This is a genomic window from Flavipsychrobacter stenotrophus, assembly GCF_002954265.1.
Taxonomy (GTDB): domain Bacteria; phylum Bacteroidota; class Bacteroidia; order Chitinophagales; family Chitinophagaceae; genus Flavipsychrobacter; species Flavipsychrobacter stenotrophus.
Genome location: NZ_PPSL01000002.1, coordinates 692,057 through 746,703, shown reverse-complemented (window position 1 = coordinate 746,703; position 54,647 = coordinate 692,057). Strand labels below are relative to the sequence as shown.

General features: G+C 41.5%; 68 protein-coding genes and 1 tRNA gene (1 of these 69 cut by a window edge). 32 read left to right on the top strand and 37 right to left on the bottom strand.

All coding sequences use genetic code 11. From position 1 onward, the window contains the following. A protein-coding gene (locus tag CJD36_RS08430; RefSeq protein ID WP_105038690.1) for a sensor histidine kinase crosses the window boundary here: on the top strand, positions 1–866 show its 3' portion. Its footprint begins 850 nt before the window's first position; only the last 866 of its 1,716 coding nucleotides appear in the window; its start codon lies beyond the left edge, outside the window; the stop codon is at positions 864–866. Between the two features lie 4 nt (positions 867–870). After that, a complete protein-coding gene (locus CJD36_RS08425) occupies positions 871–1,929 on the top strand; it encodes a response regulator (protein ID WP_105038689.1) in 1,059 nt (352 codons plus the stop codon). An 87-nt stretch (positions 1,930–2,016) separates the two neighbouring features. Here the strand turns inward: CJD36_RS08425 and folE (CJD36_RS08420) are convergent, their stop codons facing one another. Next, complete coding sequence (gene folE / locus CJD36_RS08420) at positions 2,017–2,718, bottom strand: GTP cyclohydrolase I FolE (RefSeq protein WP_105038688.1); 702 nt, start codon at positions 2,716–2,718, stop codon at positions 2,017–2,019. Then, positions 2,681–3,094, bottom strand: a complete 414-nt coding sequence (locus tag CJD36_RS08415) for a 6-pyruvoyl trahydropterin synthase family protein (RefSeq protein WP_105038687.1) — start codon at positions 3,092–3,094, stop codon at positions 2,681–2,683. Before CJD36_RS08415 ends, folE (CJD36_RS08420) begins: the two co-directional genes overlap by 38 nt. A 247-nt stretch (positions 3,095–3,341) precedes the next feature. Here CJD36_RS08415 and CJD36_RS08410 point away from each other — a divergent pair, with 247 nt between their 5' ends. From CJD36_RS08410 to CJD36_RS22970, 3 genes are all read left to right on the top strand, one after another. Further along, positions 3,342–3,767 (top strand): hypothetical protein, encoded by a 426-nt coding sequence (locus tag CJD36_RS08410; RefSeq protein ID WP_105038686.1) that lies wholly within the window; start codon positions 3,342–3,344, stop codon positions 3,765–3,767. A 211-nt stretch (positions 3,768–3,978) separates the two neighbouring features. After that, on the top strand, positions 3,979–4,305 hold the full coding sequence (locus CJD36_RS08405; RefSeq protein WP_105038685.1) for a hypothetical protein: 327 nt from the start codon (positions 3,979–3,981) through the stop codon (positions 4,303–4,305). Positions 4,306–4,377: 72 nt separating this feature from the next. Next, on the top strand, positions 4,378–4,710 hold the full coding sequence (locus tag CJD36_RS22970; RefSeq protein ID WP_133162556.1) for a hypothetical protein: 333 nt from the start codon (positions 4,378–4,380) through the stop codon (positions 4,708–4,710). A gap of 852 nt (positions 4,711–5,562) precedes the next feature. Here the strand turns inward: CJD36_RS22970 and CJD36_RS08395 are convergent. Next, positions 5,563–6,087, bottom strand: coding sequence for a hypothetical protein (locus CJD36_RS08395; RefSeq protein WP_105038683.1), 525 nt, complete (start codon positions 6,085–6,087; stop codon positions 5,563–5,565). A 182-nt stretch (positions 6,088–6,269) separates the two neighbouring features. Here CJD36_RS08395 and CJD36_RS08390 point away from each other — a divergent pair, with 182 nt between their 5' ends. Together CJD36_RS08390 and CJD36_RS08385 are read left to right on the top strand one after the other, a co-directional pair. After that, positions 6,270–6,872 carry a Crp/Fnr family transcriptional regulator gene (locus CJD36_RS08390; RefSeq protein WP_105038682.1) on the top strand — a complete coding sequence of 201 codons (603 nt, stop codon included), beginning with the start codon at positions 6,270–6,272 and terminating at the stop codon, positions 6,870–6,872. Between the two features lie 75 nt (positions 6,873–6,947). Further along, the gene (locus CJD36_RS08385; RefSeq protein ID WP_105038681.1) at positions 6,948–7,337 is read left to right on the top strand and encodes a hypothetical protein; all 390 of its coding nucleotides are present in this window, start codon (positions 6,948–6,950) and stop codon (positions 7,335–7,337) included. A 64-nt stretch (positions 7,338–7,401) separates the two neighbouring features. Here CJD36_RS08385 and CJD36_RS08380 read toward each other — a convergent pair whose 3' ends face one another. Both CJD36_RS08380 and CJD36_RS08375 read right to left on the bottom strand, forming a co-directional pair. Next, positions 7,402–7,704: a hypothetical protein gene (locus CJD36_RS08380; protein ID WP_105038680.1), complete on the bottom strand. Its 303-nt coding sequence runs from the start codon at positions 7,702–7,704 to the stop codon at positions 7,402–7,404. A 204-nt stretch (positions 7,705–7,908) separates the two neighbouring features. After that, on the bottom strand, positions 7,909–8,337 hold the full coding sequence (locus CJD36_RS08375) for a winged helix-turn-helix transcriptional regulator (RefSeq protein ID WP_105038679.1): 429 nt from the start codon (positions 8,335–8,337) through the stop codon (positions 7,909–7,911). A 103-nt stretch (positions 8,338–8,440) separates the two neighbouring features. On the opposite strand from CJD36_RS08375, the gene CJD36_RS08370 reads away from it, so the two are divergent. Continuing rightward, a complete protein-coding gene (locus tag CJD36_RS08370) occupies positions 8,441–8,857 on the top strand; it encodes an Ohr family peroxiredoxin (RefSeq protein WP_105038678.1) in 417 nt (138 codons plus the stop codon). Positions 8,858–8,907: 50 nt separating this feature from the next. Further along, complete coding sequence (locus CJD36_RS08365; RefSeq protein WP_105038677.1) at positions 8,908–9,282, top strand: VOC family protein; 375 nt, start codon at positions 8,908–8,910, stop codon at positions 9,280–9,282. A gap of 310 nt (positions 9,283–9,592) precedes the next feature. On the opposite strand, the gene CJD36_RS08360 is transcribed toward CJD36_RS08365, so the two are convergent. Beyond that, positions 9,593–10,951: an SIR2 family protein gene (locus CJD36_RS08360; protein WP_133162555.1), complete on the bottom strand. Its 1,359-nt coding sequence runs from the start codon at positions 10,949–10,951 to the stop codon at positions 9,593–9,595. A 245-nt stretch (positions 10,952–11,196) separates the two neighbouring features. On the opposite strand from CJD36_RS08360, the gene CJD36_RS08355 reads away from it, so the two are divergent. After that, a complete protein-coding gene (locus tag CJD36_RS08355) occupies positions 11,197–11,679 on the top strand; it encodes a hypothetical protein (RefSeq protein WP_133162554.1) in 483 nt (160 codons plus the stop codon). A gap of 86 nt (positions 11,680–11,765) precedes the next feature. Here the strand turns inward: CJD36_RS08355 and CJD36_RS08350 are convergent. The 3 genes from CJD36_RS08350 to CJD36_RS08340 form a co-directional block, all read right to left on the bottom strand. Next, positions 11,766–11,839, bottom strand: a tRNA-Pro gene (locus CJD36_RS08350). A 90-nt stretch (positions 11,840–11,929) separates the two neighbouring features. Next, positions 11,930–12,526: a GTP cyclohydrolase I FolE gene (gene folE / locus CJD36_RS08345; RefSeq protein WP_105038674.1), complete on the bottom strand. Its 597-nt coding sequence runs from the start codon at positions 12,524–12,526 to the stop codon at positions 11,930–11,932. A gap of 113 nt (positions 12,527–12,639) precedes the next feature. After that, entirely contained in the window at positions 12,640–13,050 is a 411-nt protein-coding gene (locus CJD36_RS08340) for a 6-pyruvoyl trahydropterin synthase family protein (protein ID WP_105038673.1), read from the bottom strand. 65 nt (positions 13,051–13,115) lie between these two features. On the opposite strand from CJD36_RS08340, the gene mqnB reads away from it, so the two are divergent. The 5 genes from mqnB to CJD36_RS08315 all read left to right on the top strand — a co-directional run bounded on the left by mqnB (position 13,116) and on the right by CJD36_RS08315 (position 17,394). After that, positions 13,116–13,766, top strand: a complete 651-nt coding sequence (gene mqnB, locus CJD36_RS08335; RefSeq protein ID WP_105038672.1) for a futalosine hydrolase — start codon at positions 13,116–13,118, stop codon at positions 13,764–13,766. A 40-nt stretch (positions 13,767–13,806) separates the two neighbouring features. Then, positions 13,807–14,637 (top strand): 1,4-dihydroxy-6-naphthoate synthase, encoded by an 831-nt coding sequence (locus CJD36_RS08330; protein ID WP_105038671.1) that lies wholly within the window; start codon positions 13,807–13,809, stop codon positions 14,635–14,637. A 140-nt stretch (positions 14,638–14,777) separates the two neighbouring features. Then, positions 14,778–16,379 carry a hypothetical protein gene (locus CJD36_RS08325; RefSeq protein ID WP_105038670.1) on the top strand — a complete coding sequence of 534 codons (1,602 nt, stop codon included), beginning with the start codon at positions 14,778–14,780 and terminating at the stop codon, positions 16,377–16,379. Between the two features lie 30 nt (positions 16,380–16,409). After that, a complete protein-coding gene (locus CJD36_RS08320; protein WP_105038669.1) occupies positions 16,410–16,799 on the top strand; it encodes a hypothetical protein in 390 nt (129 codons plus the stop codon). Next, positions 16,777–17,394: a hypothetical protein gene (locus CJD36_RS08315; protein WP_105038668.1), complete on the top strand. Its 618-nt coding sequence runs from the start codon at positions 16,777–16,779 to the stop codon at positions 17,392–17,394. Before CJD36_RS08320 ends, CJD36_RS08315 begins: the two co-directional genes overlap by 23 nt. A 40-nt stretch (positions 17,395–17,434) precedes the next feature. Here CJD36_RS08315 and CJD36_RS08310 read toward each other — a convergent pair whose 3' ends face one another. From CJD36_RS08310 to CJD36_RS08300, 3 genes are all read right to left on the bottom strand, one after another. Beyond that, the gene (locus tag CJD36_RS08310; RefSeq protein ID WP_105038667.1) at positions 17,435–19,183 is read right to left on the bottom strand and encodes a T9SS type A sorting domain-containing protein; all 1,749 of its coding nucleotides are present in this window, start codon (positions 19,181–19,183) and stop codon (positions 17,435–17,437) included. A 64-nt stretch (positions 19,184–19,247) separates the two neighbouring features. Continuing rightward, positions 19,248–19,784 (bottom strand): hypoxanthine phosphoribosyltransferase, encoded by a 537-nt coding sequence (gene hpt / locus CJD36_RS08305; RefSeq protein ID WP_105038666.1) that lies wholly within the window; start codon positions 19,782–19,784, stop codon positions 19,248–19,250. 4 nt (positions 19,785–19,788) lie between these two features. Beyond that, positions 19,789–21,825, bottom strand: a complete 2,037-nt coding sequence (locus tag CJD36_RS08300; RefSeq protein WP_105038665.1) for a glucosaminidase domain-containing protein — start codon at positions 21,823–21,825, stop codon at positions 19,789–19,791. Positions 21,826–22,053: 228 nt separating this feature from the next. Here CJD36_RS08300 and CJD36_RS08295 point away from each other — a divergent pair, with 228 nt between their 5' ends. Continuing rightward, positions 22,054–23,715 (top strand): glutamine--tRNA ligase/YqeY domain fusion protein, encoded by a 1,662-nt coding sequence (locus CJD36_RS08295; protein WP_105038664.1) that lies wholly within the window; start codon positions 22,054–22,056, stop codon positions 23,713–23,715. Between the two features lie 22 nt (positions 23,716–23,737). Here CJD36_RS08295 and CJD36_RS08290 read toward each other — a convergent pair whose 3' ends face one another. From CJD36_RS08290 to CJD36_RS08275, 4 genes are all read right to left on the bottom strand, one after another. Further along, complete coding sequence (locus CJD36_RS08290; protein ID WP_105038663.1) at positions 23,738–24,208, bottom strand: RES family NAD+ phosphorylase; 471 nt, start codon at positions 24,206–24,208, stop codon at positions 23,738–23,740. Next, on the bottom strand, positions 24,205–24,738 hold the full coding sequence (gene parS / locus CJD36_RS08285) for a type II RES/Xre toxin-antitoxin system antitoxin (RefSeq protein ID WP_105038662.1): 534 nt from the start codon (positions 24,736–24,738) through the stop codon (positions 24,205–24,207). The genes CJD36_RS08290 and parS overlap by 4 nt, the downstream gene beginning before the upstream one ends. Before the next feature lie 137 nt (positions 24,739–24,875). Next, positions 24,876–25,460 (bottom strand): T9SS type A sorting domain-containing protein, encoded by a 585-nt coding sequence (locus tag CJD36_RS08280; RefSeq protein ID WP_105038661.1) that lies wholly within the window; start codon positions 25,458–25,460, stop codon positions 24,876–24,878. A gap of 146 nt (positions 25,461–25,606) precedes the next feature. After that, entirely contained in the window at positions 25,607–25,987 is a 381-nt protein-coding gene (locus CJD36_RS08275; RefSeq protein ID WP_105038660.1) for a RidA family protein, read from the bottom strand. A gap of 124 nt (positions 25,988–26,111) precedes the next feature. On the opposite strand from CJD36_RS08275, the gene tsaB reads away from it, so the two are divergent. Both tsaB and CJD36_RS08265 read left to right on the top strand, forming a co-directional pair. Next, positions 26,112–26,780 (top strand): tRNA (adenosine(37)-N6)-threonylcarbamoyltransferase complex dimerization subunit type 1 TsaB, encoded by a 669-nt coding sequence (tsaB, locus tag CJD36_RS08270; RefSeq protein WP_105038659.1) that lies wholly within the window; start codon positions 26,112–26,114, stop codon positions 26,778–26,780. 196 nt (positions 26,781–26,976) lie between these two features. Continuing rightward, entirely contained in the window at positions 26,977–27,345 is a 369-nt protein-coding gene (locus CJD36_RS08265; protein ID WP_105038658.1) for an ArsR/SmtB family transcription factor, read from the top strand. A 96-nt stretch (positions 27,346–27,441) separates the two neighbouring features. On the opposite strand, the gene CJD36_RS08260 is transcribed toward CJD36_RS08265, so the two are convergent. The 14 genes from CJD36_RS08260 to CJD36_RS08195 form a co-directional block, all read right to left on the bottom strand. Then, positions 27,442–28,038, bottom strand: a complete 597-nt coding sequence (locus CJD36_RS08260; RefSeq protein ID WP_105038657.1) for an acyltransferase — start codon at positions 28,036–28,038, stop codon at positions 27,442–27,444. Between the two features lie 168 nt (positions 28,039–28,206). Continuing rightward, positions 28,207–28,428 carry a membrane protein insertion efficiency factor YidD gene (yidD, locus tag CJD36_RS08255; protein ID WP_105038656.1) on the bottom strand — a complete coding sequence of 74 codons (222 nt, stop codon included), beginning with the start codon at positions 28,426–28,428 and terminating at the stop codon, positions 28,207–28,209. A 35-nt stretch (positions 28,429–28,463) separates the two neighbouring features. Continuing rightward, positions 28,464–28,871 (bottom strand): ribonuclease P protein component, encoded by a 408-nt coding sequence (locus CJD36_RS08250; RefSeq protein WP_105038655.1) that lies wholly within the window; start codon positions 28,869–28,871, stop codon positions 28,464–28,466. A 19-nt stretch (positions 28,872–28,890) separates the two neighbouring features. Further along, positions 28,891–29,046, bottom strand: a complete 156-nt coding sequence (gene rpmH, locus CJD36_RS08245) for a 50S ribosomal protein L34 (protein WP_105038654.1) — start codon at positions 29,044–29,046, stop codon at positions 28,891–28,893. Positions 29,047–29,488: 442 nt separating this feature from the next. Further along, complete coding sequence (locus tag CJD36_RS08240; protein ID WP_105038653.1) at positions 29,489–31,447, bottom strand: tape measure protein; 1,959 nt, start codon at positions 31,445–31,447, stop codon at positions 29,489–29,491. A 12-nt stretch (positions 31,448–31,459) separates the two neighbouring features. Then, positions 31,460–31,708 (bottom strand): hypothetical protein, encoded by a 249-nt coding sequence (locus tag CJD36_RS08235; protein ID WP_105038652.1) that lies wholly within the window; start codon positions 31,706–31,708, stop codon positions 31,460–31,462. Positions 31,709–31,774: 66 nt separating this feature from the next. After that, positions 31,775–32,476, bottom strand: coding sequence for a hypothetical protein (locus tag CJD36_RS08230; protein WP_105038651.1), 702 nt, complete (start codon positions 32,474–32,476; stop codon positions 31,775–31,777). Positions 32,477–32,512: 36 nt separating this feature from the next. Further along, the gene (locus tag CJD36_RS08225) at positions 32,513–32,911 is read right to left on the bottom strand and encodes a hypothetical protein (RefSeq protein WP_105038650.1); all 399 of its coding nucleotides are present in this window, start codon (positions 32,909–32,911) and stop codon (positions 32,513–32,515) included. A gap of 13 nt (positions 32,912–32,924) precedes the next feature. Then, positions 32,925–33,869, bottom strand: coding sequence for a hypothetical protein (locus CJD36_RS08220; RefSeq protein WP_105038649.1), 945 nt, complete (start codon positions 33,867–33,869; stop codon positions 32,925–32,927). Between the two features lie 433 nt (positions 33,870–34,302). Next, positions 34,303–34,632, bottom strand: coding sequence for a hypothetical protein (locus CJD36_RS08215; protein ID WP_105038648.1), 330 nt, complete (start codon positions 34,630–34,632; stop codon positions 34,303–34,305). Positions 34,633–34,663: 31 nt separating this feature from the next. Then, positions 34,664–34,993, bottom strand: a complete 330-nt coding sequence (locus tag CJD36_RS08210) for a P-loop NTPase family protein (protein ID WP_105038647.1) — start codon at positions 34,991–34,993, stop codon at positions 34,664–34,666. Positions 34,994–34,996: 3 nt separating this feature from the next. Next, a complete protein-coding gene (locus CJD36_RS08205; RefSeq protein ID WP_161499253.1) occupies positions 34,997–35,806 on the bottom strand; it encodes an ATP-binding protein in 810 nt (269 codons plus the stop codon). Positions 35,807–35,926: 120 nt separating this feature from the next. Further along, positions 35,927–38,014 carry a DDE-type integrase/transposase/recombinase gene (locus tag CJD36_RS08200; protein WP_105038645.1) on the bottom strand — a complete coding sequence of 696 codons (2,088 nt, stop codon included), beginning with the start codon at positions 38,012–38,014 and terminating at the stop codon, positions 35,927–35,929. A 54-nt stretch (positions 38,015–38,068) separates the two neighbouring features. Beyond that, complete coding sequence (locus CJD36_RS08195; protein ID WP_105038644.1) at positions 38,069–38,293, bottom strand: LacI family DNA-binding transcriptional regulator; 225 nt, start codon at positions 38,291–38,293, stop codon at positions 38,069–38,071. Positions 38,294–38,325: 32 nt separating this feature from the next. Here CJD36_RS08195 and CJD36_RS08190 point away from each other — a divergent pair, with 32 nt between their 5' ends. The 5 genes from CJD36_RS08190 (at position 38,326) to CJD36_RS08170 (ending at position 43,376) form a co-directional block, all read left to right on the top strand. Then, positions 38,326–39,063, top strand: a complete 738-nt coding sequence (locus tag CJD36_RS08190; protein WP_105038643.1) for a helix-turn-helix domain-containing protein — start codon at positions 38,326–38,328, stop codon at positions 39,061–39,063. 9 nt (positions 39,064–39,072) lie between these two features. Then, positions 39,073–39,297 (top strand): hypothetical protein, encoded by a 225-nt coding sequence (locus tag CJD36_RS08185; protein WP_105038642.1) that lies wholly within the window; start codon positions 39,073–39,075, stop codon positions 39,295–39,297. Positions 39,298–40,136: 839 nt separating this feature from the next. Next, a complete protein-coding gene (locus CJD36_RS08180) occupies positions 40,137–41,795 on the top strand; it encodes a T9SS type A sorting domain-containing protein (protein ID WP_161499252.1) in 1,659 nt (552 codons plus the stop codon). 115 nt (positions 41,796–41,910) lie between these two features. Further along, entirely contained in the window at positions 41,911–42,384 is a 474-nt protein-coding gene (locus tag CJD36_RS08175) for a redoxin domain-containing protein (RefSeq protein WP_105039048.1), read from the top strand. Between the two features lie 35 nt (positions 42,385–42,419). Then, positions 42,420–43,376, top strand: a complete 957-nt coding sequence (locus tag CJD36_RS08170; protein WP_105038640.1) for a T9SS type A sorting domain-containing protein — start codon at positions 42,420–42,422, stop codon at positions 43,374–43,376. Between the two features lie 128 nt (positions 43,377–43,504). Here the strand turns inward: CJD36_RS08170 and CJD36_RS08165 are convergent, their stop codons facing one another. Together CJD36_RS08165 and CJD36_RS08160 are read right to left on the bottom strand one after the other, a co-directional pair. After that, complete coding sequence (locus tag CJD36_RS08165) at positions 43,505–44,266, bottom strand: phosphosulfolactate synthase (protein ID WP_105038639.1); 762 nt, start codon at positions 44,264–44,266, stop codon at positions 43,505–43,507. A gap of 50 nt (positions 44,267–44,316) precedes the next feature. Then, positions 44,317–45,471, bottom strand: coding sequence for a cystathionine gamma-synthase (locus CJD36_RS08160; RefSeq protein ID WP_105038638.1), 1,155 nt, complete (start codon positions 45,469–45,471; stop codon positions 44,317–44,319). 203 nt (positions 45,472–45,674) lie between these two features. Here CJD36_RS08160 and CJD36_RS08155 point away from each other — a divergent pair, with 203 nt between their 5' ends. Then, positions 45,675–46,379 carry a hypothetical protein gene (locus CJD36_RS08155; RefSeq protein WP_105038637.1) on the top strand — a complete coding sequence of 235 codons (705 nt, stop codon included), beginning with the start codon at positions 45,675–45,677 and terminating at the stop codon, positions 46,377–46,379. Between the two features lie 34 nt (positions 46,380–46,413). On the opposite strand, the gene CJD36_RS08150 is transcribed toward CJD36_RS08155, so the two are convergent. Continuing rightward, positions 46,414–46,968, bottom strand: coding sequence for a DUF922 domain-containing protein (locus tag CJD36_RS08150; RefSeq protein WP_105038636.1), 555 nt, complete (start codon positions 46,966–46,968; stop codon positions 46,414–46,416). 81 nt (positions 46,969–47,049) lie between these two features. On the opposite strand from CJD36_RS08150, the gene CJD36_RS08145 reads away from it, so the two are divergent. Then, positions 47,050–47,274: a hypothetical protein gene (locus CJD36_RS08145; RefSeq protein ID WP_105038635.1), complete on the top strand. Its 225-nt coding sequence runs from the start codon at positions 47,050–47,052 to the stop codon at positions 47,272–47,274. 32 nt (positions 47,275–47,306) lie between these two features. Beyond that, entirely contained in the window at positions 47,307–47,702 is a 396-nt protein-coding gene (locus CJD36_RS08140) for a hypothetical protein (protein WP_105038634.1), read from the top strand. 4 nt (positions 47,703–47,706) lie between these two features. Here CJD36_RS08140 and CJD36_RS08135 read toward each other — a convergent pair whose 3' ends face one another. Next, positions 47,707–48,081 carry a hypothetical protein gene (locus CJD36_RS08135; RefSeq protein WP_133162553.1) on the bottom strand — a complete coding sequence of 125 codons (375 nt, stop codon included), beginning with the start codon at positions 48,079–48,081 and terminating at the stop codon, positions 47,707–47,709. A 245-nt stretch (positions 48,082–48,326) separates the two neighbouring features. On the opposite strand from CJD36_RS08135, the gene CJD36_RS08130 reads away from it, so the two are divergent. Genes CJD36_RS08130 through CJD36_RS08120 form a run of 3 tightly spaced genes read left to right on the top strand, consistent with a single transcriptional unit; the run spans position 48,327 to position 51,112 of the window. Next, the gene (locus CJD36_RS08130; RefSeq protein WP_105038632.1) at positions 48,327–48,551 is read left to right on the top strand and encodes a hypothetical protein; all 225 of its coding nucleotides are present in this window, start codon (positions 48,327–48,329) and stop codon (positions 48,549–48,551) included. A 34-nt stretch (positions 48,552–48,585) separates the two neighbouring features. Next, positions 48,586–50,652: a hypothetical protein gene (locus tag CJD36_RS08125; RefSeq protein ID WP_133162552.1), complete on the top strand. Its 2,067-nt coding sequence runs from the start codon at positions 48,586–48,588 to the stop codon at positions 50,650–50,652. Positions 50,653–50,692: 40 nt separating this feature from the next. Then, entirely contained in the window at positions 50,693–51,112 is a 420-nt protein-coding gene (locus tag CJD36_RS08120; RefSeq protein WP_105038630.1) for a DoxX family protein, read from the top strand. Positions 51,113–51,130: 18 nt separating this feature from the next. On the opposite strand, the gene CJD36_RS08115 is transcribed toward CJD36_RS08120, so the two are convergent. The 3 genes from CJD36_RS08115 to mce form a co-directional block, all read right to left on the bottom strand. Then, the gene (locus tag CJD36_RS08115; protein ID WP_105038629.1) at positions 51,131–51,460 is read right to left on the bottom strand and encodes a type II toxin-antitoxin system RelE/ParE family toxin; all 330 of its coding nucleotides are present in this window, start codon (positions 51,458–51,460) and stop codon (positions 51,131–51,133) included. After that, positions 51,450–51,656 (bottom strand): hypothetical protein, encoded by a 207-nt coding sequence (locus CJD36_RS08110; protein WP_105038628.1) that lies wholly within the window; start codon positions 51,654–51,656, stop codon positions 51,450–51,452. The genes CJD36_RS08115 and CJD36_RS08110 overlap by 11 nt, the downstream gene beginning before the upstream one ends. 128 nt (positions 51,657–51,784) lie before the next feature. Next, the gene (gene mce / locus CJD36_RS08105) at positions 51,785–52,189 is read right to left on the bottom strand and encodes a methylmalonyl-CoA epimerase (protein WP_105038627.1); all 405 of its coding nucleotides are present in this window, start codon (positions 52,187–52,189) and stop codon (positions 51,785–51,787) included. 80 nt (positions 52,190–52,269) lie between these two features. On the opposite strand from mce, the gene CJD36_RS08100 reads away from it, so the two are divergent. The 3 genes from CJD36_RS08100 to CJD36_RS08090 all read left to right on the top strand — a co-directional run bounded on the left by CJD36_RS08100 (position 52,270) and on the right by CJD36_RS08090 (position 54,541). Next, positions 52,270–53,520, top strand: a complete 1,251-nt coding sequence (locus tag CJD36_RS08100; protein WP_317047162.1) for an IscS subfamily cysteine desulfurase — start codon at positions 52,270–52,272, stop codon at positions 53,518–53,520. Between the two features lie 127 nt (positions 53,521–53,647). Continuing rightward, on the top strand, positions 53,648–54,064 hold the full coding sequence (gene iscU / locus CJD36_RS08095; protein ID WP_105038626.1) for a Fe-S cluster assembly scaffold IscU: 417 nt from the start codon (positions 53,648–53,650) through the stop codon (positions 54,062–54,064). A 123-nt stretch (positions 54,065–54,187) separates the two neighbouring features. Further along, positions 54,188–54,541 carry a HesB/IscA family protein gene (locus CJD36_RS08090; RefSeq protein ID WP_240609326.1) on the top strand — a complete coding sequence of 118 codons (354 nt, stop codon included), beginning with the start codon at positions 54,188–54,190 and terminating at the stop codon, positions 54,539–54,541. Positions 54,542–54,647 lie beyond the last annotated feature (106 nt).

Below are 54,647 nucleotides of genomic sequence, written 5' to 3'. Positions count from 1 at the left end.
ACAACAATCAGGAGTGGCACTACATAAGAAAAGATGGCAGTGTCTTTTTTGTTTCGTTGAATATTACACAGCTCAAAGACGCTCAGAATAATGTGTCTGGCTTCCTGGGTATAGCCATTGACATTTCAGAGAAGAAGAAAGCAGAAACAGAATTGCGTGCGGCTTTCGAAAAAGAAAAGGAACTGAATGAATTGAAGTCGCGCTTTGTTTCTATGGCATCGCATGAGTTCAGAACGCCGCTGAGCGCCGTTTTATCTTCCGCCTATCTGCTTTCCCGCTACATGAAAAGCGAAGAGCAGCCACAACGCGAAAAACATATACAACGAATAGTATCTTCAGTGACCTCACTTACCGAGATTCTGAACGACTTCCTGTCTGTTGGTAAAATAGAAGAAGGGAATATACACCCCAACTATCAGCAGTACGATATAAAAGAGCAGATAGATGAAGTAATACAAGAGGTACATCATTTGTTGAAGAAAGAGCAAACGATAAACTACACTCATATTGGCGCAGAGGCAGCAGTGATGCTCGATCCGTCAATGATAAAACATATCGTCATCAACCTGCTTTCTAACGCCATAAAATTCTCTGGAGAAGGATCGGTGATCGACCTGGTCACAGAAACAAATACCGGCCGAATGGTACTGTCAGTTGCCGATCATGGTATTGGCATTCCCGACGAAGATAAAGACAGCTTGTCTAAGCGCTTCTTCAGGTCGTCTAATGTTACCAATATACAGGGTACCGGTCTGGGGTTGCATATAGTAAGTAAATATGCCGAGTTGATGAATGGCAAGGTGGTATGCGAAAGTAAACTCGGAGAGGGTACCAAATTCACCATTACTTTTCCTAATAATAAATAGAAAAATGAAAACAATTCTCATAATAGAAGATAACGAAGACATCAGGGAAAATGTAGAAGAGATCCTTACGCTTTCAGACTACAAAGTACTTACAGCTGCTAATGGCAAGGAAGGGGTAGATGTGGCACAAAAGAACATGCCCGATCTCATCATCTGCGATATCATGATGCCGGGAATAGACGGCTATGGTGTATTGCATGTGCTCCACAAAGACCCTGCTACTCAAAATATCCCTTTTATCTTTCTTACCTCAAAAAGTGAACGCAGCGACTTCAGGGCTGCTATGGAGATGGGTGCTGATGACTACATCACCAAGCCATTTTCTGGTAATGAATTGCTGAATGCTATAGAAAGCAGGTTAAAGAAAAATGACATCATCAGGAAGACACTGTCGGCAGATATGCAGGGTTTGAATGAATTGCGTGCAAGCCTGGATAATAACAAAACACTTGAAAGCCTTACCGAAGAAAGCAACAGCAATAACTACCGGAAACGCCAGGTTATCTACAAGCAGGGCAATAATCCCCATTACCTTTTCTACATCATGAAGGGTAAGGTTAAGACCTACAAGACTCACGAAGACGGTAAAGACCTGGTAATAGACCTGTACAACGAGGGCGACTTTTTTGGGTACACGTCGCTTATAGAAAACACCGTTTATAACGAAACCGCAGAGGCAATAGAAGAAACAGAACTTACGCTCATACCACGTAAAGATTTTGAGGACCTGTTGAACACCAATCCTGCTATTTCGCGCAAGCTTATATCATTGCTCTCTAAAAACGTCATAGCCAAAGAAGATCACCTTTTGGGCATCGCCTACAATACACTTCGCAAAAAGGTAGCTGGTGCATTGATAGCCATGCAGAAGAAATACCATACAGATAAAAAAGAACCCTTTACGATCGACATCAGCCGCGAAGAGCTGGCCACCATTGCCGGCACCGCTACAGAGTCGCTCATAAGAACACTTAGCGACTTCAAAAGCGAGAACCTCATCGACATCAAAACCGGTAAGATCATTATTGTTGACGAAAAGAAACTGGTTAATCTGATAAGGTAGGGTAGTTTTATTGCCCCTCAAGCTTACCAACAACAAAGCCCGGCATTGCTGCCGGGCTTTTCCATCCTCTCTACCGTCCACCATTATTTATTTCAAGTGATGTAAAAATTCGTTTCTTACTTTTTCCTCATTGAATTGACCGCCATAAAACGAGGTGATGGTGGCAGATGCCGCATCTTTGATACCGCGAGATGATACACACATATGCTTTGCGTCTATGATCACCGCTACATCTTCCGTGCCCAGCATTTCCTGTAGTTCCATACCTATCTGCATGGTTAGGCGCTCCTGCACCTGCGGCCTTTTGGCAAAATACTGTACTATGCGGTTCAGCTTAGACAGTCCTACTACCTTGCCCGACGAGAAGTACGCCACATGCGCCTGTCCGTAGATAGGCACAAAATGATGCTCGCAGTTACTAAAGAAAGTGATGTCTTTCTCTATTAGCATCTGGTTGTAGCCATACTTGTTGTCAAACAGGGCTATGGCAGGTTTGTTAGCAGGGTCCAGTCCCGAGAATATCTCTTTGATATACATCTTGGCTACCCGGTGTGGTGTGCCTTTCAGGCTGTCATCCGTAAGATCCAGACCCAGCGTATGCATTATTTCGCGGAAGTGATATGCTATAGTACTTATCTTTTCCTGCTCGCTCATTTCAAAAGCATCAGCCCTCATGGGGGTTGCTACGGTTGTGTAGATATGGTCGTCGCCCATCTGGTCGTAGTTGGCTTCATCATCTTCATCCAACTCCTTACGCGGGATACTCAACAAAGTTTCGTTCTGTTTCATAAAGAAATATTTTCACCTCAGCTCGGGCGTCTATTTTTTGTCTTAATACATTATAAATGGCTATGGCCACATTCTCGGTAGTTGGGTTAATGCCCTGCATCATCTCCACATCCAGATTCATATTTCTATGATCAAATTCCTCTATGACAAAGGTCTTTATGATGTCTGATAGCTGCTTGGTATCTATTACAAATCCAGTCACCTTATCTACTTCCCCTGTTACCTTTACCACCAGGTCATAATTATGGCCGTGGTAGTTTTCGTTGTTGCACTTGCCATACAGGCGCTTGTTCTCTTCGTCAGGCAGATCAGGGTTATGCAATCTGTGAGCAGAATTGAAGTGCTCTTTTCGGTAAATAGCTATTCTCTCTGCCATGCGCTCATTTATTACACAACAAAAGTAGGTTCTATTTTGTTTAATATTTTATAACAAATATCAAACAAAACAATTGCCTTATAGGGAAAAAGTATAATTAGATGCTTAGGGAGTGCAAGTTTTCTACGCTGTGGGGCAATTTTCTATAAGTTATTGGAGCGCTGAAGCGGAACAGTCTGAGTATATGTGCTTTTCATTACAAGAGTTCTTAGTATCTTGGTGAAGGGTTAAAACAATACGGAGCTCAATGGCTAAAAAGATAATTATACTTATTATAATAGGGACAATTGCCTATTTGGCTTTCGGTTGGTTCATCTTCGATTATCTCTTAGGTGCCTACACAGATATGAATACTACTCAGATCCCCGGGTTTAAGAAAACTGCAGATCAGTTCAGTATGCCGTATCTGGTAATTTCTTGTGCGGCCTATTCTGCATTGATAGTGTTCGTTCTGGTATATTTGACCAAGACTACAAACGTTATCAAGGGCATAATTACGGGTGCTGTAATAGGCGTTTTAGTAGCAATAATGGCCAACTCATATTGGCTGGCATCAAGCAATTTTTATAATAATATATATGTTGCTGCTGCCGATGTTACGGCGGCAGCTATTTCAGTTGGGTTCCTGGGTTTTATTATAACGGTAGTAGGTAATAGAATTTCGGTTCAATAACCCATTATTTCCAGTTTTAAGAACGCCGCATGAAAAACCAATGCAAAGAAAATAAAATGAGTGCAGCTGCGGATAGGCAAAAACAACCCGAAGCCATACAACCCTATAAAAATGAATGGGTACATCATTATTCATAGCTATGCTCAATATGCCGGTGTTGAAACCAGCGTTTGTTTTGAGAAGGTATTGAGGTAGGATTAAAAAAAAAATTATGCATATTGAACCTATTGAAAATGAACAAGCAGATCTGGGTAATTCCCGGTTGGCATATATTCTGGGTACCACGTCTCTTGTGGTTGCTCTGTGTACTTTGGCATTGCTCTTTATAGGCATATTCATTAGCCTTGCTACCGGTTTATGTGCCTTAGTGTTGTGTAGTCGCGATGTCTATTTTTATAAAACATATCCGGGACGCTTTACACTATCATCCTACAAGCAATCCAGAAGTGCCCGTCGGCGAGCAATAGTTGGGCTACTCATCACAGTTATCTGGTTAACTATTTGGGCTGTAAATTATGGCAAGGATGGGTTGAATTAGGCCGGAAGTACCTCATTTTTCTACCAGGTCCGAAGCGTCCGCTGCGTCTGGGTAAATGCAGACCCTCAAGTGTTGAAACGTGATAAAACAGGTCTGAAAGACCGAAATATAATAGCCCGGGGTGTAGCCCCGGGTATTAAAAAAGGAAGTGGACCTAGCCCTGAAGGGGCGAAAGAAGTTACATTATATGGGGAGTTTGTTACAGATAATGAAGTTTCGAACACTTGTGATGCAGACACCCGCTTGGAAAAAACATATCCACAGAAAATCACCCATCTCAAACCCTTTCCCACAGGGCATTTCAGCCATTTTTTATTCAAATTTTGTGAATATCTTTATTTTAAAGATTCAATTCCTCACATTAAATTGCATTCAATTCAGGAAAATTTCCTGTATGCTCTTTGACATATGGACCCTAATCAACACCTTACGCAGGGGCAGAACAGCTTCTGCCCGTCTACAGAAATATGCTTTGAGATCTTTTGATCCTATGGATCTTGGTTCAGCCAACCGATTGGCGGAAACACTGCGGAAAAGTGCAGAAAAACTGCGGAAAACTGCGGAAACTGGCGGTTTTAAAAAACCGCCAAAACCCTTAACCAGATAACTATCCAGAGGAAACGAGCCCAAAAAAACTGCCGGAAACACAGAAAAACCACCACTGGCGGAAACACAAAAATATCTTTGAGAAAACACCGCTCTCCGCCCTTCCGCTCTCGCTCTCACCTTATCGGGCACGATCGGGCATAACCCAAAATCACAACCACATGAAAGCCAAACAATTAACCCCAACTCCATGCCCGATTAGTTTTTATTTTTCATCGGGCATACTCCAGAAAACGCCTGTTGTCGGTCTCTGACCGACTACCATCGGGCCGGCTCTCTTTAGTTTCGCTAAGACGTCATTGGCAGGGGTTATTCGGGTTGCCCCGCAATCATTATCCAATGACAGTCACCACGCGATAGCGTGGACTTTTAGCGCTCCCTTCTCCTTTGGAGAAGGGCTGGGGTTGAGGCCCTGTTATTGGCAGTCTCGCATCGGGCCGGTTCTCTTTGAGACACCGCTCTCCGCTCTCCGCTCTTTCGCTCCCGCTCTCATTTATCGGGCACGATCGGGCATAACCCAAAATCACAACCACATGAAAAACAATAAATTAACCTCCAATCCATGCCCGATTAGATTTTATTTTTCATCGGGCATCAGTGAAATAAAACTGCCGTAAACAAAAAAGCCACCACGTTTCAAGGGCACATACTCTACTTTGTCTTCTGCCCGTTGGGGTAGTCAAATTTCAGGCTTTCCAGATCCATTTGCCGGGTTTTTGCATTCCGTTTAAAATGAATAGTACAATTATGCTGTGGCTTAAACTCGTTGAACCTCACAATAATGAATTCTGATTTGTCGCGCTCGGGCCACCCTACTACGTTCAGGTACACCAGAGTCTTACGATAAGACAACTTGTTTTGTGCTGCCTCGCTGGTTATTAATACCGTAGTTATGCCTTCTATAGTATGGGGTAGCTTAATGTTGGGCATATCAACATTCTTGCCGATGAACAAAGTGTCAGGGCGTACAACACCATTTACGTATACAGCTTTGATATACTCACTAATGGCATTTACATAGGCCGTGGTATGGTCAGTCGTATGATTGGATCTATTCGTTCTGTCCGGCCTGTGAACATTTTTAGCCGTCGAGGACTTAGACTGGGAATATCCATCTGGTACAAGAAAGATACCAGTTGAAAGGAGAATAAGAGCAATGCGCGCGATCAATTTCATAAACAGAGGTTTTGTTGCTGATCAATTGGTTGTTGGAACAACCGAATTTAATCATTTATATGTTTGGAAGATAAATTACCGGACCTAATCAAGCATTCCTTAAACGCCTATAAGCTCTTCCATTTGCCGTGGGCATAAGTATTAATTACTACCTTGTAGCAATATACTCTATTGTAAAACGTATGGATACTAACTCCCCAAATAATGATCTGGTCATCTTCGCTGAAGAAGTTAATAAACGAGTCAATGTCTCTGTGGCGGAAGTTGATCAATTCCTCAGCCTATGGGAGATTCGGGAGTATAAGCGCAATGAGCTGATATTAAGAGCAGGCATGATCCCCGCGTTCTCCATGTTTGTGCTGAATGGATGCCTTCGTCAATATGTGGTAAGTGATGAGGGCAGAGAGTCGGTTGTTTACTTTGCGGAAGAGCGGCACTTTATTGGCGATCTGCCTGCACTAAGAAATAAGGTACCCAGCGATTTTAATTTTCAGGCTATTGAGCCCTGCCGTGTGCTGGTCTTGACCAAAGATAACTGGGAGCAGTCCTCTATCCGGTTTCCGTGGTGGATGGAAGCCCATATAAAAGGCTACCAGAAATGGGCAATAAATATGCAGCAGCAGATTGCCGATATGCAGTTAAAATCGGGCGAAGAAAGATACCTTGAATTGTTGAAACGAAGGCCTGCATTATTTCAGCGGGTGCCGCAGCACTATATTGCTTCCTATCTTGGCCTTACGCCGGAGACGTTAAGCCGCATCAGGAAAAAACTTACCAACGGTTAGTAAAACTTACCAAAAGTCAATGGTGGGCGGCCCAACTGCCGATAGTTTTGTGTCTTCATTATAAAACACAAAATTATGACGCCTAAAAAAATACTGTTGGTAGGAATTGATCCTTACATTATTGATTTTAACGGTCCGGAATTTGCCGCATTACCAGGCCTTACCGCACAAAAAGTAGAGGCCGGCATAAAAGGTGCAGCGCAGCAGCTCGGCGATAAAGGCCATGAAGCAGAAATATGCTGGACAGATTTTGGCCTGACAGCTGCAAATATCCTTGAGAAAAAATTACAGCAGACGCAGTTTGACATTGTATTGATAGGTGCGGGCATACGCATTCCTGAAAAGAACTTCCTGTTGTTTGAACAGATGATCAATGTCGTTCACAAACAAGCACCCAATGCAAGAATAGGATTTAATACGCACCCGACCGATACTATTGCGGCAGTGGAAAGACAGGCATTTTAAATCAGTGCACCTTTTTCATTATCTGCATAAAGAAGCTTTGTTGCACATTTGGAGACGTATAAATTTAATCGAAACGAATAACGGCATATGGGCGTCCATAAGGTATGTCATCGCCATCTGCTGCAAAGTAGGCGATCTTTGTTTCAGGAGTAATGACATCACCCGGCTCCAATTTTCCCAGAGTGGACGGGAATCCCGGACCATTACTATAAATGAACCCTGATCGACCATTTACCACCACCTCAGCTATTGGCACATTGTGACTATGATATGCGCCAAAAGAACCATCGATATATCGCTTGAATACTACTTCATCGCTTGCGCTAATTGCTCCATTGTTGAGCTGGAATGTACAGATAAAAGGCATGGGTCATCAACGATAAATAGTTGAGGTCAAATCTAGTGAAATTGTAAAGTAATTTGGTGAGTTAGAGCGAGTTTGGTTGGGTAATGAAAAAGCCCAACATTTCGGTTGAGCTTTGCAATTTCAGTTGGGAAGGCTGGACAACTTTTGAACCTTCGACCTCATGACCGCTATACAATTCACCAGGTAATTATATTGACTAAAATGCTAACTCCTTTCAGTTAACTCTTTGTGTCGCTTCTTCATAACATCCTTCGTAAACGCGTCCCGCTGTTGTTTAGTCATTTTAGCAATCCCTATTTGTTCGGGCTTTACTTCGCAGTATTTGCTACCCCAAAACATAATCTCCATTATAATTGGATATAAATCAATTCCCTTTTCGGTTAATCTATATTTAAATTTTGACTTACTCCCCACAAAAATTTCCTTAGTAATTATCTCTGCTTTTTCTAAAACTACTAACCTATCCGCTAAAACATTGGTAGCTATTCCTTCTTCCATCTTTAATAAATCTCCGTAGGTGTCCTTGCCTAAATAAGCTAAGTCTCTAACAATTAATAGAGACCATTTATCCCCAATAATATCCAATGATAGGGATACTCCACAGCTCGATCTTGCCTTTTTTTTATCCTCCATAAAAAATATTTTTTTATTTACTTGCAAATAACAAGTAAATGTCTTTATATTTGCACTTGTAATTTGCAAGTACAAAAGTAGGCAATTTAAAAACAATTTAAAAATGGAAAAAGTTTATGAAGCAGAAGTGACAACCTTAGCAGGTCGTAACGGTCACGCAAGATCATCTGATGGTCTATTGGATGTCGATATCAGATTTCCTAAAGAAATGGGTGGTGCTGGTGGCGCAACCAATCCGGAACAACTTTTCGCAGCAGCTTGGTCGGCTTGTTTAGGTACAAGTGTAACAATTGCTGCAGGACTCGAAAAAATTAAAATCGGAGAAGTTACTGTAACAGCTAAAATTGGTGTATTACATGATAGCGGTAATTATGATCTTGGCGCCCATCTTCTGGTTAAAATAAATGATGTAGACTACGATACTGCGAAAAAACTGGTAGAAGCCACTAAATCGATTTGTTCGTATTCAAAAGCAACTAAGGGAAATATCAACGCCATTTATGAAGTTGTACCAAACTAATTCCTTAACATAAAAAATAATAATAAACACCCATATAAATTTTAATAAACATGGTAAATACGCTAAATTGGTTTGAAATCCCAGCAACAGATTTCGCTAGAGCAACAGCATTTTATGCTACAGTGTTAGCTGCTCAAATTCATAACGACCCTAGTCCTAATATGCAATATGCATATTTACCGTCTGATCCACAAAAAGGCGGATTTGGCGGAGCAATTGCTTGTGGTGAAAATTTTGTTCCTGCAATGACCGGCACAACTGTTTACTTAGATGGCGGAAATGACCTTTCTGTTCCATTAAGCAGGGTAGAAAGTGCCGGTGGAAAAGTTATTCTGCCGAAAACTGCTATTGGTGCCAACAGGGGCTTCATTGCACTTTTTATCGACACAGAAGGAAACAAGGTAGGGTTCCATTCATTGGGTTAATACAGAGTTCTCCCGTATCTTTTAAAAATAGCTGATAGAAGTGTTATCATTGATTTGCAAGCCTGCAAAAGGATTTAAAAGATACTACAAATAACAAGGCACCATTTCCGGTGCCTTGTCTTGTTATGTCGGGAAGACAGGGCAAATGTCGAACCTTTTATCAAGGACTTGCTTGCGTTAAAGGCACTTTTGAGGATGATTTGGGAAGCATGAGTAAGAACTGGTAAGGACTGGTAAATACTTGTCGACACTCTCCTGGGCAACTTTCGAACTATAACCAGGTCAAAAAGGTCATTTGGGAATGCCCCTATTAGATAAATGGCCTATGATGTGGAACCACTTGTGACTCTTTTTGCAGAATGATATTGAAGTGTTTATTACCAACTATATCAGCTGTTTTGTGGTAAGTATGCTGCTTCTTCAAAAGCGATTTAAATTGCTTTTCAGTTCCTATCATACCTAATCCCATAATATAGAAAAAGGGAAATTCCTTTAATTTTTCATCGGCGAGAATCGAATACAATCCTGAAATATATCCCTCAACATAGACATAGTCTGGATAGTTTTTCCATTTTAGATACTCTGATTTTAAATTCTCATAAGACTTTATTGCATTTATTATTCTCGTAGGGTTAAACGTGCGTCCAGATTTAGAATGATATTCTAGGAAGTCAAAGGCGTGTTGAAGTCCATCTTGATAAAACAAGTTGTAAACAGCCGTCGGTGTTTTAGTACTTAAAAAAAAGTCAACAGATTTTTCATGAATTTCTGAGCGCATATCACTAAGTGCTCTTACGGTTTGCAACCTTTCCTTAGGAATCAAAAATTTTATCCCTTCAAGGTGTTTTCTGATAGTGCTAACAAAATATGTTCCATCTGTATTAATAATTGTTGCTTTCTCTTTTGAAAACTTATTACTAAACGTTTCATCAAGTGTCACAATATAACAGTGGGGAATTACCTGCTGCATCTCCTTTTTGAGATATGAGTATATCTTATTGAAATCAAAATCGGAAAAAGAAAATCCAATAAACACAACAACTTTTGTAGCTAAAATTGTTTTCAAGTGGCTTCCGATTAGTCCGCTACGCAAATTTTTATAACACCTTAAATAATCTTCTGTAGTGGCTATGATACTACCGTAATTACCAATAGAGCCATGTAATTTATATATTTTTCTTCCATCAGTATTGTAAAAAGCAAAATCTTGCGCCGTGACAATAGGAATAGCGTTACACTCACGCTCAAAATAATCATCCCAATTTGTGGTAAAAATGCTTTCAATTGAGTATACTGACGAGAGTTCTTCGTGAAAGCTTGTAGCTGTTCTGTATAATTCCTTGAATTGCAAACAATATTCAAAACGCTTCCTGATCTTTTCTAATAGTAACTTTCGCCCATTTCTTTGTTTGCAATACTGGGACATTAGATTTGGAAAATCTATAGTTTGGTTGTCTGCGACATTTAAATCGTGCCGAATATCTTGGTAGAGCGTTTCTTTGAAGACGTGATTTGTTTCGGTGCTTATACCGGCTCCAGCAAAAATTACTAAATTACCGGTGACAGCCGCATCAACAATTTCGGACGGCACATCAAATGGGAGCTTATTTTTACAAAATTCGCATTCACAATCCATATCTAATCTATTATCAATCCCAAATATATTCAATTCCCTAGTTTATTCATATGTAGGATAAGGAAAGGCCAAGAGAGGGATTTTGTTTAGATGAATTCGAACCGAAAAACAGGAAATTTTGGGAACAAACTAACAAAAACGGGAATAAACTAGCAACAATTGGCAAGTTTATCCCCGTTTAATTTAAAGTCGGGGCGGCTGGAAAATGTTCTAACTTTTATCTGAAAGACTTAGTGGACATTACTAAATTCGATGAAATACCGTGAAAAAAAATGAAAATGAAACCAGTATTAGTCCTAATAATATTATTAACTCTCACAGCATGCAGTTTGAAAAATAATAAAAAACAAATCGACAAATCCCATTTTGAGTGTTTTGATTTTTATTTTTATGAATCTACAGGGGATAATATATTTATTGAAGTCAATAATGTGCAGCACGCAATTACATTTAATATGGACTCTTCTAATAAAGACGCTTTGTCAAGTTTATTTGGACTAAAATGGAATGTTTTGTATCCCAATTCCAATGGGACTATTAAAGTTTATGGATATTACAACAAGCACGATTCTAGCTTTATCCTTATTCATTGGTGGCTTAAAGCTCCATTTAAGTTACATCAATATATAAGTGATTCGGAATTGCTTGAAAAAGGTTCAAGTCCATTTATGCAAAAAGAAAAACTCAGTCCTGAAGATTTTAATACTGATCTTCATTTTAGCCCTGAGAAATATAATGTCGAATTGGCTCCGCAAAGATAGACCGTTGGGACGCCGACACTCATCGTACAAGTAATCGGCAAATCCAAAACAAAAAAGCCTCACATTGCTGTGAGGCTTTTAAAGAGTAGGGAAGACAGGATTCGAACCTGCGACCACATGACCCCCAGCCATGTACGCTACCGGGCTGCGCTACTTCCCGAGCGCACAAAAAAATGTCCCGATCTGTAAAATCGGGACACAAATATAATTCAGGAATTCTTTTGCAACAAGGCCATTTTCGAATGGCTTTTTAGCTCAAGTCAGCCGCAATCAATCTCAGAAATTCACTCCTTGTTTCGTTCTTCATAAATTGCCCGCTGAAGGCTGATGTGGTGGTGTTGCTGTTTTGCTTTTGTACGCCGCGCATCATCATACATAGGTGCTGGGCTTCTATAACCACGCCTACACCAAGTGGCTGCAGGGTATCTTGTATAGCATCGAGTATCTGGTGGGTAAGGCGCTCCTGCACCTGCAGGCGCCGGGCAAAAGTATCTACCACGCGGGCGAGCTTGCTCAATCCGGTAATATAGCCATTGGGTATGTATGCTATATGTGCCTTGCCAAAGAAGGGTAAAAGGTGATGTTCGCACATAGAGTAGAGCTCTATGTTCTTTACAATCACCATCTCGCTATAATCTTCTGCAAACTTGGCTGAGTTGAGTATCTCATGGGCATCCAACTGGTAGCCCTGCGTGAGGAACTGCATGGCTTTAGCCATTCGTTCTGGGGTTTTCAGCAATCCTTCCCTTTCCGGATCTTCGCCTATTGCCTGAATGATGCCCTTATAACTGCCTTTCAATTGCTCAGTAGCTTGCTCGTCGTATGCTTCTATCTTCTTGTAGCTCAATTTTGCTTAAGTTTATTAAGTAATGATTAAACGAAGATAGCGGTAGAGACCCTCATTCCTGCTGATCGGCGTGTAAAGATTACTTTAGTGACTATAGGAAAAATTTATAATGGTTACCCGAAATATTCTACAAAAATGCTCTTCGTCTCCACCAGTTTCACGCAATGCAGCTTCGTTTCTTCCGAGTCAATATGTGGTCTTAATTCATTCCAGATACCAATGGCAAGGTTTTCGGCACTTGTAAACTTATCCTTCATAAAGTCTACATCCATGTTCAGGTTACTATGGTCTACTTTTTCTATGATCACGTCTTTTATAAGGTTGCCCAGTGTTTTGGCATTATATACAAAACCGGTTTCGGGGTGTGGATTTCCCTTTACTGTAACGTGTAGTTCATAATTATGCCCATGCCAGTTGGTGTTCGAACATTTGCCAAAAACTTCTTTGTTCTTTTCTTCCGTCCAGTTAGGGTTATACAGCTTGTGCGCTGCATTAAAATGTTCCACACGAGTCAAATAAATCATTTCTTTAATTTGGTGCAAAGTTAGCACTACATAATGGTTTAGCAAAAAAAGCGGTTCTTTGCAGTATGAACCTGCTGATATTATCTGCTACAGAAGGAGAGGTAAGCATACTTAAAGACCACCTGCAAAAAACACCCGGTACACAGCACAATATTACCATGGTGGTAGCCGGTGTAGGTGTTATTGCTACCACATTTGCGCTCACCCGCGAGCTGAGTACACATAAGTATGATATGGTGATACAAGCCGGTGTCGGAGGTAGTTTTGATGAAAATATTCAATTGGGTGAAGTAGTGCAGGTGATATCTGAGCGCTATGGCGACCTGGGTGCAGAGGATCACGACAAGTATATAGACATCTTTGAGATGGGCCTTATTGAGCCTGATGTGCAACCGCATACCCATAAAATACTCGGCACTATACCCAATGCCATAACAGATAATACCGGACTAAAGAAAGTGACCGGATTGACAGTGAATACTGTGAGCGGTAATGAACAAACTATAGCCCGTAGAAAGGAGTTGTTTCACTGCCAGGTAGAAAGTATGGAAGGTACTGCGTTTCATTACGTATGCCTGCAAATGGGAGTGCCATTTATGCAGGTACGTGGCATATCTAACTATGTAATACCGCGCGACAAAAGCAAATGGCAGATGAAGGATGCCATTATTAATCTGAACAATTGGCTGATAAATTTTTTAGAGAACGCCGAATAATAAATAGGGTTGACCTTTGCATCCTAATACCGTAATTTATATGGAACTTACTTTAGGCTTTAGCCCCTGCCCCAACGATACGTTTATTTTCGACGCCATGGTAAATGGTAAAATAGACACTCATGGTCTATCTTTTAACTATGTGATGGAAGACGTGGGCACCCTTAATGCATGGGCAGAGCAGGGTAAGCTGGATATTACCAAACTCAGCTACAGTACCTTCCTGCATACTGTCAATGACTATGCTTTACTGCATAGTGGCAGCGCATTGGGTGTGGGCGTAGGGCCATTGCTGGTTGCTAAGAGTGCGCTTGATATGTCTAAGATCAGCGAATATAAAATAGCTATTCCGGGGTTTAATACTACTGCCAACCTTTTGCTGTCATTGGCACATCCCACTGCAAAGAACAAGTCCGAAATGATCTTCAGCGATATTGAGACGGCTGTGCTTGATGGCAGTTACGATGCCGGGCTGATCATCCACGAAGGCAGATTTACCTACCAGGCAAAGGGACTTACCAAGCTTATGGACCTTGGTGATTGGTGGGAGCAAACAACACATGCAGCTATTCCATTGGGTGGTATAGTGGTGCGTCGCAGTTTTGATAAAGAGCTAAGCGCGACGATAGATAAGATCATTAAAGAGAGTATTGCTTACTCATGGGCCAACTATCCAGCCCTGGCTCCATTTGTTACCGCCAATGCGCAGGAGATGGAAGAAACTGTAATGCGTAAGCATATTGACCTGTACGTTAACGACTATAGCACCGACCTTGGAGAAACGGGAAGGAATGCAATAATCACCCTGTTTGATAAAGCAAAAGCAGGTGGGCTGATAAAGGGGGAGCTGCCCGCGTCTGTATTTTACTAGTGAGGACGGTTGGATTCCGATTTCCTCTCTTTGACCCGATAATGCTGTAATACAGGGAATTAAACATAGTATTCTCATACTAAAAAGTGAGATATACGAGAGAATAATCATACTTTCGCTCACAAAAAAGCGAAAGACCAATGAAAAAAGTAAGCCTGTTACTGCTCACTATGATATTGAGCCTGCCTTGCGTATTTGCGCAGCAACCCAAGATTGAAAAAAGCGAGAGCTTTGAAATACCTACTGCCGGCTTTAGTAAAGTGCTATTGCTGAAAAATGGCAACACTGCTTTCTTCCACTTTACCAAAAAGGAAGGTATAGAGGTAAAGATCTACGACAAGAGCAGAAAGATGATAGCTAGCCAGACAGTTACCAGCGAACTCTGGAACCCGAAGAGACTCATCTCATCTATTGTAGAAGGCCTGTATGAAATAAACGGCGAACCTGTGCTATTTCTTGCACAGTTTGATGGCCGTGAACCAACACTTTATCGTTTGCGTTTCGATCCGTTCACAGGGAATATTGTAAAAGAAGAGCAAATTGGCAGCATGCCTAAGATAAAAGCATTTGATGTAGCATCTGCAGACAAATTTTATATAGAGAAGGATGCTAATTCGGATTGTTATGTGGTCATTTACTTCAATGCTTATGGCCGTGGCACCGAAGACAGAATAAAGGTGGTACACTATGATGGCACACACAAACCGATCAATGTAGGCTACTATGAGCTTGCTGACGAATCACTGCGTTACCTCAACTATATAGGTGCGGTAGTAGATGGCAATAAAAGGGTATTCATCAGCACGTATGCCGCATCTAACCTGAAGGGTGAGAACGGACATGTGTTTGTCTCCAGGCTTAATGCTACTGATTCTACATTCTACAGCAAACCACTCGATTTCACAGAAGATTTCAGAGATACAAAATCGGTAATGCACTATAACCGCACCAGCAATACCATTCAAATGCTGGCACTTGCCCTGACCAAAAGCAAAGGTGGTGGCGCATATTATTTATCTTTCATGAGCTACATAGATCCTGAGACTATGGGACTGAAGAGCGTGAAATTGCTCACAGGCGAAAAGACCAATGAGTACATACATAACGTATTGCAGATAGAAAAGAACTACCAGGGTATGCCGCAGACCATGATCGTGAACAAGGACAACAGCACTACCGTACTATCTGAAGAAATGACCCAGCAGACAACTGTGAACCAGTACGGTGCAGTGGTTTCTGCGAGCACATTGCTGGGTGGTATAGGTGTATCTGAACTGAAAGAAGATGGTACAGAGAAAAGCGGCTACGTGTTGATGAAGAACCAGATGGCAGGTGGTATCATCAACCCACTATACATGTCATCAAGAAGAAAAGGCAAATGGATGTCTCTATTGGGTTACAACGATTACAATAGCTACATTTCTTACGACTATATAGGCACAGACAACAACAGGTACATCATCTTTAATGACAACACCAAAAATTTTGGCAAGGATGAAGATGACCGCAGAAGGGCATTGGTGAATAATCCGAATAAGTTGAATACTGTGTGCTATGCATTAAAAGGCAACGATGTGAACAAGTTTTATCTGTTTGGCGCTACCGAAGAGAAAGACCAGTCTAATACCTGCTACATCGATGCATCGGACTACATGGCAGCAACAAATACGTATGCTACATTGCTTATAGAGCGCGATGGCCACGACAGGCAGGTGCGCATGGCATGGATAACGTTTCAATAAAAATCATTCCTAACACTTTACAGTATCAAAATGAAATTTCTTAATTCCCTTTTTACAGTAGCCACTATGATGGCCGCCAGCACGCTATACGCGCAAACCGACAAAGAAGAACTGGAGCACGCCCGCAACGCCATTAACGTTACGAAGAGTTGCGATGATGCAATGCGCTTCTTAAGCAATGTATCGGCTGAAGGAAAAACTACGGCAGCCTACTTTATGTGTATGGCTAATGCGCAGGATTGCAAGGCCAACAATGAGCAGGCATTATATTACTACAACAAATACCTGGAGCTGCAGCCAAAGAATGACTCTATAAGGAAAAGAGTAGCTGAACTGAGCGATAGCAAAACACAACAGGCGCGTGCTGCCAACGAAGAGCGCGTAGCTAAAGAGGTGTATGCCAATACTGCCCACAACTAAGAAAAGCAAAAAGAGACACGATATACTGAGCACTTACCTCTGCCTGGGACTAACCTATTCAACACCTACAAATGGTAAAGATAATCCTTACAAAACCGGTACAGGATTGAATGTGGGCATGGGTTTCCCACTAGCCGATAAGAAAATGGTACTTGATTTTGCTATAAACACAGATTTCATTTTTGGCCAGAACACTGCATGGTACACTAAAACGTATAATGCATCTGCAAGCGAAGTAGACGGCGCAAGCCTGGGGCTGAGCGTAGATATGGAAGTGAGCCCTATGGCAACCATAGTGAACCACAAGCGCCTGGCCTGGACAGCGGGGCCGATGATCGGTATAAAGTACGTCAACACTTCCGACCCCTATATTTACACCGGTGGAGTAGAAAACGCAGCGATAAAAGGAGCCAATGTATTTGGTATTTGCTACGGCGCCAAGACCACAGTTATTTTAAACGATAACGGTCTGTTTTTTGCAGAATACACAGCAATGCCGGCAAGCAAGTTTACCACAACCAACAATCCATCGGGCAATAATGTAAGCCACAATATGCTGAGGTTAGGTGTAGCACTGAGAATGGACTTCTATTAATATTTCGGGACAGGTAGGTTGCCGGATACCCTCTGGCAGCCTACCTTACCACCACCAACCTGAGTGTATATATCTCCCTGCCTGTTACGTGTATCATACACAGGTAGGTGCCTTGTGCCAGGTCGGCTACCGAGAAAGGTGTTAATTGTGTTGTTAGCGGGTATACATGTATCATTCGTCCTGTTATGTCGCGCAGCGTCATAGTCGCGCCAACACCGAGGTCGCCGGTATAACTAAGTACAGTTTCAGAACGGGCAGGATCAGGATATATTTTTATTACCGGAACTGAAGGATAAACCGGTTGTTCCGGATCAACACAATCAGTAAGGGGTTTATACTTACCCACAAATATGTTGGTTTGTTGTCCGCCATAAAGATGAAGAGAATCCGCTCCTACAACAAACGGATCCAATATTCTGAAATCGCCGGTAAAGAAGATATTGCCCCTGCTGTCGGCTGATAGTCCTGTATTAGACAAGCCCGTATTATACCCTCCCCCCGATTTCAGCTCCACATGATCTATTAATGTGCCTGCTGCATTATACCCCACAAACATAGTCGGATCCTGACTTCCGTTGGGAGGATAGACAGTAGTACTGTTATCAATACTAACGCCCTTACCTGCTTCCATATTTATTGAGATCCATACATCGTTACAGGCATCGGTGGTCATACTGTACACATCGCAGCAAGATACCAACTGGTTAACCGGTTTAAGTATTTTAGGTGTCTGCATATTACCTGTAGAGTCGAATCGGGTAAGATAATAGCCGCCATAATTGTTGATGATGTTGTAAGTGTCGAAGCCAAGGGTGTCTGTAAATCCGCCTGACACATAAACGTTACCTTTTTTGTCGGGAGCCACACATCGGGTTTTGCCTTTAGATCCGGTGTTCCTTGCCCACAGCACATTGCCGTTAATGTCCATACTTGCGACATACCCTTTCTTACGGCTGTTGTAGAGTATGTTGCCTCCAAAATTGATGAACCCTGACGTGAAATAACCACCAAGGAATATCTTACTGCCATTGCTGGCCACATCGAGTACAAAATCATCTTTAGAGCCACCAAATGATTTGGCCCACAGCACGTTGCCTGAGGTATTATACTTGGCAATAAATATGTCATCGGTACTATCTATTGCATTAGTGTTGATAAGCCTGTTAGTGCCAATTTTAAGTGTATCGGAGTTGAATGTAGAGGCTATATATATATCACCTGAGGCATCTGCAGCCATACCGCCTGCTTTAAGGTAGTCGCCATCGGGGTGAATGCTGCCATTGCCATTATCGCTCCACAACAATGTGCCTTCCTCATCAAACTTCAACAAGTAGTAACAAGCATTGGCGAGGGGGTGTAGGTGATCGAAACCGGTATTGATGAGTAATTGTTCGTCAAAGCGAATACTATCTGTAGTAAAGTATCCGAACACGTACATATTGCCCTTATGGTCGGTAGTGATAGCAATGGGTCTCGATTGACCATGTTTGCCGGCCTTACTCCATAGTACATTGCCGGTGCTATCATACTTTACTATCAGGGTTTGAACGTTGTTGGTAGGGTTGATAGGGTTGTAATAAGTAGTAGTGCCAACGCATACACTATCGCCATAATAGAAGCCTGCCATGTATACATTGTTGTATGGATCGGCCTTTACCAGAAAGCCTTCACTGCCACCCAGAAATGAGCTACACATGCTGCTACGTGCCCATTGCCAGCTTTGCGCACCGGCAGTGAACATAGACAAGGCACCACTCCAGACAATAAAGAACAACAAGGCTTTTTTCATAACGCCATTCAAACAATGAGTAAATGATCTGTAAAGTAAGAAATGGTGACGGTTGCGTTACTTGCTAGTTTTCCTTAAGCACGTACAGTTCCGGAATGTTACGACCTAATCCATCATAATCCATACCATAGCCTAACACAAACTTGTTCTCTATTTCAAACGCACAGTAGTCTGCTTTCACATCATACTTCAGGGCATCTGGTTTAGACAAGAAAGTAGCGATCTTTACGGAAGCCGGTTGCCTGTTCATGATCTCCGGCATGAATGCGTGAAGGGTTTTGCCGGTATCAATGATGTCTTCAACAATGATCACGTGCCTGTCCTTAAGGTTTTCTTCCATGCCTATTGCCGTTACAACATTGCCTGTAGAAGAAGTGCCCTTGTAAGAAGCCAGTTTAATGAAAGATATCTCCGCTTCAATTGTCAGCAAACGGAAAAGATCAGCCGCGAAAATGAAAGAGCCATTAAGAATACCAATAACCAGAGGCTTCTTACCTGCATAGTCCCGGTTGATGGTTGCAGCCAGCTCGCTTACGCGCTCATTTATCTTTGCTGCCGATATGAAAGGAACAAAAGTTTTGTCTATGATGTGTATGTCCATGTGTTTATTTTACGCGTATTTTTTTACCGGCCCTTATCTCGTCTGCCTTTATGTGATTGAGCTGTATTAATTTTTTCACTGTGGTGTTATGCCTGTTGGCTATACCGCCCAATGTTTCGCCATTCTTAATAGTGTACATGTTAGATCCCTTCTTGTCTTCGTCCTCGTCGTCGTCATCACTCTTCTTTCCTTTATGGTCTTTAGTAGGCTTCTTAGGCTCAGACTTTACATTGGTCACAGGCTTAGATGGTTTTACGGGTGGTGCAGGTGTGAGCTTAGAATCATCTGTGTAGACTACTTTATCCAATTCAGCTTTAAGAGATGCTAATTCATCAACCGTAGTGTCTTCTTTCATTTGAGGCGCAACCTTGGCAATAACAGTATCATGTTTTGGTTGTACAGCGACAGCGGGATTTGAAGCTGCTGGTTGTGGCACAGCAGTAATTGTGACAGAAGGTGTTGGCACACTTGCCGATGGCGGAGTGGCAACTGTTGTAGTTTCTGCAACCGGTGTTTTTGGCGCTTGTATTGTTTCTACATATTGTGCAGGTTCTTCTTTTTTGATCTCCGGTGTTTTTACTTCAGGCTTAGTGCGGTTTATAGTGATCATTTCAGATGGCGGGGTGCTCTTACCCAGCATAACTGTCGTATTGCTTTTAGGCTCTTTGGTTACTGTCCTTAGTCCCGGCTTTTTGAACACACCATTTTGTAATTCCAGAATAACACCAATTGCAGGTTCATCGCCAATGTCCATCATATTCAATGCCAGTAAGCGTTTCAATTGCATGCCTTCAGCCTGCGCAATAAGGAACATTGTCTCACCTTCCTTTACCGTGTGACGTGCATGAGTGCCTGACGATAGTTTCTTTTCCAGGTAGATGGGCATATTAGATTCCAGCGGACCATCTTCAAGGTCGTTGATCTCCAGCAGGTGCGGGTAGCGAATGTTATACTTCACCGCATATTGAAGTAGCATATCGCCCTTGTAAGCATAAAATGCTTTCAGGCCATTTACAGTGATCACTTTGCCACTATCGAATTTAGTATCTACAGTTGCCTGTGTCGGCTGTAATTGCTGCGGCGTTTGAGCTGTTGGCGTATCTGACTTAGCTCCCGGAGTTGCCTGCAGGTGCATAGGTCCATCGTGAGCAATTATCTGATGACTGCTGTCGGCGGTTGCTTTTATTTCTTTGAATGAAGTTGTTGCAGTTGGTTTAGGATCTTCCTTCCTGGTATCTGGAGCCGCAACTATTGCCGGTGCGGGTTTTGGAGTCTCAACCGAAGGAGTTGTTACTTCTGCAACCGGCGTGGGCACAGGGGTTACAACAGGTTTTTCTCTATCGGTCAGTACTGGTTTTACTTTTGGCTTTGTTATAGCAACTGGCTTATCTACCGGGTCGAATGTTGTCAGTACTATGCCTTTTACCGCTGTATCGGCTGCCGGAGCTGCTTTAGCGCGTTCTTTAAACGGAGAGGTAGACCTTGCTATTACCGGCTGATTAGGCATAAATGAAGAATCCATAGCCGCATAGGTATACTGCTGTAGCTTGAAGTCTTCGATAATTTTAATAAGCCGTTGTGCATATTGCGGATTTGTAGCATAGCCACACTTCCTGAGACATATTGCCCATGAAGCGTAGTCTGTCTGCGAAAGAGCAAATAATGGAGAATAACGTTGATTGCGTTTCAAATAATCTGAGTGATCCTTATAAGAATCTTCCGCACAGCGATACATTTTGAAACATTCTTTTGGAGCGTCGTCATCATGAAAGAACTTGGCACCCTGGTAGTCGGCCTTGCATTTAATGCCAAAGTGATTGTTGGCGCTGCAGGCCAATTCGCTTCTGCCGGCTTCGGTCTCCAGCACACCCTGCGCCAATGTTACTGATGCAGGAATACCCGAGCGTTGCTGCTCTGCCATAGCCAGGGAGTAGTATTGTTCAATATACCTTTGTGCCCTTACGGAAAAGCTGTCCTGTGCACCTGCCTTTACTGTTGTCAGCAAAAGAAAGGATAAGCAGAATAGTATATGTTTATTCATTGAACAATATTTATATTGAAAGTAAATTTATTTATATGGGAATGCTGCAAAAATACGTTTAACCTAGGTAACCTCAAACTAGGCATTCATTTAATAGAATGTTATAAAAGACTACGGGGAGCGATTTTTTAGTTTTGAGTTGTCAATCTCTTTGTTGGCGGGTGTTTTGCTATGCCGCTATAACCATAAATTCTACGGCGTATATTTGCAGCTACAACAGATAATATAATGGCAGAAGAGAAATCGCTCAATTTTATTGAAGAAATAATAGAAAAAGATATTGCTGAAGGCGTAAATGGCGGTCGCGTGCAAACACGTTTTCCTCCTGAGCCCAATGGTTATCTCCATATCGGCCATGCAAAATCCATCTGCCTCAATTTTGGATTGGCTAAGAAATACAATGGTAAGTGTAATCTTCGTTTTGATGACACCAACCCAACTACCGAAGAAACTGAATATGTAGAGAGCATAAAGAAAGATATAGAGTGGTTGGGGTTCAAATGGGATAATGAGTTCTACGCATCAGACTATTTTGATAAGATCTATAATTTTGCTGTAACTCTAATTGAGAAGGGTGCTGCGTATGTAGATGACAGGACGCCTGAAGAAATAGCGGCAACAAAAGGGTCTACTTTTCAGGCGGGTTCAGATAGCCCGTTCCGTGGCCGTAGTATAGAAGATAACCTGCGGATATTTGAAGAGATGCGCGATGGTAAGTATGAAGATGGTGCCAAGGTTTTGCGCGCCAAGATAGATATGGCACACCCTAACCTATTGCTTCGCGACCCTGTTATTTACCGTATCAAGCATGCTCACCATCACCGTACTGGTGACAAGTGGTGTCTGTACCCGATGTATGACTTTGCACACGGTGAAAGTGATAGCATAGAGGAGATCACACACTCTATCTGCACGCTGGAATTTATTCATCACCGTCCTTTATACAACTGGTTCATTGAGCAGCTGGGTATATTCCCGTCAAAGCAGTACGAGTTTGCACGCCTTAATCTTACTTACACGGTAATGAGCAAGCGCAAGTTGCTGAAGTTGGTCAACGAGGGTTACGTTACCTCATGGGACGACCCGCGCATGCCTACTATCAGTGGTATGCGCCGCCGTGGTTACCCTCCTGAGGCTATCCGTAACCTTTGCGAAACGGTAGGTATCGCCAAGCGTGAGAACATGATAGACCTGAGCTTGCTGGAGTTTTGCGTAAGAGAACATCTGAACAAGGTTACAGATCGCGTAATGGCAGTGCTTGACCCTGTGAAAATGATCATTACTAACTATGAAGAAAGCGGTGATGTATTTGAGATTGAGAATAATCCCGAGACACCTAATGGTACTCGTTCTGTTCCGTTCAGTAAAGAATTGTGGATAGAGCGCGATGATTTTATGGAAGATGCGCCTAAGAAATTCTTCCGCCTTACTCCCGGCAATATGGTTCGTCTGAAGGGTGCTTATATAGTAAAATGTGAAGGTTGTAAAAAAGATGAACAGGGAAATGTAATAGAAGTTCATTGCACTTACCTGCCTGAGAGCAAGAGTGGTAATGATATCAGCGGATTGACCGTTAAGGGTACTATCCATTGGATCAGTGTGGCACATGCGCTTACAGCAGAAGTGCGCAACTATGATCGTTTATTCAAAGTGGAAGATCCATCCAGCGAAGAGGGTGATTTTAAAGAATACATTAATCCCGATGCATTGCAGGTGGTACCGTCGGTGTATATAGAGCCGTCTCTTGCCAAAGCAAAACCGGGAGAATGTTACCAGTTTATGAGAAAGGGCTATTACTGTGTGGATAAGGATAGCACTGCCGGTAAGATAGTGTTTAATCGTACTGTAGGGCTTAAAGACACATGGGCTAAGGAAACAAAAAAGGGATAATTGATCAATGAAAATTAAAAGGCTACTGTATGCCCCTGGCATGCAGTAGCCTTTCGTCTATTGTCAAAGTACGTTGTGCAGTTATTTTTACTTTTTTAAAATCAGCATGGGCAGGGTTGAGGAGAAAATTATGCCCCTCGGGCATAATTACAGACGGCACTTGCATTGCAACGTATTTCCCTTCATCAATATATTGGTCGCCGAACGTTTTTAAAATATCTGGTGCAGGATTTTTATGCCAATCAGCCGGAAGTTTGTCAGGTTTAGTTCTAAGTATTTTGTCTGAAGGGATCTTTATCGTTATCATGCAATAACCACGTTCAGGTATTTTACCAATGTGTACTACAGTTTCCAGCAGCGCCAGTGCAGCACTTTCAGCGGTATATACCATATGGATGTCTTTGCTATTCCACCTGCCACCATACAGTGCAGCTCCCTTGCCTGAAAGGTCATTTATATGCTGGCAACTGGCAATTCTATATACCAGCATCATGCGAATATCCCATTTTCTATTCTGCCAATCTCATCAAGCAGCATATTTATGCCTAATGATGTGTCTAAAAAAGCCTTAGGCTTTTTATTACCCAACGGAAGCAATACAGCATCCATCCATTGGCGAAACGCTTCAATAGAACCAAAAACTTCTTCACCCCTGCTATACAGCCTTGCCAGTTCTATCATTCTTTCAGATTGCTCCTGAGAGAGCTTTTGCTGTGGCTTATACCTGTGCAGAGTTCTATCGGAGGTGTGTGTAATAATAGCCATTTCTAAAAGTGTAAGATCCGCAACATCCATCAAGTGCGTCATTGCCTGCTTGGGTATACCGCTTCTTATTATGCTTATAAAATCATTTTCATTTTTAATGGAGTCAAAATCTTTTTTTCCGGCCATACCCATCATGCCAATAGTGCGGGATGCCGCACTATTGCTGCTTATTGTATATGCGATCATTGGCTCATGGAGCTGTTGAGATTCGCTTGCTTCGGGAGTGGTGTAGCTTTTTTCTTTTCTCTGAGTTGCCATAACCGGACATTTGTCCAACAAAATTACAACATTTGTCCGAATTTTAAAAATATTTCCCTAATCCCAAATTGGCTAATAATTGCAGATAAACCCATCATGTTATTCGAAGGGTGGGTCGTACAGACAATCATTGCACTCTACTTGGTAATACACAGAAGACTCGAAGTTGTTTTTCCATTTTGTATAATACCAACAATGTAGTTGCCGTTTGGTATTATAGATATATCAATTTCTGCCTGAGCTCCGGTAGCCAACTTCTCTGATAATAATTGGCGACCTGTAAAGTCAAGAATGGTTACGGTTGCCGGGTTGTTTGTTTCGACAAATTGAATTTGGATCTTTCCCGAAGCAGGATTGGGTGAAATGGAAAATAAATTACGGTCAACATAGCCCACTTCTGCGGGCGTGGTTACAGTAAACGCCCCTTCCTCACCATGAGTGCCACACCTATAAGTGTAGTCACCGGAAACCGATGGTATATATAGAAAGAAGGGAGTAGAGCCATCGAGCAAGCTATTCCACGGTGCGGCACCTGAAGGGATAGTGGCACTTATTGTGCTGTGGGAACCTGTTCCCGCCACCCATTTTATGGTATCCCCGGGATCTACAACGAAAGTTGCAGGAGAAAATGTTGTGCCGCTAATAGTAACTACAACCATGGTGGCGTAGCTTTTTACCGACATAAAACTTATTAGTGCGAATACTAGTAGCTTACTTTTCATATCATATATATTTTGTCAGGTAAGCAACAATAAAAAACAGTGCCACTCTACCGGTAAGGGAGAGTGGCACTGTGAATCAATACTTATAGCTTCCCGCCTTGTTATCAGGGAGAATGTTTTGTTGATTTTATACCCGTAATGTCCGATTATTTAGCGGCAATCATACTAATTTCCACCTGTACTCCTTTTGGTAATCCAGATACCTGTACGGTTTCCCGGGCTGGAGGATCAGCTGTAAAATAGCTGCCGTAGATCTCGTTAACTGCACCGAATTGTCCCATATCCATAAGAAATATGGTTGTTTTCAGCACATTTGAAAAATCCATACCGGCTTCTTTGAGTATGGCTTCCAGATTTTTCATTACCAGTGTTGTTTCTGCAGCAATGCTATCTTGCACCAAATTTCCTGTAGCAGGATCCAGTGCTATTTGGCCTGAGATGAATAACATATTGCCAAAACTTACTGCCTGATTATATGGGCCTATTGGTGCGGGTGCGTTAGCTGTTCTGATGATTTTCTTTTCCATGTGTAAAGCTAATAAAATTGTCTTTGTGATATCACCTCATCATCAATGTTGGCCTGCGGCCTATTTTTAGGTTGTCAGTTTTTACTTTTAACTTGTTTCATCACTTACCTTTGCAGCTCAGAAAATGAAATATCTTTTACATATCGATACGTCGGGAGACACAAGCAGTGTTTCTCTTGCCCTTGATGGCCAACTGATCTGCACCAGGCTTAACTCAGAGTCTAGAAATCATGCAAGTGCTATTAATATTATGATAGATGCCGTGTTGGCGGAAGCGGGTATAATAATGACTCAGTTGTCGGGAATAGTAGTGTGTGCGGGACCGGGGTCTTACACTGGGCTTAGAATAGGCGTAGCTACAGCTAAAGGGCTTTGTTATGCATTAAATATTCCTCTGTTGTTAGATAATAAACTCACTTTATTGGCCTATCAGGCTTATCGTCAACTAGGCACAAAATATAAGATGTATGTACCTCTATTATTAGCAAGGGAGAGGGAATATTTTATTAGCTGCTTCGATAATGGTTTCCAGAATACTGTTATTGCAAAACACATAATGGAATCAGAACTTGGAGAGTACATTGGCAATAATAGTGATATATGTTTGATAAGTGATAACTTTGCATTAGAGAATCATGAAAAATATTCAGAAAATATCTATGTGCATCCTAATGTAAATATTGACATTAAAGAGTGGGTTTTTTATTCTTTTGAAGAATATAAATGTAATAATATTGTAAATTTATCCACAGCAGAGCCATTTTATCTTAAACAAGTTTACACTCATAAGTAAATGAAAATGAATGATTTATAAGTTATAAATCATTTTTTTATCCACATTTTAACGCTGAGTTAACACATTTTTAGAATATCTAAGAGCAGTCATATCTTTGCAATTGCGTATGTTTGCATAATATTCGTTTAGTGAATATCTAACGGTAGTGAAATAGTTCATATTTATTTTCAATTAACATCGTAAATTTTAATTAATGGAAACGACGGTATCCGCAAACACTTTGGTTATTCGCAAAAACGAAGGATCAAGTGAACACATTAAGTTGGATTACGTAGCTGTTAAAAACGCAGCTATGACTCTTAGGGCTATCAATCACAAATTGCGTCAGCAGATCGTGAAATTGCTTGAAGAAAACAAACGCATGAATGTAACTGACATTTATGTAAAATTACGTCTTGAGCAGTCTGTAGCATCTCAGCATTTGGCTATATTACGTCGTGCAAATATCGTGATCACTGAGCGTGATGGTAAGTTCATCCATTATGCATTGAATCATGCGCGTATTGCTTCTGTAGCTAAGTTTGTAAATGAATTGGTTCATTCTGATGATTCTGCTAACTAATTTTCAATAGAAATTTTGAAATTAAAAAAGCCTCGTATGAAATACGAGGCTTTTTTAATATAATTATTTGCAAGTCAATAATTTACAACAGTAAATTTATCCTTTTTTTATTTTCTCCCAGGTATCAAAAAGGGATTCCTGAGTAGGTCTGTAAGTAGGAATTTCGGTGAGCGGCTCGCAGGCTATCAGGCTATCAAAACAGTCTTTTGGTAGGCTTTGGTATAGTGCTGTTCCCTTGGTTTTCCAGGCTATCATCTCATCGCTAACTTCGTTTATTATCTTTCCCGGATTGCCCACAACAAGCGATCGGGCTGGTATTTTTGTATTGGTATTAATGAATGTCATAGCGCCAATAATACACTCATCTCCTATCTCTACATCATCCATTATAACCGAGTTCATACCTACCAATACGTTGCGGCCTATACTTGCACCGTGTATTATAGCTCCGTGGCCAATATGAGCCCCTTCCCTCAGTGTAAGTGTAATTCCGGGGAACATGTGTATGGTACAGTTTTCCTGTACGTTACAGCCATCTTCTATTATAATACCGCCCCAGTCGCCGCGGATTGCGGCTCCCGGACCAACATATACATTTTTCCCGATAGTGACATTTCCCGTAACGGCGGCTTGCGGATGAACGAAAGACGATGGATCTACAACGGGTACGAATCCTTTAAAAGAATAAAACATAGGTATAAATTCTTGGTTATGGAGCAGTGATTGTTTGTCTAAAAATAGGACTTATTACAAATGGGTGCTATTATATGACATAAAAGCAATAAGTTTAACTAATAGTTAGTTTTATGCTTTTTAAGTACCGGTTAACAGGTCCATCGTGTTTTGACAGACAAATATAAACTATGGTACCGGATCATAGCCGCTTTTTCCCCATTGATGGCAACTCAGAAATCTTTTGAAAGTTAGCCAGCCGCCTTTGAAAGGCCCATGTTTTTTAATTGCTTCCACTCCATAAGAGCTGCAGGTAGGCGTAAATCTGCATTTGGCTCCCAGGAAAGGAGAAATAGCTCCCTGATAAAAGCGGATGAAGGCGATAAATAATATGGAAAATAGTTTATTCATATTGATCACCGGCTCTGTTTAGATAAGGAAACATGTTACTGGTCACCACTCATGACTAATGCTGGCAATACAGTTTTGAGTTTTCCTATCCCAGCTTGTAATGCCTTATCTACTATCTCGTAAGACGGCATTTCATTATTTGTGAAAATAAAGAAAATATGAAGTTGTATTCCGGACGGTATCTCAGGATAAAATGAGCCCTTACTCAGCCGCCATGATTCTACCATCAGGCGACGAATGCGGTGGCGATCAACAGAACTACGAAATTTCTTTTTGGGAACTGAAAATCCAGCTTTAACAGGACTCTCCTTTTCAGAGGTGCGGGCAACAGCAATATAAACCACTCTTAACGGAAAAACAGAAAACGCTTTCCCCTTAAGGAAAAGCGTGTTAATATGCTGCTCTCGTTTGAGCCGCTCATATACTTTGAAAGTATTACGAATGGCTGAAAGATTTAATTAATTACTTAAGACGGCTTTCGCTTGATACTGTAAGTTTGTGGCGGCCTTTTGCGCGGCGAGATGCCAATACTTTCCGGCCGTTAGCAGATTCCATACGCTTACGGAAACCATGAACAGATTTACGACGACGGCGGCTTGGTTGATATGTACGTTTCATACGTTAATTTTTAATCTTATTTTTAAAAGGGAGTGCAAAGGTAAAAGATTATCTGTAAACAGACAAATTTTTCAGGTATAAATTAATACACCCTCAAAACGGATGCAAAAATAAGGATAAAACATAACCAAATGACAATGGGGTGCCATTTTCTTTTTGGTGATGCTGCAGCGTATAAGTATAATCGGAAATCCAAAAAGTTAAACAAAGGCAAAGCAAATAGTTAAACTTAAAATGGAGAATTTCAAATAGTTGGCACATTAAAAAGTAAAACTTTTAGGGGTGCGTATTTTATTCTTGTATTAAAATTCGATACAAACGTACATAAAAAAACAGCGTTTAAACGCTGTTTAAATTGATTTGAAAGCTAACTTTGATATTGATAAGCCATTGTGCCAGGACACCTCGAAGAGGTGTAAGCTTGGATTCACGGTGGCTTATTTTATAACGCTTGCTTTATCGAATGAATGATACTAGCCCATATTTCCTCTTGATCACGCCTACTGTATTGTTTTGCCTCAGCCATGCTACTAACGTTGAAAGTCTGGTCTTTAATCATAGGCGCATTCAAATTAATAACAATCTGCCTACCGCCTCCCCCAGCTATGCGCTTACCACTCTCTTCTAGCTGTTTTCTCAATTCATCTTCACTCCCGCTCCCATTTGGGTGCAGCAGGCCTTCCAACTTGCTATAGTCGTAGTTCAGGAAACTACCGTTAGCTATATTGGTTAGACCTCCGCTTTGCAGTTTTTTCAATTTAGCTAGTTCTGCATTCCAGGTGACAATATTTTTACCATAATTTTTACCCCATAACTCATGCAATCCCTTGGGGTTACCGGACATGCCCTGCACTTCATCGAGGAAACTCTCAATATTCCCACCTTTTGAGTTTATTTCTGCAATATGCAATTCCCTTTGCGCATTTGGTAGGCTACTATTGGCATTTTTTGCATACTGATTATAAAAACCCTTGTCATCATTGAAGTATTTAAAATAGTCAGAGATCGGCATCTGACCGCTAAATGTCATTTTTATTCTATCCCAGTTCCCAAGATCATAACCCGATTTTACAGCAGCCGCTTTCGATGCGTAGTCAATTAGGTCGCTTACATTGCCTTTTTTCTGTTGTAAAGCAATGTCCAAACTGGATAAGTTAATCCTTCTTTCATAACTAACATTTACCTTATCAAGCATTTTCAAAAGGTCTTCATTCTTTACCTTTTCCGTGTCCAGGCTGCCAAAAATATCAGAGTACTTACTCTTTAGATTGTCAATGAGTTTAGCCCTTATTTCATTCCCCTGATTCAAATGGGAAATACTATCGACAAGTGTATTTACCTCCGCTTTCTCGCTTCTCAATGATTCTGGCACTGTCTTACTGATATTCATAAAGTGCATAAGTCCGCTCGCTGCTTCCATTGCGCTCGTTGCCACTGGCATAAGGCTATTGCCTATATCTATCTGTGTTGCAGCCCACGAACCCTTCATTTTCAGGAATTGGCCACCTGCTGTGCCGCCTATCTGCTCCATCATGTTATGGAAGCGGCCACCCTTACCTGTAGCAAGTGTAAAAGCCTTATCAACCATCCCAGAAGTAATGCCACCGTCTTCCATTAGGCTTTTAAGGTCACCAATTGTTTTTTTACCTGTGAAGCCAAATTCCTTCCATTTTTCCGACATCACCTGCAATGGGTTAAAGCCTGCATTCACATATTGTAGAAGGTCTTGACCCATCAGCTTACCCGCTGCTGTGGTTTGCGCCCTGGCTAGTGTAAGAGAACTCATTTTGTCAGTATCTCCCATCCCCACATCACCAATTTCACGTATTTTTTTTACTATAGTATTTTCATTAACCCCGAATCCTAATAGAGTTTGTGCATTCTGATACACACCACCACCTACAAGAGTGTTCATTTTCATGTCACGAAGGCTATTAGCCATATTGCGGCCTTTGTCAGCACTCCCCATTAGCACCTCAAAACTCTTTACCCTCGTGCCGTAACTCATGGCAGCTTCAATGCCATCAAATGCTACTTTTTTAGCGGCATATGCAGCGGCCATTACACCTCCCGCCATTAGCCCGCCTTTCATCCAACCCGCAAGGCCACCCGAACCACCAGAGCCATGCCCTGACAAGTTATTTACCTTATGCTCCAGTGCTGTTATTTCCCTGTTAGCGGCTGTGATCTGCCGGGTATCAATCGACAAATCTCTTCTTTTCTTCAGGTTATCAAGTTGGCTATTTAAAGCATTGATACTTTGTGTTGCAAATTTGCTTTTCGTTTCAGTCATGCCAATAGTCTTATTGACAGTACTTAACAAGCTATTTGTATCTCTTGTAACGGATGCAAGCCCTTGCTCGTTAAACTTTATAACGAAATCTATAATGTTGTTCGACATATCCACGTTTTTTTATGCTTCCGCTGGTGTGTTAATTACTGGGTAAACAGACTCATTCTTTACCTCTTGCCTGTTCCCTTCTTTTAGCAGTTTTACATCATTTGCAATCGATGTAATTACACCTGCTTGAAACAACAGATTAAAATGCAATTCCGCAATTTCCCGCAATAATTCATCATGGCTCATTTCCCTGAATTTATCCACTATCACATCTATTTGTTTTTGATAGTTCTCAACGCAAGCCTTTTGCTGTTCAGTCATATACTATTCTGTTTTTTAAAAAGGGAGTGGCTACTAACCACTCCCTTTAGTTATGTTTAAATACTACTATTCACGTTGATCTCCGGCAAACTGCAGATCGCCTTTAGCCTGCATTTCGCCCGTTTCCATATTGAAAGAATTCATGCACCTTTCCATTAGCTGCGTAAATGCTTCCACTGGTATTTCCATAAGAGAAGGTGCGTAGGGGAGTTTCATCTTTTTACCATGTTTTTGCAGGCTCTTAGCCAAATCTTGAAAAAACATTAGACGCGCTTGCCCTATTTCTGTATAAGCATACACGTTGGCAATCTCTTCTATTATTACTTTTTGTTGGGCTGAAAAATCTAACATATTGTTTTCAAAAGAGTAAAACGACCTTAGCCTTTCCACGCCAAGCGAAAGACAATCGGGCATACCTACTGAACCGTAACCCCGTTTACTAGCCCGAACAAACTCTAATATTGCTGATTTCAAAGCTTCATATCCTGCCGGCTTTTGAAACAAGCTTTTTGCAACCTGTTTGTTAACTGGTAGCCGCTCATCTTTGGCAGTCATTACCTTGGCTCCGCCACCTGTCTGTTTTTCAAAAATCAACAAATCTGCATCGCAAATAAGCTGATACACCTCGTCTATTCCCGTAAGGTCTGCAACGCCTATTAGGTTGTAAGCATCTATCACTTTTTGCAAATCTTCTTTTGCTGCATTACAATTGCGTGCATACCCTCTTTTTATCCAGTGCCTTGTTGACACTAACATTCTTTCTGCCATATTCTTAACGTGTTGTTGTTAATAATTTTGTTTCTGCTACGATAAAATAAATACCTCTCTCTGCTTAGGAATTTGCGGAGTTAAAACAACCGCTTTATGCCGCCAGTTGAAGCTTGGAAAGGCTTCTTCCAACTCTTCACGATTTACCTTTTTTACCTTTAGTTCTTTAAGGTTATCGGTTAATCGCTCTACTATCTCTATGATAGTGATCTTTGAAAGATCAAAGTCGTTTTCCAATGCTTGCATGGTATTTTCATAGCTATACTTCAGAATGGAGGTATAGTAATAATATCGACATGCCATTTTCCTATTTCTGTTATTGGCTAGTTCAGAACGCCTTCCAGGCTTACGGACTACATCGGTAACCGACTCCTTTTTTTCAGTATCTGTTTCAGACATTTGCTCAAACAGCTTTATACCTTTTTTCTTTGCCATGTAAATATTTTAACTATTTAAATTGAGTTTCGTAAGGCAATACCCCAAAGTGTTCTTTGAACTTTGCAGCGTAGCCTTCTGGGTTCATTTCTTCATACTTCTTGTCCAGCTTATGTTTTTGCAAGTCTGCAAAAGTCATTTTATCTGCCTTTTCTACCAGAAATTGCTTTAACACACTGCGATACAAACTCAATACGCTGGCATTCGCTGTATTCTTATCGTATGATGGCAATGCCCCAAACTCTTCTTCATACTTTGCCAGATACAGTTCATAGTTTGTTTCCATCATATCTTTCAGCCTTCCATCACTTGCTAGGTCAGCGTAAGGAACAAAGATTTCCGGCGGCAGATTATCATACGGTATTTTGCCTTTCTTTTCTTGGTTGCCTTCTTGTAGAGCCATTGCATACACCATCAGCTTTTCCCCATCTATTAGCCCTTCATGCCCACTTGGTGGATGTCCATGATGTTTATTGTATATCACTGCATAGGCCGTGTAATCTTTGGCTTTAAGATTGGAAAGAGTTCTACCCTGCGCAAGGACAACCCAAGGCATAAACAACTCCTTTGGTAAATCTGCATTGACACGCTGGCTCATTATCGCAGACCTGTTGGCTGCTATGATCTGCTCAGCACCTTTAGGAAGATGACCAAAACGCTCTTTGAACATGGTAGCATAGGCTGTTGGGCTACTCTCTTTCAATTCAGCCATTTTACCGCTACGCATCAGCGCATCCCAAGACATCTCAGCTTGTATTGATGTGATTGGTTGATGTCTGATAGTTGTTACAGGCTGGTTTGTACTCTTTTGCTCTGCGCCTTTAGGAAGGTTGCCAAAACGTTCCTTGTACATGCTAGCATACGCTGTTGGGCTATTGCGTTTCAATTCCGCCATTTTACCGCTGCTCATTGCTTCATCCCATGCTGCAACAGCTTCTATTGTTGGTTTGTATTTCATTTTTGTTATTTTATTACATCAAAATTCCACCACTTATACCCCTTAGTCAATGCACAGTAAATTGCAGGTGTATAATACCACTCTGCTATCAGTATCATAAACGAAAAAAGGAATAGGCGTGCCGACCTATTCCCTTTCCCGAATTAAAACTTACAGATATGAATGATCCAATTAGAACTTAACCGTTAGAGACGAAGGATGGAACGGTCTAACGGCAATGCAGGTTCACCACGTATGCGGCTGTGTGGCTTGCCTACATGAGGCGGGGCGATTTGTTTGAACAGTATCATGACCCAAAAGTGCGCATAAACTATCTACAAGATAATAGACGGTAAATAAGTAGTGTATTTACAGGTTCTCCAAGGGTATAAAAAGCAAAAGGGATATGCATTACACATACCCCTCTCTTGCCCGACTACCTCCCTTAGTAGTGCTATAAGTTCTTTTCAATTTCTCTTTCTCTACCCTTTATCATCGGTACTGTCCTATGCATCAAGCGGAATATACCATTTTCAAGTTTATAGCTTTCTCGGTTATACATTGTTAAGCTATTGTCCTCATATACCATTCTCGAAAGTCTTGCCCCAAGTTCTTCGTCGCTATATGATGCCGATCTGCTGTTAAGCCACATATCAGCACTACTGTGTAACAAAACTAGCTGTCTTACATTACCATCTGTGTCAACAGCATTCAGACATATAGCACTATCAGGTACAAACCTGCTTATTTCCCCTCCTTTTGATGTGTTTGTAAAGTCTATCATATAAGTGTTTTAGGTAGTCGTTAGTTAATATTTAAAGCCCTTTTAAATGGCTGCAAAATTTCCGCTCAATCTCTTCTATTGTTGTATACTTATCCGGCATATGCACTCTTGTAAATGCCTTAATGGCGGGAAAACTTTCACCTGACTTAAAGGGGTTTGCAATTTCTTTATTCCTTGCCGCTTTTATTCTGCCCTTTAGTTCAGGTTGCTTTGATAGCCAGACGCAAACCGTTTTTGCTGTTATTCCTGCTAGTGTAGCAGCTTCTGCCTGTGTTTTTCCATCTATCATATGAAACATTACTTCTGCCAGCTTTTCAGCTTTCCACTTCACGCCCTGGTTATCAAAATTTTCCCTGCCCATAGTTTAGTTGTCGGTTGTGGTTTCGTTAGTGATGGAGTTATACAATTCCCTGAAGTTCTTTATCCGCTGCATTTCCTTTATCACCTCTGCATCACTTACCCCGTTGCTTTGGCATATAGCGGCTATTTCCTTGCGGGTTGGCGGGTTTAGTTCATTCCAGTTCTGCACACGGCTGTAAAACTCTGGGATGCCCTGTTTTTGCTTCTGTGCAGCTATCCTCATGTTATCATGAAAGTATTCACACCCTGCCATTACAATGCCTGCATTGCCTATTGTAGCGTTTCTAAGGTCATGCAGGTCAAGTAATACATTATGGTTGATCTTACCCGCTTCATCTATTATCAATAGCGGGCTTTCACGAGTGTTTAATTCGTTAGCTATTGCATTCACCATATCATATACCGTTCCCTGAAAATTAACTCCCAACTCTATCAGAACCTTTGCAAAAAACTGTTTGCGGTTCATGGTGTTCTTTGCTTCCATGTAGTACGTGTTCCCGCTGTTCCTGTAGTAACTATCAAGTCCCACCGTTTTACCCGCACCAGGATAGCCAATAATGGCAACTAGCTTATGTTTCTGTTGGGCTTCTTTACATATGCTTTGCACAGCAGTAAAATTTGCAGTGCCAACTATTTTAAAGTCGGTCTTTTCTTTTAGCCTGTTTATTATCTTCAGAAGCAATTCTTCAGATAGCATTTCAGGGTTATTGAATAGCTGTGTTAGCCGTGACTGGCTAATTTCAAGCTGCCGTGCAAGCGTGCTTTGCTTTTGGTTTTTCTTAGTGGTAAACTCTTGGACTAGAGTTTGTGCCATTGTTACTAATTGTTCACGTTCCATACTGGTTGTTGTTTTTTAATGGTTATTGTTTGATATTTGTAATTCACGTTACATTTGGTTTGGCGGGTGCTACTGGACATAGCCCCCGCCATTTTTTTATTGCATGCTACCCACCACTACTAATTCAAGTTCTTTCTTAGGCAGGTGCTTTTTAGCATATCTTTTTTCAACAGGTAGATTGTCTGTCACTGGTTTATAGGTGTCTACGTTCAGCGGGTTTACTCTATGCTCCTGCCTTATGTAGTCCATCAATTGTTCCGTTTCTGCATTGTTGTAATCTTCTTTCAACATTTCAAGCGGGTTCAGTAGTTTGCTTAGGCTGTCACCAAGTGCCGCCTGTGCTGTAGCCGTCTTAGCCCTGCTATCTGCTTTCAGTTTGCGCTCAAATGCTTTCTTATGGCTGCTTTGTCCCATTATATTGTTAACGTCTGTTTGCGTTTGATTTACCTGCGCTTCATGGAACATAAACTTTTGCCTTACTTCACAAAGTGGTTCATCGTGCAGATCAAACAGGTGAACGCTCGACATATCGCATTCATCGTAGTACACTTTTACCGTTTGCCCGTTCAGTTGCATTTGCATATTAAAGTCAGTTATGCCATAGTAGTAAGGCACATTCCTTACTGCTATTTTTACCTCGCTCCGGCTCACCTTTATTTCCCTGTTTTTCCAGAATAAGAATGCCAATTGGTCAGACGCTACAGCCCTCATGTTTGGCTTTTCATTGTCTGCAAACTTTACCGATGGTGCGGCCTTCTTAGGTGTCGATTTCTGATTATACGCATTTACCAATATGCTCAATGTCTCTACAAGGCTGTCATATGTCAGGTAGCCGTTATCCTTGTGAACCTTTTTAAGAAACTCCGCATCTATGCGCCCTGTCTCTCTTTTGCTCCTTATACCTTCACCTACAAAGCCCTCTATCATTCGCTCATATTGGCTTTGAAAACTGCCAAACCACCTTTCCACCTGTGCTTTTGCTGTTGGCTCTCCTGGTAGTGCCGCCCTCATGTTGCAGCCCATCAATTTGACCTTATCTTTTAGCTGTATAAACTCCGCTGATGTTGTTGCACTGCCGTTATCATATACTATTTCAGCGGGCAATGCTCCCGCCATGCTAAAGGCCATTTTCATTGCACTAAGCCATGTAAAGCGGTCTTCTGTTTCAGCAATATGGAAGCCAACAATTTTACGGCTGTAGCTGTCAAGCACTACAAACAGTGTATGGCGAATAACCTTTGTCCGGTCATTGTTCCAACAGGGTATCTGTGTAGGGCTACCATCCATATAGTACAGATCACCCGCATTAAGCGCACCAGTACGCCTTGAAAATGGTGCTACTTTCTTATTAAATGCTTCTTTGTTTCTGATACTAAGCAGGCGGTTATATACCTCCGATTGTTGCAGATGGTTGCCCACTGTGCGCCTGCTTACTTCTGGCAAGCCATTAGCTTTGCAATACTTGTTTAGCTGTTCTGTAATGTGGTTATGGCTCCACTGGTTGCTATGCTTATACAGTTCTTCAATTATGGCTAAATGCGTATCAGTTAGCTTTTTTAGGTCTTCACGCTCCCTACCTGCATGGCCGTGTGTAAGGCTTATGCCTTGCTCTGTCGTCCACTGGTGCTTTATAACGCTGCTAAACTTGTAGTAATTGTTCTGTGTGCCTGCCTGCGATAGTTGCAGGTAAGCCTGATGAAGCTGCTTTATCTTCACGCCTGCTACGTCCTTATATTCCACCACTGCTACCCGCAATGCATGTTCCTTTGCTAGTTTGGTAGTCGCTGCAAGATCTTTTTTGCAGTAGGTTGAATACAGCGGCATATATTTACCGCTATTACTGTCTCTTTGCCTATCCAGTTCCCTTAAAATGTTCTTATTGGCAGGCAAGGCTGCAACATCCTTGGTTTGGGCTTCAATGGCAGCATTTCGCTCTTTAATAAGCCTTTTCGCTTCTTTAAAGTCAACAGGCAAGCCATACTTACTTTTAAACTCTTGCGGAATGGTATTATAGATAATAAGCACCTTCCGCTTATTGTCGGGATGCTCATAAGACTGCCACACCTTCTTTGATGAATTTCTATTCCGGCAAAGATTTGTCACCAGTGCATTATATTCTTTATTACCCTTGCTGAAAACAGGGGAAAGAATATTCAGTTCATCTATGGTTATTGTTTGCAGCATATCAGCGTATTTAATAGTATTTGATGTGTCAGGTAGTAATCAACTCATAGGCTGTTATTCGTTTACAGCTTTCAGGTTATCCTGTAGAGTTTCTTTATCATTCCTTAGCCCCGCCAAATAGTTATTGATTTCCGCCAATACCTTTCGATTACGGCTTTTACCATTTACTACTCTGCTCACCGTGTAAACACTAGTATTTGCAGATGCTGCGATTTCTTTAAACCCTCCGTACGGAATAGAAGCCTTGATTTCGTTTTGTTTTTTGACAACTTGTTGCATATCTTGTACAATATTTGTAGCAAAATAAAACAATGTTTGTTTATAAAACAAACAATTTGTATCGTTTTTTAAACATTTTTATGATTAGTTTGTCAAGCAGGATAAAGAGTATCCGCAACCATGTTAAATTATCTCAAGAGAAATTTGCTGAAAAAATTGGTGTCAGCCGGTCTACGTTGGCTTTAATAGAAACCGATAAGTCAATGCCTGGATACGACACACTAAAGAAGGTGTGCGACACATTTAGTATAAAGCCTGCTTTCTTTTTTGACGATGCAGAACCATCAATTGAGAATTATTCGGAGGAACCCCATGTGACCTTTAAGGAGAAACCAGTTCAGCTTAGAAGGCCTCTTACACCTGCTCAGGAAAACGAAATTGACGAAAGAAGCAAGACGATCAAGGGGTTGGAAAGAGACGCTAATTTACTTAAGTCTCGTCTTCAGTACGAATTGGAAAAAGACGATAGTAATCACATTAAATTATTCCAGTCGGTTAAGAAATTTGCTGAGATGGTCGAACTATTAGAGCTTGCAACATCAGAGTATCTAAATTTTTATGATCCAACTCAACAAAGCTTTTTCCCTAATTTTCTCGATCCAAATCCTTCATTACCTACATACAATCAGTATAAAAAACACACTTTGAATAAAATTGAAGAGTTAAAACCATACCAAGGCAGAATTGATAAATTGCACACTGCAATTAGTAATTTTTTGAAAGACATCAAGCCATTAGACAAAGAAGATATTATTTACCTTTCAGAATAGAAATAGCTTATGAAAATATTACGAGTATTAGGAATAGCCATCTTATTGATAGCCACTTTTCTTGGTTGCGTTGGTGTTTCAATGGATACTACAGTTATGACAAATGGCGGGGATAGTGTCTACAACACTGGTCTTATTGCCGCTAAATCAAATACTATCAATGTAGCAGGGTACTTAGCTATTATAGCAGTTCTTATTATTGGAAAGACCATTCCAACCCGATATAAACAGTAAATTTTGTGCTGTTTTAAGCTTTATTAAATCATCCATACACAAAACCCGCCACTATAGCGGGTTTTGTCGTTTTTACCACCAATGCAACTATGCTTTTTTTGCTTATACCCCCCTTTGCAAGTGCTGTTATTTTGCCGTTTTAGCCATAAATATTGCCTTAGCCCTATATCTAAATCGGCATTTTTGAGCCTTTCCACGTCATTGCAGATTACAGCACTGTGTAATCTTTTCTGTAATCTCACTGTAATCTATCGTGTAATCAATAAAATATTTTACAATTATATACTATTGATAATCAATGCAAATAGGGAAAACGGTAGTATGGCAGAGATCAGAGAGAATAAAAGCGTTTAAATACCTTTAAAACAGCCTGTTTTTAGCATAAAAGTGCGCTGCTGTATCGTCTGTAAGTCACTATTGGCGTATATTCACCATCCAGTTAAAGCAAAAGGGGTAAAACAGCCAGTTTCACCCCTTCCGGTTAAAGCAGAATTAAAGCAGAATTAAAGTGTTTTACCTTTTAAAGTGCCAATGCAAAAAACACAAATACGGCTGTATTCCGCTACTAGCGCAGATTTTGCGCTATATATACAATTCTTTTAGTTTTACTTTTTAAATTACCCCCCATATAAGTTAGCACCTCTGCATTAAATAAAATAATGGCCGGAACGGAGAGAAAAGGTGCCGAATAATGGGTTTACCACAAAGGGTTATCACTCAATTATTTTACCGTTACTGTTGATATGCTAAAAATGTTGCTGATTATTTAAATGATTTCTTATTTTTACCCAAACAAAGTGTGTCACGCCCAAATGCGTGATTGAAAATTGTATATGCATATGATACGTAAACTTATACTTGTCTTCCTGTTATTCATCGGATCTCAATCAGTTACAAACGCACAGGTACGTGACTCAGTAAGGATATATATACCTCCCTATACTGATACGACCTGCGTTGGTACGCAGCTGAAATTTACCGCAGTACAGAGCGACACCTCTTTTAACCCTGTTGCATATCACTGGTATGTAAACAATGTATTTACCGGTATTATGCTGGATACATTTTTTACAACGGCATTGAATGACGGAGATAGTGTTCATTGCTGGCTTACTTTCACTAACAGCTTCGGCATATTTGACAGTTCACGTTCAAACAGTATTACTATACACCATTTACCGAGTATCCCGCCAAGGGTACTTACTTCTCTTATTGTTGGTAGCAACCCCGATTGTGCCGGTTCTCCGCTTACATTCGAGGCGTATCCTATCATTGGTGGTATCACCCCGCAGTATCAGTGGTTCATTAATAATGTAGAGCTTCCGGGTGAGGACAGTATGCGCATAACACGGGTGTTTGGCGGTGCAGATACTGTTACCTGCCGTATGCTATCTAATGCGTCATGCAGATCTTATGATACAGCATACTCTATTCCGGTTCCTATCATCCATATTCATCTTACCGCAACAATTGGAATTACTGCAGTATTTGATTCTATTTGCCAGGGTGGCAGTGATACTTTCCGTTCTGTAGCCAATGGCTTTGGTAACAACATCACCTATCAGTGGTACATACAAGGTGTTCCTGTAACCGGTGCCAACGGGTTTGACTTTGTGACTACTGCGCTCAATGACAGCGACAGTGTTTATGTGGTAATGACAACAACAGATACATGCGTGCTCAACCCTGTGGTGATGTCTAACGTTATCTATACAAAGGTTAAACATGTATTTAGCAACTATGCTACAATAGCCCTTACAGCGGGTACCAATCCCGGGTGTCTTTCAGATCCGGTAACGTTTACGGCGGTCTTTGATTCTTTTGGAACAGCCCCATATTTTGCATGGTACCTGAATGGAGGCCTTATCTCGGTTGGTACGCCTACGTATTCGGCATTGTTTGCTAATACAGATGTGGTAAGTCTGGAAGTAAGACAAACCGATGGCGGCTGCTATGCCCATGACACTATCATAGTTCCCGGCGTTGTAATGATAAGAGACACTACGCCAGTTGCACCTGTACTCAATTTGATAGGTGATATGTTGTCTACTTACAGCTCTGGAACTATGCAATGGTATCGTAGCAATATATCAACACCAGGCAGCGGAACATTGATACCTGGAGCCACAGATACTTTCTACCATCCTACAGCGCTTGGATATTACTACATCATTGCTAATAATATCAACTGCCCTTCAATACAGTCTAATGTTATCTATATTTCATTGTTGGATGTAGCTGATATCAATAAGGCACATGCTAATATTTACCCTAATCCTACCACAGGTATAGTTACTCTTGACTGGAATAGCCAGCCGGTAAATGTGACATTAAATGTGTACAATGCATTGGGTCAGAATGTCGTTAATCAGACTATCAATAATCAGTCTCATGCAGATATTGATCTCTCAGCGTTGCCTAATGGTAATTACTACTTACAGGTAAGAGATGAGAGTGGACAGTATAATAGCTACAAAATAGTATTGGAGCACAATTAATTGGTCTATTAAATAATTTCATGACGGTTGGTACGAAAGTGCCAACCGTTTTTTATTTGCAGGTGCGCTGATTTATCTTACCCTTATCCATACTTTTGCATGTATAAACATGAATATGAACATACAAACAGGAATGCAGGCTCCGGATTTTACCCTGCGCGATAACGAAAAGAATGTAGTAACTCTTAACGAGCAACGCGGTAAGAATGTGCTGCTTTTGTTCTTCCCTTTGGCCTTTACAAGCACTTGTACAAAAGAATTATGCTCTGTACGAGATAATCTTGCTATGTACAACCAGCTGAACGTGCAGGTATATGGAATATCTGTAGACTCTCTTTTCTCCTTAGACAAGTTCAAAACAGAACAAAATTTAAACTTCCCGCTACTCAGTGATTTCAACAAAGTGGCATCAACTGCCTATGGCACTATCTATGACAAATTTGTTATGGAAATGGAAGGCGTGTCTAAAAGATCTGCTTTTGTAATAGATAAAGAGGGTATTGTACAGTACGCCGAAGTGCTTGAAAATGCGGGTGAAGTGCCTGATTTTGAAGCAATAAAAATATGTTTAGATAGAATTAATTCTTAATTTTGTTTCGAAAAAAATATTAAACAAATAATATCATGAAAAAAATTTACTTTTTATTCAGTGCACTTGCGCTTGCATTTTCTGTTGACGCACAAACTGTAACCGGCGGCGATATGGAAGCATGGCATGTAGGATCTGCAGGATCAACGTACCCTAAAGTAGTGCGCGCCCCAAATAACTGGTATGGAGTTGACTCTTTGATCATTGCTGATGGCCAGCTATTGGGCAGCCTTTTGGGTATACCAGATACAGTATGGCAGCAGCAGGTATTTAAAGATTCTGCCGCCAACGCTCATGGTGGTTCTTATGCTGCCAAACTGGTTACTGAAGATCAGGATACACTTGGTATCTTCCCTGGTTTATTGACGAACGCAGTAGTAAGCGTAGACCTTACCACATTTGCGGTAACTTTCTCAGGCGGACAGGCAACTACATTGCGCACCACGTCAGTAAGTGCATGGATCAAGTATGCACCAACAAATACGCTGGATAGCGCTAATATTCTGGTTCAGACTTACGGCGACGTTGCGGGTAATCCTGATTCATTGCTGGGCGTAGGCACGGTGAGAATTGGTGCTACTCCTGCATTCACACAGTTCACTGCCAATGTAGTTTATGCTAACCCGGCTTTGTATGTAAATAATGTACGCATCACTTTTGCAAGTAGCTCAGATACTGCATTTGTAGGTAGTACTATGTGGGTTGATGATGTAACTATGACAGGTGTAGCGCAGGTAAATGCTGTAAATGCTGTAAATGCACAGAAGGTAAGTGTTTACCCTAACCCTGCCAGCGATGTACTTTACCTTGAAGGTGGCGCGGCAACAATGGAATGCAGCCTGGTTTCTGTAAACGGACAGGTAGTTGCTACAAAATCATTCAATGGCAAGAGTTCAATTGATCTTTCTGCATTGTCTGCAGGCCTTTACTTCTACACCATTACTGAAAATGGTGTAACTACCCAGCGTGGAAAGGTGAGTGTAAGTAAGTAATCATTAGTTTGTTTTAATAATCTACAAGCGGGTTGAATGATACATTCAACCCGCTTTTTTAATGCAAAAGAGAGAGGGAGCACATATATGTGCTCCCTCTCTCTTTTGTTGTTATAGTATCCTGGATATTACTTGTTCAAAAACATATGGAATGTATCTCCACGTAGTCCTACGCGTGTTGCTTCCAATGGTATTACTTCATTAGGCGCAATGTTACCCAGATTCACATTGGCACCCAGTAGTTCCAGAAAGTATACCTGCTGTGCTTTCTGTGGTGCTTCCCATATTATCTTTTCATAAGGGATCTGCGTCAATATTTCCTGCACCAGCCCTTCTCTTACCTCTCCCGATCCGCGATAGATACCTACATTGCCTGCTTCGCGTGCTTCGGCTATAACGTATGTAGCACCTGCTTCCAGTTCTGCCTTCATCAGCTCTATCCACTTGTAAGGAGCCATGATGTGTGTGGCATCTTTAGACCCTACTTCAGAGTGTACAGTAACATGCTTTGCCAGCTTCTCTATGTAACCACATTTTTCAATATGCGGAATTGTTATTGATCCGTCAGATACTTCTACATGCTCCAGGCCAAATTCTTTGATCACATTCAGGTAATCATCAAACTGGTTGCGTACTAAAAATGCTTCAAACAATGTACCGCCGAAGTAAACAGGGATATCATGTTCTCTGTAAATTGCTATCTTTTCCTTCAGGTTGTTAGTAATGTAACTTGTACCAAATCCGAGCTTCACTATATCTACATAAGGGGCAGCAACCGAAAGGAAATCTCTCACGCCATCCAGTCCCATGCCCTTGTCCATTACCATTGTCAGTCCATAGTTACGGGGGCGTTGGGTACGCTCCGGTATATTGTTCAGTTTAAAATTCATGTGTGTGTATTTTCAAATAAAGAATATGGTTAAAACCGTGCCCTGAGCAATTATCCAATAGCTTGTTCCAGGTCTTTGATCAGATCACTGATGTCTTCTATACCTACGCTCAGCCTTATCAATGAATCAACCAGACCGTTCTTTATACGCTCCTCGCGAGGAATAGAACCATGTGTCATGCTGGCAGGGTGGCCTATCAATGACTCAACACCGCCCAAAGATTCAGCCAATGCAAACAGCTGTGTCTTCTTCAACACAGACAATGCAGCGTCCATACTGTCATCTTTCAATGTGAACGATATCATACCACCATAACCGCGCATTTGCTTCTTTGCAATAGCATGGTTAGGATGATCTTCGAAACCAACCCACAGCACTTTGCCCACCTTGGGGTGATTACGTAGGTATTTAGCAATAGCCTCACCGTTTTCGCAGTGGCGCTGCATGCGCACGTGTAGTGTTTTGATTCCACGAAGTACCAGCCAGCAATCATGCGGACCAGGTACTGCACCGCAGCTATTTTGTATAAAACGAAGTTTTTCGTCAAGAGCCGCATCCTTCACGATCAGCGCACCATGCACTACGTCAGAGTGCCCGCCAAGATATTTTGTAGCAGAGTGCAACACTATATCAGCTCCCAGATCAAGCGGGGTTTGTAAATATGGTGAAGCAAAAGTATTATCACAGATGAGCAGGCAGTTATTAGCCTTAGCTATTTTGGCGCATGCTTCAATGTCTATAACATTCAATAATGGATTAGTTGGTGTTTCTATCCATATCATCTTGGTATTGGCAGTGATAAAGTTGTTGATGTTCTGAGCATCGTGCATGTCTATGAACTGGAACCTGATGCCATAGTTAGCGAAGACCTTGGTCATAATGCGGTAAGTACCACCATACAGGTCGTTAGATACGATCACTTCATCGCCAGGTTGCAATAATTTCATTACAGCATCGGTTGCTGCCATGCCGCTACCAAAAGAAAGGCCATGAGTGCCATTTTCTATTGCTGCTAGTGCATTTTGGAGCACAGTACGTGTAGGGTTTTGCGTACGGGCATATTCATATCCTTTATGATCGCCGGGGGCAGCCTGTACATAGGTAGAGGTCTGATAGATCGGGGTCATTATCGCTCCCGTTGTAGGGTCTGGAACTACACCTGCATGTATTAACTTAGTATCTAATTTATAATTATTGTCTGCCATAAATGTGTGTTATTGCGGTTGCAAAGGTATTGGTTTGTGTGGTATTAAGTAAATGACCACTGTTAGCGGTTTTGTAAAATACAAATGAATAAGATGAACTACAAATAAAACTGGCGTTATATTTGAAACAGCGGGCTATTTGATGCTATATAAATTCAGTTTATGCATGTACAGCTGACTGTCATATTTTTGTATATTTGACCATGACTTTCTTTAGGCCACTCACTATAATTATTGCTTTGCTCGTTGGTTCGTCATCTATCCATGCACAGAGCAGAATGCCCAACTACTTTATCAATGCCGACATTGGCTATGCCGTGCAGAAAATGCCCATGCTGGGGATAGAGTGGTTTTCCATAAAAAATAACCATATGCGCAGCTGGCATGTAGACCTGGAGTACCAGTACCACTACAATGATAAGTTTGGCATTAAGAAAAACAAGTTCGACTTCGTAAGTGTAGGTGTATATCAGCGGCCTGGTGTAAAGGTTGGCTATACTTTCTTCACAAAATGGGTAGACAGAAAATGGAAAAACTACTTTTCACCTACCTTGGGTATCAAATATCTCTGGTACGATAAAATGCAGGTGAATACAGACCCTGTCATCCCCAATCCGTCATTCAGGTTGCAGTCTGAAAAGTGCCTGGCGCTTGTTCCTCAGTTCTACATTGGCCAGAAACGCTATTCAAAACACATCTGTTTCGACTACTATATTGGCGCCCAGGCGTCTGTGAAATTCAGAGACAAGAAGGTGTATTATGAGCAGGATGAGTTTACCGTAGCTAACCCTAAAGCTCCTTATAATTACTTCCAGATAGCAATGGTACCCAATTTTGTTTTGGGTGTGAAGCTGGGAGGAGGATATCAGAGATCAATACCGCAAGAAAAAACACTTCAAGAGCAATAAAAAGACAGGTGTGTTTTTGTTTGGTGATTATTGATCATTTTTTGCTTGCAAAAATGCTAAGGCTCCATAACTCAGCAGTTATTTTCTTATTCCATTCCCACTGCTGGAGTTTATTTAGCGAATGATCGCTTTCATTGTCGTAAAGCACGTTATAGTCATTACTCTCTATTATTATTATGTCAAATATCTTTTTCAAGTCGCTTGCCAATGCAGGGTTACATTTATGGAAAGCGGCATACAGATTAAATGCTTGCCGCAGTTTCCGTGCGTGTAACTCCGCAATATCAAAGTGAAGTTGCTCATGTTGCAATAACGCGGGAGTGAGATTTTTGTCGGTTCTTTTCCATGACTTGTTCAAATCAAGGGAACAATCAACAGTTACAGTAACATTGCCATATGCATCACAGGTCCATTCATAGTTGAGAAGGGTATATGTATATGCCCAGTAGTAGCTTTTTGGGTCGGGTGTTGCTACGAAATCACTCCAGGTCAACTTTATATCCGGCTGCCATGCAATCAATTGTGCATGAGAAGATCTGGAAAAAGTGAGCAATGATAGAATTGCCAGATAGATAATCTTCTTGTTCATAGATGCCGTGGCTGGCAATAAAAATAATGATTTCCGGTTATTGATATCCAAACAATTAGTATTTTTATCTAAATGTGTGAAATGAGAACATGGACTACCTTTTCATTGTTGGCTTTTACAGTAATGCTGATCTCTTCCTGTAGCAAAAGCGCAGCCAGCAGCGGCCAAACCTGCAAATGCCAGGGTGGGCTTGGGGGAGGGATGACACAGGGCATGGATAGCCTTTCGCACACCGAGGCAGCATCAAGATGCAGTTCTTATAACGGTGTTGGCAACGATGCATTTTACAACTGCCATTTAGAATAATTTGTATATTGGAACTTAAGACTATCGGAAATATGAAAAAGATCTTCTTCATTCTGTTATTGTCACCTGCTATGGCCCAGGCCCAGTCTAAGACGGACTATGACCGTACCGTAGCCAATTTTCAGAAATATTATAATGGAGGTATGATAGACAGCCTCATCAACATGTATTCAGATACATGGGGAGAACATAAGAGCAAGCTATGGAGCAAGGAGACCAATGATGAACTCACTAAGAAATACGGAAAGATGACCGGTTACAAGTTCCTGGCCATGGAACCGGAGGATAGCGTAATGATATATAAAGTGACTTTTACAAAATCGATTCACGCCATGGGGGTGTGGCTGGAAAACGATAAGAAAGTCGGCACTTTCAGATTTCACACTTCATCACCTTTTATTGATAAGCAGATGAAGAAGGCGAAGTAGACTTCTATTTACAAGGTTTCCGGCCGGCATCCGTTATTTCCGTACATGAATATTGTTGGTACGTGCCATTTATGTACTTATAACTACGCTCATGGCAACCATTTGCCCAGCATGCGGAAAATACAACTTTTCGATGTCCGTGGACTGGCATTTTCATAAGTGTAATTTTTAGCCCTCTGTCGTGAAATATTAGTTTCCACTGCCCGTGCTGCTCCTCAAACAGCCACACGCCTACATTATCTGCGCCATCTACACCCTGCACTATCATTGCTTTTGCCCCATTTTGCTGTAGAGTGACAAATGCACCTTCGGCAGAAGCAAATCCATTTACCTCTTTATCGCTAAACCCATACCTGTCCGAAACGTTTATCTGTTCCACTTTTTGTAAAATAGCCAATATCGTTTTCGGGATCGGGGCCCGGTTCTTTTTTTTCCGCTCACAGTTGAAACTAGTAATCTGTGCATTCGCATACGTTGAAATGAACATAATAATGGCTGTAGCGAAGACCTTCCAAAGACTAAGGTTTAAAACAAACAATTTCTTGGCAGATATAATATGTAAAGATATTTCATTTACAATTTCATTAACGCAGCATCAACGGCTATTTTCTATCTTTGTGTTATATGATAATAAGGGTCATCACGTGGATAATAGCTGTGTGGGTTATATATAGCCTGCTGAGCCGTTATGTATTCTCTTTGTTCCGTATCAATGTATCTACCAACGATCAGTTGAAGCAGATGCAGGCGCAACTGAAAGAAATGGATAAGAAAATGAGTAAGAATAACAACACGCCTAAAAAGAGCAAAAGAGAGGGTGATTATATAGATTACGAGGAAATAAAGTAGCTTGCTCACAACAAAAATATAATCTATCATCACTTTGGCCAGGTTTTCACTCCATAGTTTTTCGGGTCTCGTAGTAGCGGCTATGCTGCTGGCGGGCACAGCTATAGGGCAGAGCAATGCTCCCCGGCAGATGAAGCCTGAAGATATACCACCCCAATACCGCCCGCCGCACCCTGCGGCTAAGATGGTAGACCGATATTTTCGTATAGACCCCAAGCGGGCTACCGAAGACGTAAATGGCGAAGACGCTTTACTGCGATCAAGAGAATTCAAAAGAATTGATAGTACCTACTACGTAAGCTGGCTGTATGAAGGCGCATATAAGTACAACCATGCTGCCGACTACCTCGGTTTTAAAAATGCCATTTACCCTTTAGCCCATGCGCTTGATCTGCTGGAGAAGGACTATGATAAGGCCTTGCGCGTGCGCACCGATGAGGTGCTCATTTACATACCCGTTTACAAGCTGCAGATAGACTACACGCTTATAGCTAATTACCTGATGAACTGCTACAGCAATACCGACCAGCCCGACCAGGTATTTAAGCTATTGCTCAGAGCAAAGAAGTACAATTTCCAGAACCAGTATTATCTGGATGTGTATGACTACATGGCCTGGACAGTGCACCGTAACAGGTTTTTTACCAGTACTAAGTACCGTTTTTTGCGCAACTCTATCGACGAGAACGAGGCCCTGGCTATGCGCTACCTGGATACCGCGATGAGGGTGATAGCCCGCAACAAACCGCTCAATGAAAAATTTCAGCCCAACGTAGAGCGAGGCGAGAAGATGAGCGTATACCACTACAGGAACATGCTCTATAGCTATGCTTTCCAACAGGATTCTGCGGAACACTACTTCGGATTGATGCGCGATGCGGGCAGATTGCCGCATAATAACTATGCTACTTTCAAGGCAGTAAGTGGTGATTTTAAAACGGCAGAAGCAGAATACAAAATTGCCTCGCAGATAGACAATGGCGACAAGCGGCTACAGGAATGGGCGTACTATACTACCATACTTGATATCTATAAGTCCAAGCCACGCGAAGGCATTCAGCTGGCTAAAGACATGATAAAGGCTGCGGGCACCACACCCGGTTATGGCTGGTATAATATTGCACTGGCTCGCTGTCTGCTCTACGACGGGCAGGTAACAGAAGCACAGAAATATATAGACAGGGCAGCTGACTTTAAAGAGACGCATATTGGCACTACACTCGGACAAAGCCATTATGAGTTTAGTGTGCAGTTACTGAAACTGATAGCGAAGGAACGCGAATGGAGCATGCAGCAGTTTGAACATAACAACTGGTGGTATAATCCCGCCGTGCTGTTTGCTATGTCGGGCAAGGTGTCTGAGCGCTACATGCAGCAGTTCCTTATCATCAACCAGTTTGCTCAAAACCCCGAGCGCGACAGGGTTATCTATAAGTTATTCTCTAACGAGAGCACGGTATCGTGGGACGAGATCTGGTACTTGATACACGATTATAGCACACAGTACTTTGTAAAACGTTTTGAGCGCGAAGCACAGACCGATACACGCAAGTACATCCGCAAATATTTCAAACTTTTCAGCGCACGGTTAAAAATAAAGCAAGGCAAGTATAAAGAAGCGAAAAACGAATTGGATGCGTTGCTCCGCACAGGAGATATAGAGCCTGAATATGAAAAGATGTTTACTGCCAGGCTCTACCAGGCAGAGGCAGAGGTGTGTAAAGAACTAAAATATACTGAAGAGCAGAACGACTGGCTGTACAAGCTGTATATGATCTATCCGCAACTGGTGCCCTTCAGTGGTATACCAATGAATATGACACTGCATGTTAGCGGTAATGCAGATAATACCGTAGTGGAAAAGCTAAAGGGATGTAACATCAACTGGATCACAAACAGTAGTGTCCCTACCGCCAATGCCTACATCTCTTTTTCCGGCACCGGCGATAAAAAGACCATTACCTATTATGTTGTAGACCGCAACGGCAACTACATTGTGCAGAAACAAGGTTTTTCGTGGAGAAAAGCTGATGAAGCGGGTCAATCGCTGGCTTACCGGTTGTTCGACATAGGCAGTAAGATGCCGGATGGAGAGCAATAAGGTTGCGATGTATCCTATTTAGTTTGTCTATCTTTAATACATGGAATTTCTCGCCGGACTTATCAGCTTCTACCTGCTCACATGGGGCGTTTCCTTTTTTGCCTTTCATGATGTGTTAACCGGAAAGATGCCCGGCATAGTCGCCCTGGGTATCATGTTTGTTATAGTGGGCATTATGCACTTTGCTATGGCAAAGAAATTTGAAGATGCCATCCCTCGTAACTGGCCCTATAAAAAGGCCATGAATTACATAAGCGGGCTGGCAGAAATAGCAGGTGGAATAGGCGTATTATTACCTCAGTTCCGCATATCGGCCGCATGGGGTCTTATCGTGTTACTTGTTGTTATCTTCCCTATGAACATAGCTATAGCTCAGCGCAAACCCAATTTTAGCAGAATATTCCGTTTGTTTTTTCAGCCTGTATATATAGGGTGGTTTTGGTGGTTTTGTTTGGCATAAAATCTTCATCACTGTCTGTTATTCAGGAATGAACTCTAGTAGACCTTTCAGCTCATTATCTGTTAGATTCTCCTTTTCAGATTTATCATATATAGAAAGGAGGTAAACTTTCATTCCCGATATTGTTATGTTGGTTATAACCCGGGCCCCGCCAGATTTCCCTTTTCCCTTAGATGCAACACTGATGCGAATTTTGAAACAACTATTACCAATAGAAATACCCAAATGAGGATTTTGTCTCAATTCGGTAATGAGCTGAAATAATTCAGTTTTTAATGATGGGTATTTTTTGACCAACCGCTTAGCCTGTCTTTCAAAAACATCGATTGTCTTTACGCTATAGCTCATTTAAGAAATCTTCGGCGTTACGTGCAGTTTTTTTACCAGCTTTAATAAGTTTCATTTCCTCTACTGCCTCTCTTATCTCATCCATGAGCTGCGCTTTTGAATCTGTGAGCGGCTTTGTTTTTACGTAGGAGAAACTACCTAGTAGTTCTAGTATGAAATCGGCTTTGCTATCCTTTATGTCAAGTAGTAACTTCATTATAAAATTATTCTTCCTAAAATTAAATACTTTATTTGTCTAAATCAAGGATCTAGAGTTAATGTTGGTGGAGGTGGGTATGTGACATTATTCTGCGTTTGCAATCAATACCGTCTCCTAAGATATTTTTAATCCTTTATCTCCATACACAACTCTATCAGCACCCCATTTGTACTCTTTGGATGCAGAAAGCACACCATCTTATTGTCAGCGCCTTTGAACGGTTCTTTATGGATCAGTTCAAAGTCGAGTGCCTGAAGTCGTTTCATTTCCGCTTCAATATTCTCCACTTCAAAAGCAATATGGTGTATCCCTTCTCCTTTTTTAGCTATGAATTTGGCTATAGTGCTCGACTCGTTCGATGCACATACCAGCTCTATTTTAGAATCTCCTGTTTTGAAAAAAGCAGTCTCTACACCTTCGCTGGCTACTGCTTCTGTCTTATAGCATGGGGTGTTCAATAGTTGTTCAAATAACGGAATCGATACGCTCAGATCCTTTACTGCAATACCTAAGTGTTCTATTTTCGACATTGTTGTATAGTTTTTATAAATAGGTTCATTTATAGTATAGTTTAATATAAGGGTCTAAAAATAGCATAAACTGCGTACTTTTGTCTCAAATATCTACGAGAAGAAAGACCATGGAATTGAACTTACCGATATACTTAGACAATAATGCCACCACGCCTATGGATCCGCGTGTACTGGAAGCTATGTTACCTTATTTTGTTGAAAAATTTGGTAATGCAGCCAGCAGGAACCACTCATTTGGTTGGGTAGCAGAAGAGGCGGTGGATTATGCACGTGAACAGGTGGCTAAGCTCATCGGTGCAGATGCAAAGGAAATCATATTCACTTCAGGTGCAACTGAAGCAAACAATCTGGCGCTGAAAGGCGTTTTTGAAATGTATGCTTCTAAGGGTAATCATATCATTACCTGCACTACCGAGCATAAAGCTGTGCTGGATGCCTGCAAGCACATTGAGAAAATGGGCGGACAGGTTACTTACCTTGAAGTAAAAAGCGACGGACTAATAGACCTTGGTGAGCTGGAAAATGCGATTACAGATAAAACTGTTCTTATTTCCATCATGTATGGCAATAATGAGATAGGTGTTATTCAGCCTGTTCGTGAGATCAGCGCTATCGCCCGCAAGCATGGTGTGCTTTTCTTCACAGATGGTACACAGGCCGTAGGAAAAGTACCTGTTGATGTAATTGCAGACGGCATTGACCTGATGTCTTTCAGCGGACACAAAATGTATGGCCCTAAGGGTGTTGGTGTTTTGTACGTTCGTCGCAAGAACCCACGTGTAAAAGTTACTGCCCAGATGGACGGTGGCGGGCACGAACGTGGCATGCGTAGCGGCACACTCAACGTACCGGGTATCGTGGGCCTGGGTAAGGCTTGCGAACTGTGCATGAACGAAATGGAAAGCGAAGGAACGCGCCTCAGTGCTATGCGTGACAGGCTGGAAGCAGCGCTGATGCAGGTAGAAGAAGCATACGTGAACGGAAATCGTGAACATCGCTTACCGCACACAACAAATATCTCTTTCAAATATGTAGAAGGCGAAGGTCTGATGATGGGTTTCAATAAGAATATAGCATTATCAAGCGGTTCTGCTTGTACCTCTGCTTCTTTGGAACCATCTTATGTATTGAAGGCTTTAGGTTTAGGAGATGATCTGGCTCACAGTTCATTGCGTTTCGGTCTTGGCCGTTTCACTACCGATGAGCAGATAGACTTCACCATCAATGCCATCACCACCAGCGTATTGAAGCTCCGCGAAATGAGCCCGCTGTGGGAAATGTATAAAGAAGGTGTAGATATCGACGCTATTGAGTGGGCGCACCACTAATAATTAGGCAATTAGGCAATGAGACAATTTGCCAATTGTTTGCTTTAAATAAAAATATTAACTCAATTCGTTTGGTTTGACAGTTAATTGTCAAATTGCCGAATTGTCAAATTGACAAATTACCATCATGGCATATTCAGATAAAGTGATCGACCATTATACCAACCCTAAAAACGTTGGTACTTTAGATAAATCTAAGACAAACGTAGGTACAGGACTTGTTGGCGCACCAGAGTGCGGCGACGTTATGCGCCTGCAGATAGAAGTAGACCAGGAAAGTGGTTTGATCAGCGATGCAAAGTTCAAGACTTTCGGTTGCGGATCGGCTATCGCTTCTTCTTCTTTGGCTACTGAGTGGCTGAAAGGCAAGACTGTAGACCAGGCTTTGGCTATCGACAATATGGATATTGTTGAAGAACTGAACCTGCCACCGGTAAAAATACATTGCTCGGTATTGGCCGAAGATGCTATCAAAGCTGCCATCAACGACTACCGTGTTAAGAACGGATTGGCGGAATTGGAAACAGTAGCTGCAGCTCACTAATATTAAACTAAATTCAAAAAAATTGTCTGAATCATTAGCGGTAAGCAACCCTTACAACTTATGACCTAAGACTTACGACTAAAATAGTACGATTTCATAACATGTAGGTAGTACTTACAACTTATGACTTACGACTTACGACTAAATAAAATGATCTACGTAAGTGATAAAGCAAAGGAAAAAGTAGAACAGCTCAGGCGCGATGCTGACCTGGGTGACGACTATTTTCTTCGTGTGAGCGTGGTAGGCGGTGGTTGTTCCGGTTTGTCTTATAAGCTGGATTTCGATAACGAATCGCAGCCCAAAGATCAGACCTTTGAAGACCAGGGCGTAAAGCTGGTTACCGATCTGAAGAGTTTTTTATACCTCTGCGATACTACCCTCGATTTTTCTGATGGGTTGAACGGAAAGGGCTTCCATTTCAGCAATCCTAATGCCAGCCGCAGTTGCGGTTGTGGTGAGAGCTTTGCTGTATAGATGAATAGCAATCTTGGATAATATTTTGAAGAGCATTGGCGTAATACCAATGCTCTTTTTATTTTAGAAGAGAGAAACTGATGATTTCTGCGGTATAGGATTGACT

Excerpts from the sequence above, each read along its gene's own strand:
- CJD36_RS08425 (WP_105038689.1), top strand. The coding sequence starts at position 871 with ATGAAAACAATTCTCATAATAGAAGATAACGAAGACATCAGGGAAAAT.
- folE (WP_105038688.1), bottom strand. The coding sequence starts at position 2,718 with ATGAAACAGAACGAAACTTTGTTGAGTATCCCGCGTAAGGAGTTGGAT.
- CJD36_RS08415 (WP_105038687.1), bottom strand. The coding sequence starts at position 3,094 with ATGGCAGAGAGAATAGCTATTTACCGAAAAGAGCACTTCAATTCTGCT.
- CJD36_RS08410 (WP_105038686.1), top strand. The coding sequence starts at position 3,342 with ATGGCTAAAAAGATAATTATACTTATTATAATAGGGACAATTGCCTAT.
- CJD36_RS08405 (WP_105038685.1), top strand. The coding sequence starts at position 3,979 with ATGCATATTGAACCTATTGAAAATGAACAAGCAGATCTGGGTAATTCC.
- CJD36_RS08395 (WP_105038683.1), bottom strand. The coding sequence starts at position 6,087 with ATGAAATTGATCGCGCGCATTGCTCTTATTCTCCTTTCAACTGGTATC.
- CJD36_RS08390 (WP_105038682.1), top strand. The coding sequence starts at position 6,270 with ATGGATACTAACTCCCCAAATAATGATCTGGTCATCTTCGCTGAAGAA.
- CJD36_RS08385 (WP_105038681.1), top strand. The coding sequence starts at position 6,948 with ATGACGCCTAAAAAAATACTGTTGGTAGGAATTGATCCTTACATTATT.
- CJD36_RS08380 (WP_105038680.1), bottom strand. The coding sequence starts at position 7,704 with ATGCCTTTTATCTGTACATTCCAGCTCAACAATGGAGCAATTAGCGCA.
- CJD36_RS08375 (WP_105038679.1), bottom strand. The coding sequence starts at position 8,337 with ATGGAGGATAAAAAAAAGGCAAGATCGAGCTGTGGAGTATCCCTATCA.
- CJD36_RS08370 (WP_105038678.1), top strand. The coding sequence starts at position 8,441 with ATGGAAAAAGTTTATGAAGCAGAAGTGACAACCTTAGCAGGTCGTAAC.
- CJD36_RS08365 (WP_105038677.1), top strand. The coding sequence starts at position 8,908 with ATGGTAAATACGCTAAATTGGTTTGAAATCCCAGCAACAGATTTCGCT.
- CJD36_RS08355 (WP_133162554.1), top strand. The coding sequence starts at position 11,197 with ATGAAACCAGTATTAGTCCTAATAATATTATTAACTCTCACAGCATGC.
- CJD36_RS08340 (WP_105038673.1), bottom strand. The coding sequence starts at position 13,050 with ATGATTTATTTGACTCGTGTGGAACATTTTAATGCAGCGCACAAGCTG.
- mqnB (WP_105038672.1), top strand. The coding sequence starts at position 13,116 with ATGAACCTGCTGATATTATCTGCTACAGAAGGAGAGGTAAGCATACTT.
- CJD36_RS08330 (WP_105038671.1), top strand. The coding sequence starts at position 13,807 with ATGGAACTTACTTTAGGCTTTAGCCCCTGCCCCAACGATACGTTTATT.
- CJD36_RS08325 (WP_105038670.1), top strand. The coding sequence starts at position 14,778 with ATGAAAAAAGTAAGCCTGTTACTGCTCACTATGATATTGAGCCTGCCT.
- CJD36_RS08320 (WP_105038669.1), top strand. The coding sequence starts at position 16,410 with ATGAAATTTCTTAATTCCCTTTTTACAGTAGCCACTATGATGGCCGCC.
- CJD36_RS08315 (WP_105038668.1), top strand. The coding sequence starts at position 16,777 with ATGCCAATACTGCCCACAACTAAGAAAAGCAAAAAGAGACACGATATA.
- CJD36_RS08310 (WP_105038667.1), bottom strand. The coding sequence starts at position 19,183 with ATGAAAAAAGCCTTGTTGTTCTTTATTGTCTGGAGTGGTGCCTTGTCT.
- hpt (WP_105038666.1), bottom strand. The coding sequence starts at position 19,784 with ATGGACATACACATCATAGACAAAACTTTTGTTCCTTTCATATCGGCA.
- CJD36_RS08300 (WP_105038665.1), bottom strand. The coding sequence starts at position 21,825 with ATGAATAAACATATACTATTCTGCTTATCCTTTCTTTTGCTGACAACA.
- CJD36_RS08295 (WP_105038664.1), top strand. The coding sequence starts at position 22,054 with ATGGCAGAAGAGAAATCGCTCAATTTTATTGAAGAAATAATAGAAAAA.
- CJD36_RS08290 (WP_105038663.1), bottom strand. The coding sequence starts at position 24,208 with ATGATGCTGGTATATAGAATTGCCAGTTGCCAGCATATAAATGACCTT.
- parS (WP_105038662.1), bottom strand. The coding sequence starts at position 24,738 with ATGGCAACTCAGAGAAAAGAAAAAAGCTACACCACTCCCGAAGCAAGC.
- CJD36_RS08280 (WP_105038661.1), bottom strand. The coding sequence starts at position 25,460 with ATGAAAAGTAAGCTACTAGTATTCGCACTAATAAGTTTTATGTCGGTA.
- CJD36_RS08275 (WP_105038660.1), bottom strand. The coding sequence starts at position 25,987 with ATGGAAAAGAAAATCATCAGAACAGCTAACGCACCCGCACCAATAGGC.
- tsaB (WP_105038659.1), top strand. The coding sequence starts at position 26,112 with ATGAAATATCTTTTACATATCGATACGTCGGGAGACACAAGCAGTGTT.
- CJD36_RS08265 (WP_105038658.1), top strand. The coding sequence starts at position 26,977 with ATGGAAACGACGGTATCCGCAAACACTTTGGTTATTCGCAAAAACGAA.
- CJD36_RS08260 (WP_105038657.1), bottom strand. The coding sequence starts at position 28,038 with ATGTTTTATTCTTTTAAAGGATTCGTACCCGTTGTAGATCCATCGTCT.
- yidD (WP_105038656.1), bottom strand. The coding sequence starts at position 28,428 with ATGAATAAACTATTTTCCATATTATTTATCGCCTTCATCCGCTTTTAT.
- rpmH (WP_105038654.1), bottom strand. The coding sequence starts at position 29,046 with ATGAAACGTACATATCAACCAAGCCGCCGTCGTCGTAAATCTGTTCAT.
- CJD36_RS08240 (WP_105038653.1), bottom strand. The coding sequence starts at position 31,447 with ATGTCGAACAACATTATAGATTTCGTTATAAAGTTTAACGAGCAAGGG.
- CJD36_RS08235 (WP_105038652.1), bottom strand. The coding sequence starts at position 31,708 with ATGACTGAACAGCAAAAGGCTTGCGTTGAGAACTATCAAAAACAAATA.
- CJD36_RS08230 (WP_105038651.1), bottom strand. The coding sequence starts at position 32,476 with ATGGCAGAAAGAATGTTAGTGTCAACAAGGCACTGGATAAAAAGAGGG.
- CJD36_RS08225 (WP_105038650.1), bottom strand. The coding sequence starts at position 32,911 with ATGGCAAAGAAAAAAGGTATAAAGCTGTTTGAGCAAATGTCTGAAACA.
- CJD36_RS08220 (WP_105038649.1), bottom strand. The coding sequence starts at position 33,869 with ATGAAATACAAACCAACAATAGAAGCTGTTGCAGCATGGGATGAAGCA.
- CJD36_RS08215 (WP_105038648.1), bottom strand. The coding sequence starts at position 34,632 with ATGATAGACTTTACAAACACATCAAAAGGAGGGGAAATAAGCAGGTTT.
- CJD36_RS08210 (WP_105038647.1), bottom strand. The coding sequence starts at position 34,993 with ATGGGCAGGGAAAATTTTGATAACCAGGGCGTGAAGTGGAAAGCTGAA.
- CJD36_RS08205 (WP_161499253.1), bottom strand. The coding sequence starts at position 35,806 with ATGGCACAAACTCTAGTCCAAGAGTTTACCACTAAGAAAAACCAAAAG.
- CJD36_RS08200 (WP_105038645.1), bottom strand. The coding sequence starts at position 38,014 with ATGCTGCAAACAATAACCATAGATGAACTGAATATTCTTTCCCCTGTT.
- CJD36_RS08195 (WP_105038644.1), bottom strand. The coding sequence starts at position 38,293 with ATGCAACAAGTTGTCAAAAAACAAAACGAAATCAAGGCTTCTATTCCG.
- CJD36_RS08190 (WP_105038643.1), top strand. The coding sequence starts at position 38,326 with ATGTTTGTTTATAAAACAAACAATTTGTATCGTTTTTTAAACATTTTT.
- CJD36_RS08185 (WP_105038642.1), top strand. The coding sequence starts at position 39,073 with ATGAAAATATTACGAGTATTAGGAATAGCCATCTTATTGATAGCCACT.
- CJD36_RS08180 (WP_161499252.1), top strand. The coding sequence starts at position 40,137 with ATGATACGTAAACTTATACTTGTCTTCCTGTTATTCATCGGATCTCAA.
- CJD36_RS08175 (WP_105039048.1), top strand. The coding sequence starts at position 41,911 with ATGAACATACAAACAGGAATGCAGGCTCCGGATTTTACCCTGCGCGAT.
- CJD36_RS08170 (WP_105038640.1), top strand. The coding sequence starts at position 42,420 with ATGAAAAAAATTTACTTTTTATTCAGTGCACTTGCGCTTGCATTTTCT.
- CJD36_RS08165 (WP_105038639.1), bottom strand. The coding sequence starts at position 44,266 with ATGAATTTTAAACTGAACAATATACCGGAGCGTACCCAACGCCCCCGT.
- CJD36_RS08160 (WP_105038638.1), bottom strand. The coding sequence starts at position 45,471 with ATGGCAGACAATAATTATAAATTAGATACTAAGTTAATACATGCAGGT.
- CJD36_RS08155 (WP_105038637.1), top strand. The coding sequence starts at position 45,675 with ATGACTTTCTTTAGGCCACTCACTATAATTATTGCTTTGCTCGTTGGT.
- CJD36_RS08150 (WP_105038636.1), bottom strand. The coding sequence starts at position 46,968 with ATGAACAAGAAGATTATCTATCTGGCAATTCTATCATTGCTCACTTTT.
- CJD36_RS08145 (WP_105038635.1), top strand. The coding sequence starts at position 47,050 with ATGAGAACATGGACTACCTTTTCATTGTTGGCTTTTACAGTAATGCTG.
- CJD36_RS08140 (WP_105038634.1), top strand. The coding sequence starts at position 47,307 with ATGAAAAAGATCTTCTTCATTCTGTTATTGTCACCTGCTATGGCCCAG.
- CJD36_RS08130 (WP_105038632.1), top strand. The coding sequence starts at position 48,327 with ATGATAATAAGGGTCATCACGTGGATAATAGCTGTGTGGGTTATATAT.
- CJD36_RS08120 (WP_105038630.1), top strand. The coding sequence starts at position 50,693 with ATGGAATTTCTCGCCGGACTTATCAGCTTCTACCTGCTCACATGGGGC.
- CJD36_RS08115 (WP_105038629.1), bottom strand. The coding sequence starts at position 51,460 with ATGAGCTATAGCGTAAAGACAATCGATGTTTTTGAAAGACAGGCTAAG.
- CJD36_RS08110 (WP_105038628.1), bottom strand. The coding sequence starts at position 51,656 with ATGAAGTTACTACTTGACATAAAGGATAGCAAAGCCGATTTCATACTA.
- mce (WP_105038627.1), bottom strand. The coding sequence starts at position 52,189 with ATGTCGAAAATAGAACACTTAGGTATTGCAGTAAAGGATCTGAGCGTA.
- iscU (WP_105038626.1), top strand. The coding sequence starts at position 53,648 with ATGGCATATTCAGATAAAGTGATCGACCATTATACCAACCCTAAAAAC.
- CJD36_RS08090 (WP_240609326.1), top strand. The coding sequence starts at position 54,188 with ATGACTTACGACTTACGACTAAATAAAATGATCTACGTAAGTGATAAA.